We start from the raw sequence: 55774 nt of genomic DNA on the forward strand, positions 1-55774 counted from the left end.
CACTTGAATCATGTGTTTGATGGGGATTTTGGAGTTTCTGGTGAATAATTCAGGTGAAGTATACCTTATTAATTTTTTTAGCAAAGAGGTTGGCTTAGGGTAACTAAAGCACTTTGATTTAAAAAGCTCTATTATCTCGTTAGTACCGTCTTTGGTAGTTCCAACATTCTTCAATATTGAACTAGGAGTTTTTGAATCGCCTTTAGAAATACGTTCTTTAAGAAACAATTTTCTTTTAGGAGAAGAATCATCATTCATCCCAAACTTTATTCTCCCGTCATCCATCAATCTTTTAATACCATCTCTATTAAAAGCCCAGATTCTATTATGAGGAGGAAAATATTCTTTACCAGTATTGGGGTTAGTAATTCCAAAAACAGTATCGCCTCCGGCTTTATTAGCATCCAACGGAGTTAATTTCCAAGGACCTCTTGGGTCATTGTCTGGGTTCTTATATTCTTTTGAACTCAATGGATCTCCATACCATTGCAATTGTTGAATATTCTTTGCGTAAACCAAAATGTAATTATGATTTAGAGATATCGGCGAATCATTAGATATAGATGCCCTTGACTTCCATACAAATGCATCAACATAATTCGCTTCACCAAAAATCTCATCACAAATATTTTTAAGATTGGAGAATTCATTGTCATCTATGGAAATAAAAATTGTGCCCTTAGAAGATAAAATTCGTTTTGCAATAACCAACCTTGGATACATAAACGTTAGCCAGGCCGAATGACTTGAGCTACCTTGTATTGATTTAAGCCTTTCTACTTGTTCGTCCTCTAAGCCAAACATATTCTTTATCTGATCATCTGAATGTTCAAACGAATCCGGGTATTCAAAATCATTACTTCCAGTATTGTATGGTGGGTCGATAAATATAGTATTTATTTTATTCAAATACCCTACCTCTAGATGACGCAATACCTCCAAGTTATCACCAGTAAAGAATAGGTTCTTACTCTCTTTTCCTTCACCTTGATTTTGTTTTTCATCAGGAACAATAACAGTAGTAGGCATTTCACCAGCTTGTCGACGTGCATAATCTTTACCAATAAAGTCCAGTTGATACCCTTCACTCAACTCGTTGATGTTCTTGTCTTTCAATTGAGCCTTGAACTTATCTAAATCAAAGGACCCGTCTTCTGTAAAGAATTCCGGCAGTTTGTCCTTAAGTTCATTTAAGAAAGCCGTATTAGGTCGCACAATTTCATTGTATTTTTCGTTATCTGTTTGCATTAATTATTCTCCTGTCAACCATACTCCTATGAACTAGTCCCCATTCGAAGTAACAATTTGTTATAACTAATCATACCAGCCTTGAGAAAAATTAATACCTCCAAGGCTTATTTAGTTGGCTCTAAATTAAGAAATAAGGTTCTATGATATTTGGTGTTGATGGATTAAATCTATCAACATTATTTTAAAAGGACATCCCCAAATCGAGAATGTCCTTCCTGCTTTTATCGAATTCACTGGATTAATCAATACTTAAGCGCGTTCGTAGTCCTTGATCCAGGCTAACGCTAACGCCTTTTCGCCCAGATGCGCCCCGATGACCGGTCCAAAGTAGGAACGTTCCACGGGAATATCCGGGTACTGCTGGGTAATCTTAGCCGCCCAGGCCGCCCCACCGTCGGGATCGTTGGCATCGATCACCAACGCCTTTAGGGGGTAGTCGACCTTGGCCTGCGCCTCGACGAAGAGGTCTTCCACGCGGGCTAAGGCCTTCTTGCGCGACCGCACCTTTTCGAAGGCCACGATTTCGTGGGTCTGGTCGTCAAAGGTCAGTAACGGCTTGATCCGTAAGACACTGCCGATAAAGGCCGAGGCATTGGACAAACGTCCGCCCCGCACCAGGTTTTGCAAATCATCGACCACGAAATATTCCCCAATGGTCGACCGTAAGTCGTCCAGGCGCGCCAAAATCTCTTCGGGCGTCGCCCCCTTAGCCGCCATGCGGGACGCCTCAATGGCCAAATAGCCCATGAGTTTGACCGTAATCTGTGAATCGTAAGGAATCACCCTGATGTTATCGATCGTGGGTGCTAAGTTCTTTAATTGGTTAACGAAGCCGGAAATCGTGCTGGCTAGGTGAATACTAATCACCGTATCGTAGCCTTCATCCGCCAATTGGTTGTAGAGATTAATCATCTCACCCAACGGTGGTTGAGAAGTACTGGGGAATGACTTGGAGTTACGCAGCCAGTCATAGAATTCCTCAGTGGTGATATCGACGCCTTCATCGTAGGAACGGCCGTCAATGATCACCGGAATCGGAACGACGTGAATATTGTATCGTTTCGCCTCTTCTGCGGACAAATAGCTGGTACTATCGGTGACCACAGCAATCTTCATGTTCTTACACCTACTTTTACTTTCGTTTATCCCCTAGAATACCATAAAACCCATACAAGGACTAGGAATTGTCCGCCGCGAGCTTGGGCAGCGCCAGAAAAATACCTAGGCCGGCCAAGAACAACAGGGACAACGAAGCCGCCCCAATCCGGGATTGACCGGTGAATTGGGTGACCACCCCGACTAAGATGGGCCCCAAGACCGCGGAGAACTTACCCAAGATGTTGTAGAAGCCAAAAAACTCACTGGACTGTTCCTTAGGGACCAAGCGGCCAAAGTACGACCGCGAGAGCGCCTGAATGCCCCCCTGACTGGTTCCAACCAGAATCGCCAACAACCAGAAGTCGTTGACCGTATGCAGGTGTAAGGCGTCCACACAGATAATTAAATAAACAATAATGGCAATCAAAATTCCCGTGCGGGCGCTGGTCTTTTGGGCCAACCAGCCGTAGAAGATGGAACACGGAAAGGCGACCAGCTGAACGGCCAGTAACACCATGATCAGCGTGGTGCTGGTGATCCCGATATCCAGGCCGATCGACGTGGCCATGGTAAAGATGGTGTCGACCCCGTCAATGTAGCAAAAGTACGCCACCAAAAACCACGCCAACTGGCGGTGTTGTCGCAAGTGCCGCACGGTCTGCCAGACCCGCGCCCAACTCTGTTTCAAGGGCGCCGGGGTGGCGGACAAGGCGTGACGCTGGCGCACGTTTCTCAGTAGCGGAATGAAGAAGATCACCCACCACACGGCCGCCAGCGCAAAGCCCCAGCGGGCCACCGCCGTACTCGACAACTGACCAAACCCGTGGGTAAACTCGAGGATCATAAATAAAATAAAGGCTAACACCCCACCGAGATACCCAAAGCCGTAACCCACACTCGAAATCTGGTCCATCTGCCGGTCGTCACTGACGTCGGTCAAGAAGCTGTCGTAAAACAGGTTCCCTCCTGAATACCCCAGCACCGACAACACGTAGATCACTAACAACCACTGCCACAGCGTTGGCGGCAGCAGGGCTAATCCCAGCGTCATCACCATCCCCAGCGTGGTGAAGCCCGTTAAGAGGCGTTTCTTAAATCCGGGATAGTCGGCTAACGCCCCCAGGAACGGGGCCAGTACGGCAACCAGCAACGTCCCCAAACTGTTGGCGTACCCCCAGAAGGCCGTGGCGTTGGCCGCGGTGACTCCGTTGGCCTGGGCCACCCCCTTGAAGTAGATCGGTAACACGGCGGTGGTCACGATGATGCCATACCCGGAATTGGCCCAATCGTAGAAGACCCAACTCCACTGTTCTTTAGTCAGCTTCATGGTGGCCCCCCTTGAACGCCGCGGTCAAGGCGTGACCCGGCAACGGCTCGGGGAAGTGGACCCCCAGTAGCCGTGCGAACGTCGGCGCCTCGTCCACTAACGCCGCGTCGTCGATGGTTTGGCCCGCCTTGATGGCCGGACCGGATAAGACCAGCGTGGTCCGATAATCCGGTTTGTCCGGGTCGTAACCGTGGACCCCGTGATAGCGGTCCGGCGTCCCCAGGCTGGCAGGGTCGACGGCCTCCACCACGGCCGGGCGGTTGGTCTCGTCGGTAAAGTAGTAGCCGGCCTTAGCTTCGACCAACCACTGGCAGTGCGGGTCGGCCCCGCGTTGTGCCGCTTCGGCGCCGCTGTAGATTGCTTGGACTCCCGGCGTTGTGGCCAGAAGTTCCTTTAAATGTTGGCCGTCCGCGAAGTTGCGGGTGTAGACGTAGGTGCACCCGTCACAGGACTTGGCCCAGACGTGCCAGTCGTTTTTGACCGTGCCCTCCTTGGTCGGCGTCAACCAGCCCCGTTGCGCGAAGGCCTGGTTCAAATGGATCATGTGATCGACGTTGATCTGGTAATGGTCCCCCAAGACCGCGAAGTTGGTCTCGCTAAAGGTCCCGGCCGCGATTGTGGCGTCGATCAACTTACCGACGCGCGCGTCTAAGCGTTTCAACGCCGCCATGGCTTCGGTCGAACGCACCCCGTACCGGTGGCGCATGCTATCCATGTCGACCAAGTGGATCAACGTGAGGGCTGGCTGCTTGTGATACAGCGTGTCGACCGCACAGGCGGTGATGAAATCGTCGAGCTCGGGTTGCTGGATACCGCGGCGCAAGTGACCGTATTTCTGGTTCATTCGCAACAGGAAGGCCGGACTGCTGGCCTTCAGTGACACCAGGACTTGGTTGGTCCAAATCCGGTTGGGAAAGATCTCGGCCAGGTTATAACTGATACGACTGCCCGCGGTGACCGGCCACAAAAAGGCCGCCGTCTTGCGGTGCTGTTGGCGCACCAGGTCGTATAAGGTCGGCACCTTGACGTCGCGTTGGTACCAGTACCAATCCGGCGAGCGCCGTTGCGGTTGTAATTTAGTGTTATTGATGATGCCGTGTTCTCGCGGGTACTGGCCCGTAATAATGGTGGTATGGGACGGGTAGGTCAGCGTGGGGTAGATGCCCCGCACCCGCTTGACCCGCGTACCGGTGACCACTAACCGCCGTAAGTTCGGCAATTCGTCGAGGTGCTCATCGAGATCCCGACTGCCCATCGCGTCTAACGAAATGACGACTAATCGTTGCTGAATATGACTTCACTCCTTACTTCACAGACATGGTCCGTTGCCGGTCCATGCTTTTGGCTAACCGGTTCAATAAGATCTGTAACAGGTTCCGCTCGTCGGCCGACCAGTGCTCGAAAACCTGATCCGCCAACGCTTCAAAGGCGGTGTTGATGGCCGCCGCGGTCTCGGTCCCCGTGGCGGTAATGGTGTACACCAATTGGCGTTTGTCCCGCCCGATGGCTTCCTTGGTGACCATCTCCTTGGTCACCAAGCCCTTGAGTTGCCGACTGAGCGTCGACGTGTCTAAGCGGGTCTGTTGGGCGAGGATCTCTTGGGTGTTGGCCCCTTCACCGATCTGGTCCAAAAGTTGCCACTCCGACACCGTTAAATGGTATTGCTTGGCCATCCGCTGCAACAGGGTCTGCTGCGCCTTGGTGACCGTCATTAAGGCTGCTAGACTGGATTTCAACTGCCCTCACTCCTTTGGTTGCATTATACAACGGACTGATTGGCCGTCACAAGCACTAATTCGGCCAGTCCTGAGGAAAGTTTTTGGCGAGGAAACTTCTTTGCGCTTTAGGGCCACAATCGCTATACTTTAAGATGTATTGCTTTTTTGAACGTCTATGGACCGCGGCATTGCGCAGCGTCGCTCGGGGGGATCACGCCGGGGAAAGTTTCTCGCCGCTCAACCTCGCCAACCGACTGCCGTGAGCCGCCCCCTTTAACCCAAAATCAACTCTCTAGAAAGGTGTGATTCGATGTCCTTTGATGGGTCCTTCACCCACGCCATGGTCCACGAGCTCCAACAAACCGTGACCACTGGCCGGGTCAGCAAAATTAACCAACCCTACGCCAACGAGGTGGTCCTGACCATTCGGGCCAACGGGCATAATTACCCGATCCTTTTGTCGGCCAACCCGACTTACGCGCGGATCCAAGTCACCGAAATTCCGTACGTTAATCCCCCGGTTCCCACGAACTTTACCATGATCCTGCGTAAATACCTGCAGGGCGCGATCTTAAAGGGCGTCACCCAGGCCGCTAACGACCGGGTGGTCCACCTGAACTTCACATCCCGTAACGAATTAGGGGATCAACAGGAACTGCATTTAATCATTGAAATCATGGCCCGTCACAGTAACGTAATCTTAGTCGACCAGGCCAGCGGCAAGATCCTCGACGCCATCAAACACGTCGGCTCCGACCAGAACCGTTACCGGCTACTGCTTCCCGGCGCCCAGTACATCACCCCGCCCAAGCAAGACCTCGACGATCCGTTCGCCGGACCACGGGCCGACTTAGCGGCGACCATCCGTGAATTTCCCAACCGCGACGTGTTAGCCGGTACCCTGCAGCATCAGTACCAGGGCCTCGGCAAGGACACCGCCGCCGCACTGGCCAGCGCCCTACACCAACCCGGCGACGCCAACGCGCACTTCACGGCGTTCTTCGCGCACTTCGATGCCCCGCAACCCACGCTGACCATCTCGCCGAAGGGCAAGACCAGTTTCACGGCCTTCCCGTACCCGACCGAGGGTCAGCAGCAGACCGCCACGACCCTCAGCCAATTGCTCGACACCTACTACCAGGACAAGGCCGAACGGGACCGGGTCCAGCAACAAGGCAGCGTCCTGATCCGGGTGGTCCGCAACGAGTTGAAGAAGAACCGCAACAAGTTGAAGAAGTTACAACGCACCCTAGCCGAAACGGAAAACGCCGACGAATACCGGGTCAAGGGTGAAATCCTGACCACCTACCTGTACCAGGTGAAGCGCGGTGACACATCTGTGACACTGCCGAACTTCTACGACCAAGAAAAGCCACTGAAAATCGCCCTGTCGAACCAGCTATCGCCCAATCAAAACGCCCAGAAGTATTTTAAACGGTACCAAAAGGCCAAAAACGCGGTCAGTTACGTGACCACGCAGATTGAGCAGACCCAGGCCAACGTCGACTACTTCGACAACATCATGGCCCAGATCGAACTGGCCGCCCCCAAAGACCTGATCGATATTCGCTTGGAACTCCAACAAGGGGGTTACCTGCGCGATCACGACCACCAAAAGAAGGCCAAGAAGCGGCGGAAGCAGCAGATCAGTAAGCCCGACCAATTCACGGCCAGCGACGGCACCAAGATTTCCGTGGGGAAAAACAACCTGCAAAACGACAAGTTGACCCTGCACACGGCCAAGCGCACCGATATCTGGTTGCACGTCAAGGACATGCCGGGCTCCCACGTGATCGTTCACGCCGCCGACCCCAGCGAGCAGACCATTCTGGAAGCGGCGAACCTGGCCGCTTACTTCAGTAAGGCCCGCGCGTCCAGCACCGTGCCGGTGGATTACGTGCCGGTCAAGCGCATCCATAAACCCAACGGCGCCAAACCCGGTTTCGTGATTTTCACCGGGCAAAAGACGGTCTTCGTGACCCCCGAAAGCGCCCTGGTCGACCAATTAACGGCGAACAATACGAAGTAAACCGACAGCAACGTTAAAAGGCATCAACCCGCTCAAGTGCGAGTTGATGCCTTTTTGTATTTAGCAATTAAATCGTGCGGTTGATAATTCGGTCGAGTTCGGCCGTATCACTCAGGTTGTTGAGCTTTAAGGCCTCGCTGGAGCCAAAGGCGATCGTCGCGCCCACTTCCTGGTCCGTGGTGCCGGGCCGGTTCAAGACGTGCAACTGCTGGAACGGAAAGGCCGCGTTCATCAAAGCGACCCGTTTACTATTCAGGTCGATCTTGATGGTCGCCAGTTCGGCAGCGTCCAACGTTTCGATGTGTTGCCGCGTTAGCATCCGCACCCAGTTGATCCCGGTGACCTTACTGAGAAAGGCCATCTCGGTCAGCCGCGTGGGCCGCGTCCCGACGCAGACTAACTGCTTGGACGTGGCGCTCTTGGGCGCGAACAGGACCTGGACCATCCCGCGGACCTGGCGTTCGCTGACGGCCTTTTTCGCCGCCTCGACCAGGTTCAGTCGCTGGGCCTTGGGGAGTTCCGCCGGCATCCGGAAGGCCGTGATCTGGGCTAAGTTCTGGGTCATCCCCGGGGCGATCAGGTCCATCACCCCGATGGCGACCTTCTCCTGCTCGTGGACGAACAGGCTGACCCCAATGGTGGCCATCTTAGGCAGCTGATCGGCGGTCTCCTGGTCCGGCGGCAGGACGTGCAGGTTCAAGTCGAGTTTCTTAAGCTCGCGCGTCAGGTAGTGCCGGTTCCCCGGTACGATGACGATGTCGGGGTGTTCCACGTGGATGACGTTGAGCACGTCGCCGAGTTGAATCGGGTCGACGTACTGTTTGTCGGAAAACTCGGGCGCCACCCCGACCGCATTGGGGTTGGTGTTCATCAAAATGGTGTGGTAGCCCGCGCGCTTCAGCTGTTTGAGCATCTCGGTGGTGAAGTACTCGGCCGCCGAGTTGGGCCCCAGCTGGTTACCGCCCCGGCCCAAGACCAGCGCGGTCCGGTCGCCGAGCGGTTGACTTTCGTTTTCGTATTCAAACGTACTGTAGTACCCGCTGGCGTCCTCGGGGAATTCCCCCGCCGTGGGTTCGATCATCTTGTAGGTCGGTTGAATCTTGGCCTGCGTCGACAGCCGCCGAATCTCAGCGGTATCGGTCTGCCAGATGCGGGCAATCATCCCGTCCCCGAAACCGTAATACCGCGCTCGTTTCAGCGTCGCCACGTCCAAGGGATTCTCCTGAATCTGCTTTTCGATGGTCAACAGGTGTTGGAGTTTAACGAAATAAAACGGATCGATTTTGGTCAGTTCGCTGAGCTCGGCCGGGGAATACCCGCGCCGCAGCGCTTCGATCAGAACCAAGATGCGGTTGGCCAACGGGTGGATCAGCTGGCTGATCATTTCGCCGTCGGTTAGATTGCTGACGGACGGCAAAACGTCTCGCGGTGAGAACTGCGAACTGCGGACCGACTTGAGCATGGCCTCTTCGACCGAGCGCCCGATGCCCACGGTCGAGCCGACCGCCTTCATCGCCGTGTCCAGGTGCTGGTCCGCATCGGGGACCTCCTGGAACGGCCAGAGCGGGATGCGCACGCTGATGTGGTCGTTCATGGGTTCCATGATGGCCGTTTGCTTGACGTACCGGCTGGGGAGCTTGACGTCGACCAGCCGTTGGCCCAACAAGAGTTCCCCGGTCACGATGGCCACGGGATAGCCCACGGTCCGGGCCGCTAACGCCACGCCGCGCGTGAAGTACGGCGCGACCTTGGTCACGTAGAAGTGCTGGTTAGCCGGATTCAACGCGAAATGCACGTGTAAGATGCCCACCACGTTGAGTTCCGTGGCGATCCGAAAAGTCGCATCCCGCAAGTCCTGGTACTCCCGGTCGTTTAAGGTCTGCGGCGGACTCAAGACGATGGAGTCGCCGGAATGGATCCCAATGGGGTCGACGTTTTCCAGCCCGCTGATCAGCAGTTCCGTGTCGACGCGGTCGCGAATGGCGACCATTTCGATTTCCTTATAGCCGACCACGCTGCGTTCCAGGGTACACTGGTCGAAGCGCGACTGCTGGAAACCCTGACTCAGCGCCGTCAACATGTCGTCGACGTTTTCGCAGATGGTCCGGTTGGTATCCACGCGCGGGGCGACCGGTTTGACGATCAGCGGAAAGCCGATTGCCTCGACTAGGCCCAACGCCTCGTCTTCGGTCTGGACGACCTGCGCTTCGATGACCGGTTCGTGAATTTCTTTTAAGGTGGCGTTTAACGCCGCCGGATTATTGATTTGTTCTAAGGTACTGGTGGGCATGCCCAAGACGGCGACTTCGTAGCGGCCCAAATCCCCGTTTTCCTGGAGCTCCTGGGCGATCCGTAGCCCCCGTAGGCCCCCCAACGTGGGTAAAATCGCGTCGGGATGGTCCTTTTCCAAGATGTGGCGCACGTTAGCCGTGGTGACGGCCTGGACGTACATGTTGGTGGGTTGGATCTCCTCTAAGGCGACCGAGAAGGGATTGTTATCGATGACTAGTGTACGGACCCCGTGCTTCTTAAACTCGGTCAAAATCTGCACGGTGGCACTATCTAGCTCGGTCTCGTGACCAATCTCGGTCGGCCCACTGCCAATAATTAAGACTTTTTGTAACTGATCCCAGTTTTGCAACTCTATCCCTCCCGTGAGGTCATCGCTTCCATAAATTCATCGAAGAGGTCGCGACTTTCGTGGGGACCCGGGGCCCCGTCCGCAAAAAACTGTACGGAGAAGGCCGGAAAATCCCGGTGACGCAAGCCCTGCACGGTCCCGTCGATCAGATCCACGTAGGTGGTGATCAACCGGTCGCGGTCGATGGACTTCGCTAGCACCGCGTACCCCTGTCCCTGGGTCGCGTAGATGACGTCGTTGGTGATGATGCGGCGAATCGGGTGGCTACTGCCGTGGTATTCCACCGGTAGCGCCGTTAATTCCGCGCCGTTGGCCAGGGCGAACAACTCGTGGCCCAGGCCGATCGCAAATAGCGGAATCTCGGCTTGGACCTCGCGAATCATGTCTAAGACCCCGGTCCCCAGGTCTAACGGCGACCCCGGTCCCGTGGACAGCAGTACACCATCCGGGTCCAGGTTCAAGACGTCCTGGGCGCTGGCCGTCCACGGTAAGACCGTGACGTTGCAGCGCCGTTCGGACAATTGACGCAAGATTCCGTGTTTCAACCCAAAATCGATGACCACCACGTTCTTCCCGGTATCCGGGTTGGGATACGGCTTGGGCGTGGCGACCTGGTCGACTTGGCGGTTGGTCAGCACCGTGGCGTTCAACTGGTCGAACGCGTGCGCGTCGGCCACGTCGACGATACTGCCCTTCATCGGCCCCGCCTGGCGGAGCTTGCGAATCAGGTGGCGCGTATCGATGCCGCTGATGCCGGGGATGTTGTGCTGCTGGAGAAATTCGTCGAGCGACAGCCGGGATAACCGGTTCGTCGAGATATTGGTCAAGTCGCGCACGACCATCCCCTTAGCCGTGGGCAGGATGGATTCGTAACTATCGTGGTTGATGCCCACGTTGCCGATGGCCGGCTGCGCAAAGATGATGATCTGGTTGTGGTAAATCTGGTCGGTGATGGTTTCTTGATAGCCCAAAAGGTTCAGGTTAAAAATGACTTCACCGCTCGTGGTTGCCCCGGCGCCGAACCCTTCACCCGCGTAAGCCGAACCGTCTTCTAAAATTAAATAACGTTTTGCCATGCAAAATCGGCCCCTTTGTCTAGCTAGGTGCTTACGCCTTTAAAATTTCTACCGCGTCGCGATTGTCAATTTCGCTGACGGAGACCTTGATCCGTTCGCGTTGGGAACTCGGAATATTTTTGCCCACAAAGTCGGCGCGAATCGGCAATTCCCGGTGGCCCCGGTCGACCAGCACGGCGAGGTTGATACTCTTGGGCCGTCCTAAGGCCATCACGGCGCTCATGGCCGCACGGATCGTCCGCCCGGTATACAACACGTCGTCTACTAAGATGACCTTCTTGCCGGCCACGGGAAAATCGATGTTGGTCGCCGTGACCTCGGGTTCACTTTGTGCATCGTGGTCGATGTCGTCGCGGTACGGCGTGACGTCGAGATCACCGACCGGGACCGTCACGTTTTCCAATTGTTGTAACCGACTCGCAATCCGCCGCGCCAAATAGACGCCTCTGGTCTTGATTCCTAGAATGACCAGGTCGTCTACCCCTTTGTTTCGCTCGATAATCTCGTATGTAATCCGGGTTAAGGCCCGTTGCATGGCCATTGCGTCGACAACTACCTTTGGCATTATATTGTCCTCCTCGAAAAGTTTCGGGCACCAGGTAAGGAAACGGACGGGCTTCTTCGGCAAAATTGGTGAAGAAACCCGCCCGCCTAACTACCGGCAAACCCTTTTGATATTAAGTTTAGCATAAAAAAACTAAATGGCTTTGTCAACCGGCAATCCCGCTTGGCGCCGTAAGCGTTGAACGGTGTCGTGGAAAATCGGCGGCACCGGGCAGGTAAAGTCCAGTTGTTCGCCCGTACTAGGCTGCTTAAATCCCAGTTCGCGCGCGTGTAAGAATTGGCCGTGGCCCTTCAGGGTCTTCTTGGGCCCGTACAGCGGATCGCCGGCGACCGGATGGCCGATGTAGGCCAAATGAACGCGAATCTGGTGGGTCCGGCCGGTCTCTAGCCGACAGGCGATCAGGGTGTAGTCGCCGTAGCGTTCCAGCACCCGAAAATGGGTCACGGCGGGCCGCCCATCGGCCACGACGGCCTGCTTCTTGCGGTCCTTGGGCGACCGGCCGAGCGGCGCGCGAATCACCCCTTCGTCTTCCTTAAAGTTCCCGTGGACGATGGCTAGATACTCGCGCAGGTTGGTCTTGGCGTGCAGTTGGTCGGAGAGGCTGTGGTGAGCGTGGTCGTTTTTGGCCACCATCAACAGGCCCGACGTGTCCTTGTCGATGCGGTGCACGATGCCGGGCCGCAGTTCCCCGTTGATTTGCGACAAGGGACTGTGGTACAGCAGGGCGTTGACCAGCGTGTGGTTGGGGTGCCCCGGCGCGGGGTGGACCACCATCCCCTGGGGCTTATTGACCACGATCACGTCGTCGTCTTCGTAGACGATGTCTAAGGGGATGTTCTCGGGCGTCAAATCGATCGGCTGCGGGTCCGGTAAGGCGATGTGGACCACCGCCCCCACAGCTGCCACGTCCTTAGGCCGCACCGTTTGGCCGTCGACCGTGATCTGCCCGGCTTCGATGGCTGATTTAGCCTGCGACCGGGAAATCTCGGGTTCCTTGACCGCCACCAGCTTATCGAGCCGTAATTTTTGATCCACCGTAAACTCTTTAATGTCCATGTTTATTGGTTAGCCTCCCGTCGATCGGCCAGAAAGACGCCGATCATAATCAAGATGACCCCCACCGTCAGGCAGGAATCCGCAAAGTTAAAGATTGGAAAATTCACAAAGTCGAGTTGAAACATGTCGACCACGTAGCCCTGGGTCAGACGGTCGATGAAGTTACCGACCGTGCCGGCCATCATGCAGGCCAAGCCCAGTTCGTCGATCCAGTGGTCTTTTTGGTGCCGGTAGCGCCAGAAGAACCAGCCCATGACGCCTAGGGCCACGATGGCGATCACGGTAAAGAACCACATTTGGCCCTGTAAGATGCTCCAAGCCGCCCCGTCGTTACGCAAATGGGTCAGCGAGAAGACCCCGTCGATGACCGGGTGCTGGCCCCCCAACGCAATGTTGGCCACCACCGCGTGCTTGATCAGTTGGTCGATCACGATCAACACGATGATCAGAATGGAATCAAAAATTAGCATGGGACCGAATCCCCCCTTTTTGAGTTTAGTCATTGGCTAAAAGTATACCAGAAAAACCGCCCCACCGCGGCCTTAACCTGGTAATTTTGTGGCTTAACTGGTCAATCGGTCCCCCGACGTGGCCGCCAGACCCGCCCGGCAGACCGGGGCCCGTTACCAAAGACGACTTTCACGACTGGCCGCACGACCGTATCCCCGGTGAAAACCGCTCACGCCGGGACCTGACGCGGTGTGCCCCGGTAAGCCCTGACCGACGATGTTCCCGGCAACGTCCCCGTAAAAGTGAAAATTCTTGCAAGATGGCTTTATAATGTAAGCGCTTACTGTTATAATTAACTTATCGTTAAGAAAAGAGGAGTTATTAATGACTAAAGTATTAGTAATTTATGCTCACCCTGAAACGAAGACCTATTCAACGACTGATAAGTTCTACCAACAATTTATCACGGCGTACCGGACCGCCCACCCCGAAGACGAGATCGTCGAACACAACGTCTCGGAATACATGCCGTTCCCGTTGGATAAAATTGCCGTGGCCATCTATAACAAGGCCCTGGTCAACCAACCGTTGAACCCCGACGAAGAACGCTTCAAAGCTTCCCGGCAGGCCTGGATCGACGAATTCGTGTCCGCCGACAAATACGTCTTCGCCAACCCGATGTATAACCTATTCGTGCCGACCGAAATGAAGAGCTACCTCGACATGGTCATGCAGATTCCCGACACCTTCCACTACACCAAGGAAGGCACCATGGCCGGCGCGTTAGCGGGCAAGAAGGCCATTCACCTGCAAACGTCTGGTGGCGACTACCACGGCACAGCGGGCGGCCCCGACATGAGTCAACTCGACTTAGGGCACCAGTACTTACAGGCCGTCTTACACGTGATGGGCATCACCGACTTCACCGGCGTCTACGCCGAGGGGATGGACCACGACCCAGCCAACGCCCCCGACATCATGGCCAAGGCCTTTGCCCGCGCCGAGGATGCGGGTCGCAACTTCTAAGCTTAACCAATGAAAAACACGTTTTTCGACCGTCACCAACGGTTGCGAAAAACGTGTTTTTTTTCATCTCTTTTAGTGAGTGGAACGTTGGCCGCGTTCCAAGAACCAGTAAAACGGCATGGCGATCACCAGACACCCCAGCCCCATGACCAGCTGGAAGACCGAGGCCTTCGACAACAGCCAGAGACTGACCAGCACCGCCAGAATCGGTAAGACCGGCCCGAACGGCACCCGGAAGTGGCTGCCCTGTTGGACCTTACGCCGCCGAAAGATCAACACGGCCAAGATGGTCGGGATGTACTGGGCGAACCGCGACACCACCGAAATGGCCGCTAACGTCTGGAACGTCCCGGAAATGGCTAACGGGTAGGCGATCACAAACGAGATCAGCATGGCCACGGCGGGCACGTTTTGCCGGTTGCGGTAGCCGACGACCTTGGGCATCACGCCGTTATCGGCCATCGACGCCCCGATACGTGGCAGGTAGAAGGACTGCGCCGTGGCGATCCCTAAGATCGACACGATGGTCCCCACGGCCACCAACGTTTTGCCGGCCGGCCCAATCATCCGTTCCAGGCCGTCTTGAATCGGCGCGCTACTGGTGGCCAGCTGCGGCCCCAGAACCCCGATAGAGACCACCTGAATCAGGATGTAGAGTAACGCCACGACCGCTAAGACCACGATAATGGCCAACGGAATCGTGCGTTGCGGGTTCCGAAATTCCTGCGCCGCAATCGCCAGGGCTTCAAAGCCGGTGAAGGCGTAGAAAATCAGAATGGCCGCGGAGCCAAACGAACCGCCAAAGCTGCCGGTGGTCACCACGAACGGCGTAAAGTGCGCGCCGTTAATGAAGAAGACCCCGACGCCCACGAAGATCAGTAACGGGATCAACTTGGCAATCGTGACCACGTTATTGACCAGCTTGGTCAGCGTGATCCCCGAAATGTTGATCAGCGTCAAGGTCCCCAGGAGCACCAAGATCATCAGGTCCTTCCACAGTGGTTGGGTGAGGACCGGAAAGATGGCCCCCAGCGCCGTGGTAAAGGCGTTAGACATGGTCGCCCAGGCGATGATACTGATGGCCCAGACGCTAAAACCGACCTCGTAGCCCACGAAATTGCCGAAGGCTTCCTTGGCGTAGAGGTACGGCCCCCCGTTTTCCTGAAAATAGGTCGCGTCTTCGGCGTAGCACAACGCGATGGAGATGATCAGTAACATATCGAAAATAAAGACTAAAATGCTGGCCGGTCCAATCAGTTTTTCCGCTTGACCCGGCAATAAAAAGATTCCTGACCCAATAATTGAATTGATGCCCAGTAAGATCACACTGAGCATCCCAAACTTAGCTTTCACCATACCATCTCCCAAATTAATCAACTCCCATCACCGGCCAAACCGGTGACGAAATCAATTATTGTCCAGGAAAGGCCTGGCGTCAACTTGGACGATTGGATTGCGCCCCATCACGCCCGTTAATTCGTGCTAACCGGGTCGCCGTTGCCGCATCCCCTGGCGTTTGAATCATGACGATTTGCTGGGTGGTCGGCACGATCAAGGGTGTTTCTACAAGATATAGGTTCCCCCATTGACTGTTTAATAACAGGCGTTGAGGTGTCAAATCCGCAACGGTCAGCCGTTGCCAGGGTTTCTGAAAGGCCGGGTCAGTTTGGACGGCTTGAAAGACTTGGTACAGGTCGACCGCCGCCGCATCTTGACTGTAGACCTGCCGAAAACGAGCCACCTGAGTCGCAACCACTTGGTCCCAATCTTGAAAAAGTTGCCGCCAGGCGCGCTGATGAAACAAACGCCAAATCAGATTATTTTCGAGGGCCGTTACTGCCGGCGTAAATTGATACAACCGGGCATAACTTGGATTGGTCTGTTCAATTTGAAAATGCGCGCCCAACACGTAAGCCGGTCGGGGGAGCTGCGCCATTAATAAATCCGTTAAGTCCTTAGCCGTGGTCGCCAGCGCCGGTGGTAACTGCCCCGCTAAATGAAAGACATAGTGCGTCTCGGCGTTCGAAAGTCGCAGGGCCTGACAGAGGGCTAGTAGGACCTCGCGGGATACCTGACTTTTAGCCCGCCCCTGCTCGATTCTAGTGTACCAGTCGCTACTAACGTGAGCTAACGCGGCCACCTCATCGCGCGTCAATCCCGGCGTTCTTCGCCGGGAGGTGGGCGTAATGTCAAACTCATTCAGCGTTGCCGTGGTGCGTTTATACCGTAAAAAGTGGCCTAAAACCTGTTCATTCATGCGCAAACTCCTTTCAGCCTAGGACAACTGATCCTAGGATCACCTCGCTCTACCTAATCGTGCCTCCAGCGACGATACTATAACCGTACTTAAATTTTAGGAGGTCATTACGATGACAATTAAAATCGGAATCAACGGTTTTGGCCGCATTGGTCGGTTGGCTTTCCGGCGGCTTTGGGAATTACGCGACACCCACGATGTTCAGGTCGTGGCGATTAACGACCTGAGCGAGCCGGCCATGCTAGCTTATCTTCTACAATACGACTCGACACACGGCCGTTTCCCCGGAACCGTCACGGCCACAGCTACGGCGATTTGGGTCGATGGCCAGGAAATCCCCGTCTACGCACAGGCCGATGCGCGCCACCTTCCCTGGGTCGCCCAGGACGGCGTGACCATCGTTCTGGAATGTACCGGGTTTTATACCTCGGCACGCAAGGCCCAAGCCCATCTCGATGCTGGTGCCCAACGGGTCTTGATCTCGGCTCCCGCCGGTGACGATGTGAAAACTATCGTGGCGGGCGTCAACGATCAAGCGTTAACGGCGAACGATCATCTGGTCTCGGCGGGGTCGTGTACCACCAACTGTCTCGCCCCCATGGCCGCGGCACTCGACGCCGAATTTAAGCTGATTGCGGGAACCATGACCACCGTTCATGCCTTCACCGCATCACAAACGATTCTGGACGGTCCTCACAGCCGGAATCGCCGGGCAAATCGTACCGCTTCCACCAATATTATCCCCCATTCTTCGGGTGCCGCTAAGGCCATTGGGTTAGTGCTCCCACAGCTAGCTGGTAAACTCACCGGCCACGCACAACGGGTACCGGTGGTTGACGGGTCGTTGACCGAGCTGGTGAGCGCCGTCCAGACGCCCCACCTCACCGCGGAACAAGTCAACCAACACCTCTACCCGTATACCCAGACCAATCCGGGATTTTCCTGGACTTCTGACGAAATTGTATCGAGCGATATTTTGGGCAACCCGGCCGGTTCCATCTTCGACGCCACGCAAACCACCGTCGTAACAGCCAGGACGACTCAGTTGATCAAAACCGTGGCTTGGTACGATAACGAATACGGGTTTACTTGCCAGTTGATTCGAACGTTACTGCACTTAGCCCAACTTTAACCATATTTACTATAAAAGGGTGCTCAACCGGCACCCTTTTTTCAACTTATCATTTCCCCTAAGGACTAATCAATTTACCAGAGAACCAGATTTTATGAACGATCCCGTCGCAGGTAGCCCCAGAGTTGCTTCAACGTCTGGTAAAGAATGCCCAGCGTCACCAGGGCGGATCCCCCGCCCAGGCCTAGGGCCACGTAAACGTTGCGGGTCCGCTGCGCCCAGCCAAAGCTTTCGACGTTTAACGCCCACAGGCCCAACGACGCGAGAATCAGCACGGCCCCGTCCAGTCCGATGAGCCCGATGGTCAGCACCAACGCCGTTAACGAATTCGGGTCCAGGTCGCGTTGGGCAATCAGCTGGCGAGCGAACTTCTCGCAGGCCATAATCGTGACCATGGTAAACGCCCCACCGAACACCGCCACTAAAATGGCGCCTATGATTTTCAGTCCCATCGGCTTTCGACTCCTTTACGCTAGTTTCATTACCCCTAGTTTACCCGGAAACGTGGCGTTTGTCTGGTCTTCCGAGGAAAAATCGCTAGTTCGCCCGAAATTCGATGGGCCTCGCCGAATTGACCTCGTACAAGTACGTGATCGACGGCGACGGTCAGGTCCGCGCCTGATGCGTGGCAACCCGAACTAAAAATGGCACCGTCACCCTGTTTACGGTTGACGGTGCCATTTTCGTTTAACGCCTTAATCCTGCGGTCGGCCTCAGGGTTTCCCAATAATCGTGACCAGGGTCTTACCGCCCACCGTGTACCGGCTCCAAAAAAGCGTGTTCGGGTCATCCGGGTCGCCGTCCGTTCGGAATGGGCGGTGCTGATTAACGACGGTCAACCGATACTTCAGCTTGCCGCTCTGATGGACCCGCTGCATCCCCCAACCGGGGACCTTTTGAGCAAAGTAGAGCTGACGCGTGTTGCCCCGATTGGTGGCCTTTTGAATCTTAACTTGAAACTGTGGCCGTTGGTCCCCATTAACGGCGTTCGGGTTTTTAAAACGGGTGAACTCGGCGAAACCATTACTGGTAATCTTCAACTGAGAATAAACCTTGTTATCTTGATTGGGGTTGGTCGTAAATTTCATCTGCCGCAAGGTCCCCAGACTCAGTGCCGGCAAGTAAGCCGGTCTGGCAATGCGTTGGTAATCCTGTGGCCGCCTTGACCCAATCGCGTCACTGGTGGACAAAAGCTCGACGTGTTTCGGCCGCCCTTTATTTAGAAACTTATAATCAAGCTGACCTAAATAAAAGCTAATAGTGGGCTTTTCGACGGCCGACCCTTTGAACTTATTCCCAATGACGACGGTGCCTTTGGGGAGTTGCCGCGTCTTCTTGGTATTGTTGGCGTAAAGAAACACCACCGGGGTTGGGCGTTTGACCTTATAATATTTATAATCGTTAAGGTCATAGTCTTGAACCACCTGGCCGCCAATCTGGTAACTTTTGGCCTGGGCCTGACTGGGCAACATGCCACCCAGGGTCACTAACAGGGACGCCAGGGCGATGACTTTGAGCATTACTTTGGGGGTTATATCTTCTATTCTCCTCATCTCTAATGTTTTGACAACATTAGTTTAGCCGTTAATCGCTAACCAACTCACGAAAAAGCAAAATTAGTTTGGCTGGGGGTCATAATTGAGTCGGATTTCAGCGTTGTTACCGCTCAGTCCCCCTCAAAACCATCTGTCAACTCGACAACCTAAAAAAGTGGCATCCCCAACAGGATGCCACTTTTTCAATCACTCTAAATTTTAGAACAGTCCCGTAATCGTCCCATCGGCCGCGATGTCCATGTCGAGCGCCGCCGGATGCTTCGGCAAGCCCGGCATAGTCAACACGTTCCCGGTCAAGGCGACCACGAAGCCGGCCCCCAGACGTGGCGAGAATTCGCGCACGTGAATGGTGAAGTCCGTCGGGGCCCCCAACTGGTGGGCGTCGTCGGTCAGCGAGTACTGGGTCTTGGCCATGCAGACCGGTAAGTGGTCCCAGCCGCGCTTGGCAAAGGTCTTCAATTGCCGTTGCGCCTTACTCGACAGTTCCACCTTGGCGCCCCCGTAAATCTTCTGGGTGATGGTCTTGACCTGCGTTAACAGGTCCGTGCCCGGTTCAACCAATGGCGTAAAGTGACTTTCCTGGTTGGCCGCTTTGACCACGGCTTCGGCCAGGTCGGTGGTCCCGGCCCCGCCATCGGCCCATTCGGTCGTGGTGGCCACGGCCACGTTTTGGGCCTTGACGATGTCGGTCAACGTTTGGATCTCCGCGTCGGTATCGCTAGTGAAACGGTTGATGGCTACGACCACCGGCACACCGTACTGCTGCATGCTGTGGATGTGCCGTAAGAGGTTGGCACTCCCCTGCTTTAAGGCCGCTAAGTTCTCGGTCTCTAAATCGGCGCGCTTAACGCCGCCATTGTACTTCAACGCCCGGACCGTGGCGACGATGACCACGGCATCCGGCGTTTTGCCTAAGACGGGGGTCTTGATGTCCATGAACTTTTCGCCCCCGAGGTCGGCTCCGAAGCCGGCTTCCGTAACGGCGTAGTCGCCCAACTTCAGCGCCGTTTGGGTCGCTAGAACCGAGTTACAGCCGTGCGCGATGTTGGCGAACGGGCCCCCGTGAATGATGGCCGGGTTGTGTTCCAGCGTTTGGACCAGGTTCGGCTTGATGGCGTCCTTGAGGAGTAAGGTGATCGCCCCGCCAACCTTCAAGTCACCGACCGTAACGGGTTCCTTGTCGGTGTTATACCCGATCAGGATGCGGTTGACCCGGCGCTTCAAGTCGGTCAGGTCTTCACTCAGACACAGCACCGCCATCAGTTCGCTGGCCACGGTGATGTCGAAGCCGTCTTGACGCGGCACACCGGACGTCCGGCCACCCAAGCCGATCACGGTTTGGCGCAAGGCCCGGTCGTTGATGTCGAGCACGCGTTTCCACACGATCTGCCGCGGGTCTAAATGTAATTCGTTCCCTTGTTGGATGTGGTTATCAATCAGAGCCGCTAGGGTATCGTGGGCCTCGGTTAGCGCGTGCATGTCGCCCGTAAAGTGCAGGTTGATGTCTTCCATCGGCACCACCTGGGCGTGGCCACCCCCGGTCGCGCCCCCCTTTAAGCCCATCACGGGGCCTAAGGACGGTTCCCGTAAGGCTAAGACGGTCTTGTGGCCGATCAGGTTCAAGGCATCCCCCAACCCGATGGCGACCGTGGACTTGCCTTCACCGGCCGGCGTGGGGTTGATCGAGGTGACCAAGACCAGCTTGCCTAATTGGTGTTGCCCGGTCAACGGCAGATTGATTTTGGCCTTGGTGTGGCCGTAAGGTTCAATCTGGTCGGGCGTTAAGCCGACCTTGGCGGCAATCTTTTCGATGGGGTCTAGGGGTGTAGCTTGGGAAATAGCAATATCTGTGTTTAAGGTCATTAAACGGATTCCTCCTCAGAATTTGAATGATCGATGGCGGTCTGAATCAGGCTCGCCAATTCGATAGCCGAATTACGCGGTAATAAGAACTGGTAAATGCGACCCTGGGCGACCAGGCCTAAACGGTACCGGGCCAGGTGCACACTACTGATTTGATGCAACGGGATGACCAGGTGGCGGTGGTTTAAGACCGTGCTAACGGTCAAGACGTTATGGGCCATGGTGATGTTTCGAAAGTGGATTTCTAGCCAGCACAGCCCGGCAAAGGCCGCAAAAAAGGCCAACGTGATCCAGTTGAAATGGGTGACCTCGAGCCAAAAAATGGCCCCGATCAGCAGTACGATAAACGTCCAACTCCAGTTGATGACACTGCTAATCGGGTTCGGTTGGTACAAAAAGCGCCGTTCCTGGGTTATCATTACTTACAACACCTCACAAAAAGGAGTGATTCCTTTGTATTCATTATATACGGATGCCGCCACCCAACCGCAAAGCGGCCTGAGCGCCGGGGGCATCCTCTTGATTCACAACCATCAACAAGTTCAACACGGCGTGGCGTTGACCGCCACGACCAACCATTTAGCCGAGTTTGAAGTGGCGACCATCGCCTTCACGCGACTGGCCCACGATTTAGGCGCGCAGTGCGCCACAACCACCGTGCTCTTTTACACGGATAGTCAAATCGTGAGCCAGAGTCTGGAGAAACGGTACGCCAAACACTATCAAGCGCAGGTCGACGCCCTGTTGGCCGCGCAACAGCCCTTCCAGTTGGTCTTAACGCAGTGGGTCCCCGAGAAACAAAACATGGGCGCCCACACGTTAGCCAATCAGGCCCTTCACGCCAGAGAAGACGTCAAGTAGGTGGTCAGGGGCTTTTCGTACTCGCTCCAATCGGGCGTACCGCCGTACAACGCGGAACCGGCCAGGAAACGACCGATTTGCGGTCCGGTGGTCAAGCCCGACGAGCCCAGCCCGGAGGCCACTAAGAAACGCTCGTGTTCCGGTAACGGGCCGAAGAACGGCGCAAAGTCGCTGGTGTAGGCCCGCGTGCCGACTCGCACGCCGGTAATGCTTTGATCCGTCAAGCCGCTCATCAGGCGTTGGGCACTGGCCAAGAGGTCGGCCGTGACCACGGCGTCTAGGCTGAGGTCAAAGTGCTTGTCGTCTTCGTGGGTGGCTCCCACGATCAATTTTCCGTGACCGAACGGCACAAAGTCCCGTTCGCCTTCGGGCATCAACACGGGCAGGTTTTCCTGTACGGGGTAATCCTTGACCGCTAATTCGATCAGTTGCCCCTTTTGGGCCCGCACGTCGGTCCGCACGTGAAGCGGCACCAGTAATTCGGGTAGCCAGGCACCGGCCGCGACGATGACTCTGTCGAAGCGTTGCGCGCCTAACGACGTCACCACGTTTTCGTCCTGATCCAATTTAACGCGTTCGCGCCGCACGGTCAGGTTACGTTGACTGGCCTGAGCTAACAGCGCCTCGACTAAGGCGCCCCCGTCGACGCGGGCCCCACCGCTGAGGAAGACCCCGGCTTGCGGGTTGGTCAGTAACGGTAACTTGGCCTGTACTTCTTGGGCCGTTAACTGTTGGACCGTTCCCATCGTGGGGGCGGTCTTTTGGCGTTCCTGCGCTAAGGCGTCTAGGGCCTCTAGGTCTGGTAACGCGGCGCGCGTCACGATGGTCCCGGTCTGTTGATAGACCTCGGTCCCCAGTTGCGCGTCGTGGACCAGTTGCGGATACAGATCCGCCCCGGCCTTGGCCAGGCGATACCACCGTTGGTTCCGGCGTTTCGAGAGCCACGGGGAGATGATCCCGGCCGCCGCTTTGCTGGCTTGGCCGTTCCCGTCGTCATACAGCGTCACTTTCACGTGTTGTGCGCCCGGTAACGTACTGAGATAGTACGCTGCGGTCGCCCCGACGATGCCGCCACCAATGATTGCAATTCGTTTTTGCATGTAAATTCCGACCTCCTTATACCACCAATCTTGCACTCGGTTTCATTCTAGCATAACTTCTTTGGGGGCGACGATGATTCTGCCCGGTGTTTCGGAAAAAAGCGGTCAAAACCGCATGACTGGTCAGTCAGACGGCTTCGTAAGTTTGTTTAAAACCCGCGCGATTTCGGGGGTAGCGGGCCGCTCGCTACCCGTTTGCGGATTAAAACCTTCCTATCATAGTTTCATTCAATAAACGTGTTAGACTAAAAGTAAAACCAAATCACGTTAAAAGGAAGTGTCTAGCCATGACCGAAGCCGATTCCGCCAAGTATTCGATTACCGTGACGGCCGATGACGACGGCAACGTCAAATTGGCGTCCACCCTCGATGAGGGCCGCACCGTAAGCGCATTGATGTTGTCGGCGCTGAGCACCATCAAGAAGAGCCAACCGCAATTGACCCAAAAGCAGTTTCTCGCCATCTGTAACGGTATCTGGGACTACGATCAAAAGTATTGAGTCCACGCAAAAGGGACGCCACCTTCACGTTTTCGTGAGGGTGACGTCCCTTTTTGACTGACTTTAAGTTACTTGAAAACCTTGAACCGGTCGGCATCGGCCATGAAGTCCTTGTCGCCCGCCGGTGCTTCGATGGACCCAAAGTCCATTTCGGCCCGTAATTCCCAGCTGGCCGGCACGTCAAAGGCGGCCCGCACCTGATCATCGATCAGTGGGTTGTAGTGTTGGATGTTCGCGCCCAAACCATTTTCCGCTAAGGACGTCCAGACCGCGAATTGCGCGTTTCCCTGTGCCTGTTCCGACCAGTCGCGGAAGTTGTCGGCGTACAGTGGGAAATTATCCTCAAATTGCTTGACCACGGCGGTATCCGTAAAGAACAACACCGTCCCAAACGCGGCCTTGAAGCCGTTGACCTTGTCCGCCGTCTTGGCGAAGGCGTCATCGTCCTTGACCACCTTGCGCAGTTCGTCGTGCACGATGTCCCAGAGTTGGTCGTGGGCCTGGTTGAACAGGATCACGGCTCGCGTGGTCTGGTTGTTAAACGGCGTTGGCGCCAACTTGATGTTGGTTTTGATCAACTCCGTTAAATCGTCCGGCGTGGCGGTCACGTTACGGCCTAAGGCGTAGATACTTCGACGTTGTTTGGCTAAATCGATTAATTGCGTTTTCATGTAGGTTAAGTCCTCACTTTTTAGATTTAAGGTTTAGTTTAACCAGCAGAACATCTCTGGTGTGAACCTAGCATATCAACTTACTTTTTGAAAGTAAAGGATTTTAACTTGAGGGTCGTAAAAGTTGGGTGACCTGTCGTTGGACCCACTCGCCGGGATAGGTCGCGGGCGGTTGGCACAACACGCCCAGTAAGAAGGTCCACACCGCCGTCACTTGATCGGACACCACGGTCACCTGCGCCTGGGCGCCCCACAGCGTCAAGACTGTGTTGAGACTCTGTGGCAGCGGCCAGGGCGCCGTCAACACGAAGGCCACCGCACGGGGATGGTCCTGCTGATAGGTCAACAGGTTGGCGATCAAGCGCTGGAGCATGGTGGTCGCGTCCGGCGAGTCCAGCACCCCCGCTCGCAGCGCCGCCCCCACCTCGTCTAAGATCTCCGCCCGTAACGTCGCCAGTAGACTGGCCTTGTCGGGAAAATGCCGATAAATCGCCGCGGGTGTCACCGCCAAGAAACGGGCCAACTGGCGGAGCGATAATTGGTCCGCGCCAGCAGTCTCGAGTTCTTGCCGGGCGCGCTGTTGAATCGCCGCGGCTAAATTTTCACGATGGTAGGGCAGGTTCGTCATGACAAGGCCTCCTTAGGGTCATTCTAGGCACACACTACTATTGGCTCCTATGTTATCATCGTTTACATTAAATGTAAACAGTGATAACATCTAGCCTTTTTCACTAACCTTTACGTTTTTTTTACACGTTAAACCACTGAATGGGCTTACAATGAAGGTAATCATCCTATTAGAAAAGAGTCGTCCTTATGTCTGAAACCGTTTCTCGTCGCCGTTTAACCTGGCAATTCGTGGGCTTCTGGCTCACTTGGTTAGTGGTCCAGGTCGTCATCAATTCCCCCATCGAGCACCACCTGTCCGGGTGGCCCCAAGAGCTGACCCTCGATGCCATCAAATTAGTCGTCTGGCTGGGTGGTGGCTGGTGGTTCATCCACCAAGCCCAGCCCCAAACGCTCGCTATCGCCCCGCGTGACCAGTGGCGGCCCAACTGGCACTTCACGGCCGGTTACCTCGTCTGGGGCATCGTCGTGATCTACCTGCTCGGCCAATTCTGGTTGACCCATCACGGTCTGCGCATCAGTCACAGCTTTCTGCCCGAGTACTGGGGCCGTTACTTCGTGGTCGTGGGGATCACCGAGGAGTTCGTTTTCCGGGGGTACTTCTTAAACGCCCTGCTGAAGCACACCAGCTTCGTTTGGGCCAACACCATTCAGGCCATCGCCTTCACCGCGATGCACATCCCCCGTTACCTCACCACCATTCCGCCGATGAGTCCCACGGTCTGGCTCAGTAATCTGGTCTCCGTGGCCCTACTGGGTGCCCTCTTCGGCTGGTTATACGCCAAGAGTCGGTCACTCTGGCCCGGCATCATCGTCCACATGACCTGGGATATTCTGGTCACGTTATTCGCGTAAGCTGGCACCCATTATCGAAGTCAATCAAAAAAGAATTGTCCCGCTAAACGATTTCAATCATTTAGCGGGACAATTCTTTTTACAGCTAAGTCTTATCGGTTAACCAAATACAAATCTGAGAAGGATGGTTAGATAAATCCCACAGATTTGTGAGTCCTTCTTCCTGTTATTTTTCTGGATTTTTGGTGCTAATCATTATATACTCAACGTAAGATGTAGGAAGTAAGACGTAAAACAAAACAGGAGGTTGGCACTATGTTAAACAAACCAATCAGTTATCGTATTAAGCTGTCTAGCAAAGGTCAGATGGTCCTCCCTGCCCAGCTGCGACATGATCTAGACTTAAAATCAGGTGACGAACTACAGCTAACCGTTGCTGCCGATGGTTCCATGACTTTAGAAGCAAAGCCTAATGCGCTTGATTGGAGTGACTTAATCAAAGGGTTGCCCACCGAGAACGTTGACATTGACGAAAATGGTAATTTTGATAAAAGTCAATCTCCGGAGTTCTATAAGTGGATGAAGGGCGATGATCCCGATTAACCCCGAGTCCTTTGGTAACTTAGAACTAAACGATTTGATCATGATTCACCTGCCCTACACCATGACCTCAAAAGGCCAAGTTAAGCATTTTAATCGACCGGCATTGGTACTACTACTCAAGAATAACCGAGCAATCGTTTTTCGCTGTACGAGTAGGTTTTCCACTAAAACGCCCGCCATTCAAGCGCGTTACTACAAAATCAATGATTGGCTGGCTGCCGGACTGAAAAAACAGTCATACATTGATGTCGGTCGTGCCTACTCCATTAATATTTCAGCAATTTTGCGACAACATCCTATTGGGAAACTCACTCTAAATGATCAATTAGGTCTACAGGAGTTCTTAGCAACTTGGCGTAACCAACAAAAGTGACGAAAAAACGACCTTAGAAATCAAAAAGGATTTCTAAGGCCGTTTTAATTGGCAGATTCAAAAAATAAGTTCAGTCTTCAATAACTACTCTGCGGCCGTAGCGTAAACACAAGCATTGTCTTGGCACGCATCGGTGTCAAGGGCGGTTTAAAAATGTTGGTTTTGGGCGGTCAACCGACGCCTTTTAGTCGATATTTAATCTTCCTAAAAGTTGGCCCTAGAAACCGTTAAACGATTTCTAGGGCCAACTTTTAATGATCAATATTTAGGAATCAATGTCTCCCAATGCCTGAATAGGTTATTTAAGCACCGTCAGAGTATCCCCGTATCTCAGTAGCGGGTCGTCCCCGCATCCACGTGCAGTTCGCCGTCCCACTGCTCACTGACCACGGCCGCCGTCTCGTGGTGAAAGACCCGCAGTAACGTCAACAAACTTTCGGCACTGTTTTCGACCGTCAGCTCATTTTCGGGCAACCAGTACACCCGGCCCTCCGCGCTAGCGTGCAACTCCCCGGTGAATTGGTCGCTTTGGTACAGCAAGCCCAACTTGCGCCGACCCCCGGCCACGTCGAACCATTCGCAGGTCCCGCAGAATTCGGCGGTGGTCAAGACCAAACCGGTTTCTTCGCGGACCTCGCGGATGGCGGCGCTCAGGCCACTTTCGCCGACCTCGACGTGTCCCCCGGGAAAACTATGCCCGGCCTTCCAGGGCACGTTGACCTTATCTTCGACCAGCACTTGTTTGGTTTGGGGATCACGCACCAAGACCATGGTGACTAATTCGACGGGTTGCGTTCGGGACATCTGAACCACTCCTCTAAGCTTTTTCTTCCATTATATCAGTTTCCGGGTAAACAAAAAGGAGGCTCACGGGCCTCCCTTATTTCTCGATTAAACCGTTCTAGGCTTGACGTTGATTATTTTTAGACTTCATGAGCAAGGCCTCGCCGCCGTAGCACAGCACACCCAGTGCAGCGAACGCGGCTGGAAAACCAACGGCCCAGAGAAGTGACTTCATCAGTACCAAACTCAATAACAGGACTGACAGTACCACCATCACGATTAAAACCAAAGTATCTTTTTTCATGTTAATTCCCCCAATTCCCCGAAATATTTGTGGCCCCAACCACATTTACAGGTTAGCAAATTCTCCGGAGAGTTGCAAACTTTCGTCCCAATCTTAACCAAACCTAAACTAACATTTTACGAATGGTCGTTGAGACTTGACCCCGATGGTTGGCTTGGCCGCTGGAGCCGTTGTAATTGTCCCTTGAACTCCGGCGCGTACTTTTCTTGATCGGAGGTAAAGGCGCTCAACTTGGCGTTTAGGCTGATGGTGTAATCGGCGTGTTCCCCGTGTTCGCCTTCATCCAGGCCTTGCCGTTCCTCGACGGCGTTGACCCGCATCGGAATGAACTGCTTCAAAACCCAGATCAACAGGCTACCCACGATTGCGACAAAGGCAATCGTGAAGACCGTGGCCAGAATCTGAATCCCCAACAGGTGCCAGCCACCACCATAAGCTAAACCGTTGGTGGTCACGGCCGAGTTGACGGACTTCGTGGCGAAGACCCCGGTCAAGATACTGCCGACGATGCCGCTGACCCCGTGACACCCGAAGGCATCCAGCGCATCGTCCACGCCCAACCGTGGCTTAAGCAACGTGATAAAGCTGTAGCTGGCTAACGTGGCAATCGCGCCGATGGCCACGGAGCCTAGAATCGTGACGTAGCCGGCCGCCGGGGTGATCCCGACTAACCCGCATAACGTCCCGGTGCAGACCCCGACCAGCGTCGGCTTACCGGTGGTCCAGATATCCAAGATCATCCAAACCACCATCGCGGTCCCGGTCGCCACCGTGGTAGTGATAGCCGCCTGCATGGCCACGTTGTTCACGGCCAGCGCACTGCCGGCGTTAAAGCCGTACCAACCGATCCACAGAATGGTCGTGCCCAGCAAGACCCACGGCAAGTTGTAGTGGTTCTTGCTGTCGACCTTGAGGCGCGGTCCCAACCAGATGGATAAGATCAGCGCCGTGACCCCGGCGTTGATGTGGACGACGGTCCCGCCGGCAAAGTCTAGCACACCCAAGTTGGCTAACCAGCCGTTGGGACTCCAAACCAAGTGGACCATCGGGTAGTAGATAAAGATGGACCAGACGATCAGAAACGCCAGTAAGAACTTAAAGTGCGTCCGGCCAACAATCGCCCCGACGAACAACGCCGGCGTGATGATCGCAAACATCATTTGAAACAAGGAATAATCGCCGATCGGAATCTTCGTGGCGGTCAACCCGCCCAGATTGACGCCGGCCATGAAGACGTGTTTCAGGTTACCCACGACGCCCAAGATGTTCCCGGAAAACGCCATCGTGTACCCTAAGGCGATCCACAAGACAATCGCGACCCCCGTCATGATAAAGACGGACAACATGGTGTTGACCACGTTCTTTTCGGTGACCAGGCCACCGTAGAAGAAGGCCAACCCGGGAGTCATAAATAAGACCAAGATACTCGCAATTAACACAAATGCCGTATTTGCCAGATTCATTCGCAACGCCCTCTCTGCTCTTTATGTAATAAGTTCTAACACCAGAATTGACATTTGTCATGACTTTTTGTGTTTTTATCCCGGATTCGATAGATGATTTAACAAAGAAAGGGGCCACAACTGCTAAAATATCAGTAGTTGTGGCCCCTTCATCATTTTATGTAATTTTTTCTCACATACCAGTCATTGGCCTAGGCCGATTCCCAGCAAGCTTGTTGGTACTTTTCCTCGTAGATGGCCACGACGTTGCGCACCGCGCACAGCTTTTCGGCCTGCGCCAAGGTCAGACTCGCGACCGCGACGTCGTGCTCGCGTAACTGCTTGAGTAACGACGCCGGGATCCCCGTCAACCGGCTCAACTCCGTATTCAACAACGAACTCTCCAAAATAAAGCGAATATCCCCATAAACGCCAGTCATGCCATTTCCCCCATGAATTTCGATTTGTGGTACAGACCAATTGTACCCAAAATCATCGGGAATTGCACGCATGATTAATTATTAATATCGTTATCGTGCGGGGTAACGGAATCTTGTGGCGTTTTCGTCCAACTCACCAGTTCCGGGTAAGGCAATAAGGCACTGAAAATCAATTGACTGTAACTGTAAAAGGATAGCATGTGTAGATCTCCCCTATAATAAATATTTTTATCATTAGTTAGGAACTCTCATTTTCGGGTCCCCTAACTATTTTACCAAAGAATCCCCCGGCTGACTACGCCAAAAAGGCCTAACCGCTAAGCAGTTAGACCTTTGCGTTATTTATTTTGTAAAATGGCGTCGCACCGCGGCCGGAATCATCTTGCGGATGCCGCCCCGTGGGTCCTTGACGTCGCCCACGTAACGCGGAATCAGGTGGATGTGGGCGTGCATCACCGTTTGGCCGCCGGCGGGGTTAACGTTGATCCCCACGTTGTAGCCGGCCGGCTGATACCGCTGGTCCAAAAAGGCCTTGGCCTGAAACAAAAGGTCATCCATGGCTTGGCGGGTCTTGACCGGCACGTCGAAGTAGGTCGCGTAGTGGTCCTTCGGCACGATCAACAGGTGTCCCTTCCGGACCGGATGCAGGTCCCAAAACGCCTTGGCCAAGTCATTTTCCAGCACCAGGTCTGTTTTCTGACAAAAGACACAGTCTGGTTGGCGCATGGTTAATGCGCCGCCTTGTGCCGAGGTTGCCGTTGGGCCCAGAACTGGAAGTAGTCCGTCCGTAGCGCCCCGTTATAGAGTTTACGCTTCTTGGTGGCCTTTTGGCCGTAGAAGTGTTCGAATTCCAGGTCGGCGGTCAAGATGTACTTCGACCAATCGGTCAGGGGCTTAAAGACCTGCCCCATCTGCTTGTACAGCGCCCGGACCCCGGCCTGGTCGCTCAACCGTTCCCCGTAAGGCGGGTTGGCCACGATGACCCCGTGGTGCAGGTCGGTCGTGAAGTCCTGGACCGCTAACTGCTTGAATTCGATGTCTTGGGACAGCCCGGCTTCGGCGGCGTTACGTTTGGCGATCTCGATCATACTACCGTCGATATCGCTCCCAAAGATCTGTAGCGGCGTGTCGTAGTCGGCCTTTTCGTCGGCTTCGGCGCGGACCTGGCGGCTGAGTTCGTTAGGAATCCAGTCCCACTTTTCGCAGAGAAAGTCGCGGTTATAGCCGGGCGCTAAGTTCCGACCGATCATTGCGGCTTCGATGGGGATGGTCCCGGACCCACACACGGGGTCGACGAACGGCATGTCGGCGTGCCAACTGGTCAACGCAATCAATGCGGCGGCCATGTTTTCCTTGATGGGCGCGCCCCCCTTGCCGACCCGGTAGCCGCGCTTAAACAGGCTGGGGCCGGTGGTATCCAACGTCAAGATGACGTGGTCCTTGTTGATCATGACTTCCAGCGGGTAGGTCGCCCCGGTTTCGGGCAACCGCGTCCGCCGGTGATAAATGGCGGCTAGCTTCGTGGCCACGGCCTTCTTGACGATGGCCTGCGCGTCGGGCACACTGTGCAGTTGCGACTTTTGCGACCGACCTTCCACCGGAAAGGCGGCGTCCATGGGCAAGAATTGGTCCCACGGCACGGCCTTGGTGGCTTCAAAGAGTTCGTCAAAGGTCACCGCGTCAAATTCGGCCACGATGATCCGAATCCGGTCGGCCGTCCGCAGCCAGAGATTCGTTTTTAAGATATCGGCGATGGTGCCGTCGAAGCGCACCCGCCCGTTTTCGACCTGCGTCTGGTACCCCAGGTCCCGTAATTCGCGACCCGCTAAGGCTTCCACGCCCGCTGCGGTGGCCGCGTATAAATGAAATTTTTCCATATTGTCCTCCTGTTGTGCATTCCTCAAAGCGTCTGGTTCGAAACGCCAGACATTTTTATCAGTTCATAAAATGGTGCCGAAACGTGTGCCAAAGGGCAGCTGGTCCCGCTTAGCCCCGTCAGGCAGACAATCCCAACCCCGGATGATCCACCTGACGTCGTTAATGCTCACCAGCTAACCGCCCTTTGTCCCACTCTGATTAGACCCTAACTTTTGGCCATTTCGAGGAGACCTAGGATAATCCTATCATTGAATGGCGGGGCTGACCACCATTCCCCGAAAATTTTGGTTAAAAAAAACGGCAGCCGCCAAGCCACCGTTCCTCAAAACTATTTTGCCGCCGGTCGTGTGGCGGCACTGGTCAGCTGGTCCCAGTAATCGGCCAAACGTTCGGCTTGGGCTAAGGTGATATCCCCGGCCGCTAGGTTATGCCAGAGTAAATTATTGATCAGCTTGACCGGCACCCCGGTCGCCTGGGCCAACTGGTACGGATTATTGCCCATGTGTTGTAAGACTAATTGAACCTTCTGACTCGTTTTCATCACTCACTGCCACCCCTTATGCTGGAAACACTTAGCGTTAAGGTAGCATAGATCACCCGTTAAGGCATAGTCGGAGGCCTTATAAATTTAGGCATAAAAAAAGTGGGAGCAAGCTCCCACCACCTGACTAAGTGCAAATCCCTGTAAGCCATGTTTTGTACTGACCGCTAACTCAGGCAGCTAGCGTCCAGCGGTAATCATCTATCTCAGACATCTCTGTCTGCCCCACGCATCGTTCAGTTCCTTACGTGAAGCTCCCCTACCAAAGTTTGGGTTTCCCGCTCGAGGGGTTTACCGCGTTCCACCGCCTAAGTTTCCCTAGACGTATCGTCACTGTGGCACTTTTCAGGGGTACTCAGGCATAGCCGAAGCCTTAGCCGTTTTCCCCCGCCGTAACGTGCAAAGCACGCCCGCCGGCTTATTTTTTCACCGACCACGAACACTACAGGCATCACAGCCTGTGCGAGAATGGACTTTCCTCAGCCGACATGAGCCGACCGCAATTACCCAGGATTTACACCGTCATTATAATTCTACAAACGATGTGACTCGTTTGGATCATTATCTAATTGAGAACCGAAAACGTGCCGTTCCAAATTGGAAAGCCGCTTGAGAATGTCCATGTTGGTGACATTCGAAGCTGCTGGACTGGCCGTTGTGGTTTGGGGTTGGCTGGCACCCACTTGCACTTGCTTAGTGAGTTCGTCAACCTTGGCCAACAACCGTTCGTTTTCTTCTTGAAGCCGTTGATTTTCCTTGACAAAGGTGTCGTAGTCCTTGATGACGTTGTCTAAAAAGCTATCCACGTCGTCAGGATCGTAGCCACGCATCTTTTGCCGAAATTGCTTTTGTAAAATTTCTTTAGGAGTAAAATTAACGTTTTCCATCGATCACTACACCTCGTTGTCTTATCGAACCGGCACTATTAATAATACCAGTCTTCAGTCATTTTGGGAACTATTATTTAAATTTTCTTGATATTCGTTGGCACTTTCCTGTAACCAATCCATATCAATCAACGTTAAGGGATAGGTATGCCGCTCGCGGTACCGGTCGATCGCCCGGTAATCGTACTGCGGCTTACCGCTAACCTCTAAATCATAAACCAAGACCGCCTCGTCCGTGTGGGTCAGCATAAATTCTTGATAGTTTCTTAATTGTTGGGGCCCGTGATAGGGTTGGCTACTAACGGCCTGATGAAAATCGACCCGACTAGCCAATTGACTGTACGTGGCCTGATTGGTCTCGTTCCACTGCCCGCCGAATTCCGCAAACGGCGTCATCATGGCGATTTTCAGCTCCGGGTAGGTCGCCTTTAGGTCCAGTCCCACCTCGGCGGCCCACTGTTCGACCCCCAGTTGACCGCCCGTAATCAGCCAATCGACGCCATTTTCGATTTTCTCGGTCAACAATTTTTTCAACGTGGCTTTAATCACCAGCAGCTTCGGATCTTCGGTCCCAAAAACACCGAGTTCATAGCTCCGATAGCCCGTCAGCCATAAGCGACTCACACCATCACCCACTTTGTGCTAATTTGTTTTCTCTACCTATTAGTGTAGCGAAAAACGCGCGCGGGGGCAATTGATAAGGCACGATTTTCGGCGAAACGAGACTCACGTGCGGTTTAGAGTTTTTATTTTCAGGCGAGCTTGGTATAATGTCAATAACTGGGCCAGCAACACGAAGGAGTGTGAGGCGTCATGACCATCCGGTATCCCAATGGGCATGCCTACCGAGCGCCGGCGACCAGCGAATCCGCCCACTTTTCCAATACGTATACCAACTACGGTAAACGGGGCATGTCGCTGGAAGAAGCGCTCAACGAAAGTAATGTTTACTATGAAACGCACGGCTTAGCGGTCGTGCACAAGAAGCCGACACCCATTCGGATTGTCAAAGTCGATTACCCGAAACGTAGTGCCGCGGTGATTAAAGAGGCCTACTTTAGCACCGCATCGACGACCGATTACAATGGAGTTTATCAGGGCCGGTATCTCGACTTTGATGCCAAGGAAACCCGCAATAAGACCGCGTTTCCCCTGAAAAACTTCCATCAGCACCAAATCGACCACTTTCGCGCTTGCACCGCGCAAGGCGGCATCTGTTTTGCCATTATTAAGTTCGTGGTCCACCAGGAGATCTACCTTTATCGTGCGGAAGACCTCTTTACCTTCTGGGACGATCAAGCAACCGGCGGGCGTAAGTCCATCCCCTACACCGAAATTGCGGCGCACGGGATCCTGATTACCCCGCACATCCAGCCTTTAATTCCTTATCTAAAGGCCGTAGATCAGCTCCTCGCTTAACCGAGCCCTGGCTACGTTTATTACACAAAGGAGATTACCATGTCTAGTCACAATGAACCGCGGGAAACCCGCATGAGCCGGCATGCCGATGAACGGCAGCGGGCAGAAGCAGGCCCGCAAAAACCCCGTCGCGGCGGGTGGCGCACCTTTCGTCGAATCTTATACGTCATCGTTGCGGTGATCGTCTTAGGCCTCCTCGCCGGCGCGGGTTTATTCTTCTACTACGCTCAAAGCGCGCCGCAAATTTCGAAGAGTGCCCTCTCCAGTGACGCCTCGACGCGGGTCTACGACGCCGACGGGAAAGTGATTTCCCGGTTAGGTGCCCAGAACCGGACCTACGTTAAAGCCAAGAACATCCCCATCTTGTTAGCCAAAGCGGTGATTTCTACCGAAGACAAGCGCTTCTACAAGAACAACGGGATCGATCCCGTGCGGATCTTGGGGGCCGCCTTCGCCAACGTCACCGGCTCGTCGCTGGGGATGCAAGGGGGCAGTACCCTGACGCAACAACTGGTCAAACTGTCGGTCTTCTCGACCGCCGCTTCCGACCGGACCCTGAAACGGAAGGCCCAGGAAGCCTGGTTGGCCTTGAAGGTCGACCACGACTACTCCAAGCCCCAAATTTTGGAATACTACATCAACAAGGTCTACATGGGGAACGGCGTTTACGGGATGCAAACGGCTGCCCAGTACTATTACGGTAAGAAGTTGACCGAGTTAAACCTGGCCCAGTTGGCCCAACTCGCCGGCATGCCGCAGTCTCCGGTCAGTTACGACCCGATCAAGTACCCGCAATACGCCAAGAAGCGGCGGGACCTGGTCTTACAGTCCATGGCCAAGAGCAAGGTCATCACCAGCGAACAGGCCCAACAGGCGCAAGCCACCAGCATTTCTAGCGGTCTGGTCAAGGACCATTCGTTGACCAGCGCCACCAGCGCCCACACCACCAAGGTGGTCGACGCTTACCTGAAACAGGTCTACCAAGAATTGAAGAACAAGGGCTACAACACCACGACCGGGGGACTGAAGGTCTACACCAACCTGGACATGGGCGCCCAGAAGCGGTTGTATAACATCGTCAACACCAACAACTACGTCAACTTCCCGTCCAGCAAGTTCCAGGTCGGCTCGACGATCGTCAACCCGAATAACGGGAAAGTTGTCGCCATGATTGGGGGCCGTAAGACCGGTAACGTAACCTTCGGGCTGAACCGCGCCGTGCAAACCGACCGGTCCAGTGCCTCGACGGCCAAGCCGTTAATGGATTACGGGCCAGCCATCGAGTACCTCTACTACCCGACCTACGAGCCCGTCAAGGATACCGCGTTTACCTACCCCGGGACCACCAAGAGCCTGTACGACTGGGACCGTAAGTACCAAGGCACCATCACCATGCGCAAGGCCCTGTACGAATCCCGGAACATTCCGGCCGTGCGGACCTTACAAAACGTGGGTATTAAGAAGGCCACGACCTTCTTGAACGGGCTGGGGATGTCGTTTGACAAGACGTTGACCCTGCAAAACGGGATCGGGTTGTACATCTCCTCCGAACAGGAAGCCGCGGCCTACGCCGCCTTCGCCAACGGTGGGACCTACTACAAGCCGTACCTGGTTTCTAAGGTGGTCACCCAAGACGGCAAGGCGCACAACTACACGTCGACCGGGAAGAAGGCTATGTCTAGTGCGACCGCCTTCATGTTGACCGACATGATGAAGGACGTCATCACCAACGAAAACGGGTCGGGCCGTTCCGCCGCCATTTCCGGGCTGTACCAAGCCGGTAAGACCGGGACGGACTCCTATCCGGACGATTACGCCGACAAGGTACCGGATGGCGCCACGATGGACTCCTGGTTCACCGGGTACACCAAGAACTACGCGGTTTCCGTTTGGACTGGGTACGATAAACAGTTCCAGACCGGTCACTACGTCAGCGAGAGTCAGACCTCGATTGCCCAGGAAATTTACAAGTACGAAATGAGTTACCTGGCACAACAGAGCCCTAACTCCAACTGGACGGCGCCAAGTACCGTCACCGAGACCAAGCAAAACGGCAACACCGAGTACTACGTGACCGGTCACGCCGGCACGGTCTCCGATACCACGTCGACCAGTCAGTACGGCTCGACCAACACCACCAGTTCGTCGGCCTACAGTAGTAACGGTCAGGTCACCACGAATTCGAGTTCGCGGACCACGACCAGCACGACCGAGTCTAGCACGTCGAAGGAATCTTCCAGTACGGAACAAAAACCGACTGGCGGTGACGACGACAATACCGATAGTAGTACCACGTCGTCGACCACGACCACGTCCTCGGCTAGCTCGACCAGTACCGCTAACAGTACCAGTGAGACCAACAATCACACCAACGCCGCGTCTGACGCGGAAAGCTAAATTAGCCTAAAGCAACGGCCCACCCCGCTGACCTGTCATGGTCGGTGAGGTGGGCCGTTGGTTTTTGTTCCCTTCAGCGTAGCGGTGCGTTAACCCAGGTCTTTGACCATGAACCGGTCCATGGTCGGGTGTTCGGCGACCCGTAACGGCCCCGCTAATAAGCGAAACCCGGCCCGGTGGTAAACGTGCAGGGCCGCAGCCAGTCGGTGGTGCGTTTCGAGATACAGCTGGCGGTACCCAGCCTGCCGGGCAAAGGCTTCCACGTGCTGGAGCAGTTGGTAACTTAAGCTCTGCCCCCGCGCATCGGCCCGCAAGTACAGCTTCTGCAGTTCGGCCACGCCATTGGCTGCGTCGTAGGCCGCTACTCCGGCCCCGCCGACGACTTCTCGCTGGGCGTTGACCACCACGAAATACTGCCGGTTAGCCTGGGCGGCGTAGAATTGGCTGAGCGTCGCCAACTCCGGATCATCATAGGCCGTCCCGGGTAACGCCAGACCCGCCGCTTGCAGGTCCGTTTGAATGATGTGGTACAGGGCCGAATCATCGGCCGGTTGAATGGGACGAATTTGCATGGAACCCCCTCACTTTCTTCATGGGGTTAGTTTAGCAACTATCGGGGCGTAAAGAAAGTCCCTTACCCCCGTCTCAATGCGGCTAGCCGCCACTCGTACCACCAAATTGGCGGGCCGCTCGGTAACCTTAACCAGGTGGCTGCGGCAACCTGACGCAGCGACCGGGACGGCCGCAGTTGGGCGCGCAGTAAGTTGTCGTAAAACGTCACGGGCACCGCGACCAGGTTTCCGTTGAGTAACACCCGTAACGCACTGGCTTGCCGCACCATCCCTGACCACGCCACGCCGGCCGCGCTCCGCTCCGTGACTGCGATGTCGCGGCGGTTGACCCGCTTAAGTGGCCAGACGACTTCGCCTAAATGCGCCCAGGTTTGCCAGGTTCCCAGAGTCGGCCCCGGCCCCATCAACGGGACGGTGACCTGGGTGAGCCGGTTCGAAGCCGCGCCCAACATCGAACACAGCCACCAATACCCCAGCTGGTCATCGGCGGTGTCGCTGACCCAGACGGTTAAAGCGTCACCCGTGGCGATCACCTTTTTCAATTGCCGCACCCGCGCTTGATTCCGTTGAAACGCCTGACCGGAATCAGTCCAAAAGGCGTCTTGCGGGTCAGCTAACCGTTTCAGGTTGCCGACTTGAAGTGCCAGCGGCAAGGCCAAAACCGCATGACCGGCGGCTCGCAGCTGTTCCGCAAACGCGGTATTAAACGTGATGTTCATAATGTCGATTGTCTCCTTCAGTCCGTTTCTTTTAGTCTACTAAATTGGCGACCCCAAACCCGGGTTAACGGCCTGACAACGCCAAATCCCCTATAAAGATTTTCATAAAGTGATCCACCTTTTAATCACTAAGCCCGCAAAAGTGTAGACTAGGTTTAGATTCATTGGGAGGATGATTTGCATGCAAAAATTGATTCAGGGGACCCTGGCCTTAGGCTTAGGACTCGGCTTATGGACCGGCTTAACCACGACGGCTGCGGCCAGCCAACAGTATTCCGCACAACGGTCAAATTCGGTCCGGCTAATTTGGCGGCGGTCGATGGGACGCCACGCCATGACGGCCACCCGGGGGGCTCGCTACTCTAAACACTTAGGCCTGCGTTACGGTAACAATGACGTAACCACCCACGTGACCTGGTACACCGACGCCCACGAGAAGCTTTACGAAAAGGCTAAGCACGTGTCGGCCATCTACTATCACGTGGTTAGCGCGGACGGAACGCTACAGGGCTGGATCTGGCACGGGTACCTCAAGGAAGGCGCCGCCAAGTCAAGTACCACGCCGACACCAGCCACGGCCCAGCAGACGACCACGACGGTGGACACCAACGACTTAGACCCCGACGACCGGCAATACCTGTACGACATTCAACACGCACCGGCCTACACAGCAACTATCCGGGCACTCTTTCCCGGGACCGTAAACGACCAGAACCTGGTTCAAGCGGCCGGACAAGCCGCCGACACCACGGATGGTGAAGAATCCCCCACCACGAGTGCGAGTGGGCGCTTGATTCGCCTGCAAAGCGTCAATACCGCCAATCAGCAACACATCGATCCTAGCCAATACGCGCGCCTACTTAGTGCGGCGGGGTATCCCGCTAGCCAGCGCGCCAAGTTTGCGGGCTGGCACATCGGGGTGGCTATTCACACGACCGAAACCGATGAAGGTATCAATCAAGGAGCCGTCTTCATCTACCTGCAACCAACCGCATAATCCTAACGCTCAGCCTTCCAAGCACCGGTACTTGGGAGGTTGAGCGTTTATTTACGGGTTAATTTCATGAAGAAACTCGTCCCCCGGGGATTAGCCGCCCACTTTTGGTGACTAATGATTCCAGCGACGCACGCCAAAATTAAATTCATCATGTTTAAATTAAAGTCCCCTCATGAAATAAATATGCTATGATCATTTAACAAGGGGATGACGTGAGCATGACATCGTTTATCATCGCAATTATTTTAATTTATTTCATTCACGACCAATTTGAATTCAGTAAGATTACCCGTATCAGTTTCTGGATTATTCCACTTTCCACGCTTTATCAATTTTTCAATACGTTCGTTTTCAACCGGACTAACCTCTTGATCGTTGGCGGCTTGATTCTATTTTCCATCGCGATTGGTTACTATCAGGCCAGTCACACCAAGGTTCGTTTGGAAGAAACGTCCAATACTTTTTTCCGGGATGCCACCGGCCAGGAAGTGCCCCTATACAAAAAAGTGATCACCGCTCAGGGCGGGCGGCATTACCTGTACGGCTGGTTGCTCGTCCTGGTGGTGCAAATCCTGATTGAGGCCCTCTATCTTCACGAACCCCTAACCCCGGTCAAAATTTGGGACGTTTTTCTAGAAGAAGTGATAGCCGACCTCTTTAGCTTTAGTCGGTTCATTGACGGGGCGCACACCAGCTGGATCATCTGGGCCTTAGCCTCGTTCACTAGCTTCGGTTACACGTTCTGGATTGCCCGGTTGCACCCGCTGGCTTACCGCAAACTCTTCAACAAGGATAAGTTTGTCCGAATTACCGAAGAAAGTTCACACAAATAAAGCACCATCCCGGCGCCTAGGCGGCGAGACAGTGCTTTTTCAATTCACGCTTAGACAGTCACGGCCGCTTAAGCGTGATTTTTAGATTTAAGCTGATGGTAACTGGTCCAACTCCGTCTAAATTGCCCCGCTTATAAAAACACTTGTATAGACATCAGGTGCTTTTCACCACCTAACCTGCTATAATCAGCTTAAAAATGAGGTGAAACTATGCAAGAACCCAAAAGCGCTAAAATCATCTTCCGAACGGACAACGAATTAAAGCAAGAAGCCCAAAATGCGTTTGCAGATATGGGACTGACCCTGTCTCAAGGACTAAATCTTTACCTCAAAGAAGTCGTTGCCACGGGAAAAATTCCGTTCCAGGTTCAAACGCCAGCGGCCCGGCTGAAGGCTGAAGCTGAGGAAGCCGAAAAATTGGCTGCTCAGGGTAAATTAAAAACTTATACGCCTAGTGAATACTTTGCTCACGCTCGTCAAATCGAAAAAGAGGCCCAGCACCCACATGAGTGATGATTCGGCATGGACCATTCTGCCAACCCCCAAGTATAATCGACAATTTAAACGTCTCGCCAAAAAACATTATCCCATGGAAAAACTCTATACAGCAATTGCCCATATTCTCGCTAATGATTACCAGATTTTGCTGACCAAGTATCACCTACACAATTTAACCGGTGATAAACAGGGAATTTTAGAAATTCATCTGGAACCCAATTGGCTGCTAGAATATCAGGTTAAAGCCCAAGTCCTTACCTTAATTTTGATTGAAACCGGGTCCCATCAAGACCTTCTAGCTAAATAATCACGCTTAAACCGACAACTCGTGTCCGTTCAAGCGTGATTTTTCATTACTCTTAATCTGATGGTAACTGGTCCAATTCCGCGGCCGTATACGCGTACGGCACGTGGGCCATTGATGGGACCTGGTCCCACTTGACCGGATAGCCGGCGCCATGGGCACAGAACACCGAATCCGGCGTGTTCGGCAAATCCGCCACCGGGTCGTAGGCCTGAGCCGCCACCACTTCGGCGGCGTTGTGGCACGGCCGGTAGCCGTCAATCAGGCATTCCAGCTGGCCCTGGCCGTGGGTGTAAGCCCGGACCTCTTGGGAATACCCCTGCATTTCGCTGACCGGGGCCACCCCGGTCAAGGCGACTAGGCCCGCGGCGTTCGGGGTGCTATCCGGCGTATCGAACTCGCCGTGCAAGCGTTGGATGTCACTCATGGCGCGGCCCAGTTGGTCCTGGCTCACCTCGAGGCGGAACCGGTACCAGGGCTCTAACAGTTGACACTGCTGTTGCGTTTTCAGCATCATCAAGCCCTGCCGGACCGAACGCCAGGTGGCCTCGCGGAAGTCCCCGCCCACCGAATGAACGATGCTGGCGCGGCCCGTGACCAGGGTTATTCGCACATCGGTCAGCGGTGCGCCCACCAAGACCCCCAGTTGAGTCTTGGCCTGTAAATTAGTCAAGACCTGATGTTGCCAGTTTTTCCCTAGGACCTCTAAGCTACAATCGGCCGCCACCGTTAGCCCGCTGCCGCGCGGCGTGGGCTGCATCAGCACGTGGACCTCGGCGTAGTGCCGCAAGGGTTCGAAGTGCCCGACCCCTTCGACGGCGTGGGTGATGGTCTCGCGATACAGGATACTGCCGGCATCGAAGCCCACGGTCAGGTGGAAACGGTCCGCTAAGATCTGTTGCAGAATTTCCAGTTGGACGTCGCCCATGATCTGGACGCGTAATTCCTGTAGCTGACTGGACCACGACACGTGTAGTTGCGGGTCTTCGTCTTCTAGCTCGCGTAACGCGGCCAAACAGGCGTGGAGATCTTCGGCTTGCGGGTCCAACGCGTAGGTCAGCACCGGTTGCATGGCCGGCGTTTCGGCGTTGGCCTGGTTGCCGAGGCCCTGCCCCGGCTGGGTAGCGGTCAGTCCCGGAATCGCGCAGACTTCGCCGGCGTGGATCACCGGTTGGGCGGTAAACTTTTCACCGTTATATTGACGGAGTTGGTTGGCCTTTTGGTCGCCCAAGACCACGTCTTTTGGCTTGAGCTCGCCGCCGGTCACCCGCACCCAGGTCAGGCGTTCGTGCTTGTCCGTATGCGAAATCTTAAAGACCTGCGCGCCAAACTCGGCGGGATAGGCCGTGGCGGCGGTCCAGTGGTCCAGCCCCGCTAGCAGGGCATCGACCCCGTCAACCTTTAGCGCCGACCCGAAATAACACGGGAAGACTTTGCGGCGTTGAATCAGTTGCCGAACCGTGTCGTCACTGAGTTGCCCGGTCTCCAAAAAGTCGGCCAGCACATCATCGTCTTGTGAAGCCACGTCCTCGATGGTCGCCTCGCTCAACCCGTCCGTGGCGGTGAAGTCGAGACAGCCCGCCGCAAAGTTGGCCTGGAGCTGAGCCAAAACTTGATCCCGGTCGGTGCCGGTCACGTCCATTTTATTGACGAAGATGAAGACCGGTACGTGGTAGCGCGTCAGTAGCCGCCACAAAGTGCGCGTGTAGCCCTGAATGCCGTCGGTCCCCGACACCACCAGGATGGCGTAATCCAAGACGCTGAGGACTTGTTCGGTTTGGGCCGCGAAGTCCACGTGTCCCGGGGTGTCCAGCATGGTCAGCTTCAGCTCGTGATACTGGAGATTGGCTTCGTGGGAAAAAATGGTGATGCCGCGCTGTTTTTCCAGCTCGTCGGGGTCCAAAAAAGCATCCCCGTTGTCGACGCGACCCAGTTGGCGTAACTCACCGGAGCGGTACAGGAGCGCTTCGGATAACGTGGTCTTGCCGGCATCGACGTGGGCCACGATGCCCGTTACGATGTGTGTCATAGTATGACTTCCTTTAAGTTTAATTAGTCGGTTTGTAAAAAAGAGCTCTCGTTTTAGTTTAGCAGATTCCCCGCGATTGCGACACTTTTAACCGATTACGTCCCGACTCAGTTCTAAAACCACGGTTGCCAAGCCGTTTTAATTCGGGTATACTCACCTCATCAAATCAATTCCGATAGCGAACCGCGCGTTCGTCATGTTACTAGTAGACACTGCTGCTAGGCTGGAAGAGCCTAAAGGGGTGTCTTTTTTATGACCAAAAATGCTAAAACTGTTTTAATTCTACTGACCGCCATGAACCTCCGCCTAGCCGTCACCGCCGTTACGCCCCTGTTCGGGACCATCCAACGGGCGCTACACGTGACCAGCGCCACCACCGCCCTGCTGGTCACCCTGCCGTTACTCTGCTTTGCCGGCGGGGCACTTCTCACGCCGCGGTTATACCAGCGGTTTGGTGCGCAACCCCTACTGGTCACGGCGACCGGGCTACTAGTCCTCGCCAACCTCCTACGCCCAACCAACGTCGTTTGGCTGTTGAGCGGCACCCTCCTGATTGGACTCGCCATCGCCGGGTTGAACGTCCTGGTGCCCATCATGGTGGCGCAGACCAGTTCGTCACCCGCCGCCACGACTCAGCTGACCAGTGCCTACGCCGTCACCATGAACGTGGTCGCCGCTTGCGGCACCGCCCTGGTGATGCCGCTGGCCCAACGCTGGGGCTGGGCGGCCGTCTTACGCAGCTTTGCGTTGCCCGCCGCCATTACCTTAGTCGCGGCTCTCTGGGTCAGATTCCCGCGGCCGTCTCGTCAGTCCCCCACCACAAGTAAGCACGGAAACGCGTTGTCCCTCTTAAAACGCGACCGCACCGCCCGGTTATTAACGGTGTTCATGGGCCTACAGTCGTTGATTTTTTACAGTCTGATTGCCTGGCTCCCCGATATTTTTCACGCCCTGGGCGCCACCACTACGCAGGCCGGCAACTTACTGGCCGTCTTCCAACTGGTGGGCATCCCCGCCGCGCTGGTCTTAAACTGGGTGACCAACCCGCGCCATTTGCTCTGGGGCTTGGGGGGTGGGTATCTGGTGGGACTTCTCAGTCTGTTTTGGCCAGGCGCCGGTTGGTGGATCGCCGCCGGTGTGCTGGGGGTTACCGCCGCATTGATTTTCAGTCTGGCCTTAAACCTCATCGCCACCAGTAGTGCGGTGGTGACCACGGTCGCCCGCCGCTCGGCCCTGGCTCAATCCGTGGGTTACCTGCTGGCCGCCGCGGGCCCTGTGATTTTGGGAAACCTGTACGACGTGACCCAGACTTGGTTACCCGTTTTAGGCGTGCTGGGTCTCCTCAGCGGGTTAACCCTCATGGTGGGCTTACGCCTAAGTCGCTAATCTTAATATGTTTCATCTCCGAATATCTGGTGCCAAAACCTGCGCCAAAAGGCAGCTGGTTCCGCTTAACCCCGTAAGGCGGATAATCCAGGTTCAGGATTATCCGCCTTACGAACCGTCGTTCATGCTCGCCAGCTAACCGCCTTCTGTCGCACTCTTTATTAAATATCGTTCGGGTCCTCCTCGTGCCGGTCAATGGCCGGGCCAATCACCAGCGATTCGGCCAGCAGGACTTCGTTGTACAGTTGGAAAACGAAATCTTGATACTTGACTTCACTTTGCGAAATCATGTCCAGGTATTGCCGCTCCTGAGCGAAGGCGGTGATGAACGCCCGCATCTCCAGTTCCTTTTCGGCGCCGGTAAAGTCGGGATGCCGGACCACCTCCAGCCAGGCCTTGGTGAAGTCGCGCACCCGGGTCTTTTGTTTCTGTGATTGCAGGTCAAAGATCACGGACGCCTTGACGTTGGGTGGCAGGTACATCTTCTGGACCGTCTCGATGGCCTGGTGCACCATGGTCGTGCGTACCTGGTCCAACTCGTGCGCCGCGTCCCGGTTGGTCACGTCCTTGGGAAGGAGGAACCGAAAGACCACGGTCGGCACCAGTAGGCTCAAAATAATCAACGTGCTTTCGGCCATCAATACCAGGTTGAAATCACCGTGCCGTACCGGCATGTCGGCCAGCGTATAGGCCAACGCCAACGTGACGGCCCCGTGGACCCCGCCCAGCGCAAAGATCCAGCCGGACCGGTTACTGAAGTGGAGCCGCAAGCGACCAAAGGCGTACCGGACCGCCACGTTGATCACGTACAGCAGGACACCGATGACCAACCAGTTGAGAGAAGCCGTAGTCATCCGGTCATCAGCGATAATTTTTAGGAACATGAAGCCCAGGACCACGAAGACGATGCTGTTAAAGATCTCGGTGATCATGTCTTCCAAGTCGAGTCCCAGGTGAATCTGCCGCGAATTCAGCAGGCGACTGCGCTGGGCCTCCGCGTTACTGACCAGCCCGGCACAGACCACGGCGATGATCCCCGAGACCCGGATGACCTCCGACGCGTAGTACAACACGAACGGCGTGATCACGTACAACAGGATCTGCGCATTTAACGGGTTGTACGAGGTCCGCATCAGCAGCTGTCGAAACAGGGTCAACGCCCAGGCGACCACGAACCCGAACAACGCCCCACCGACCGCCGAAATCAAAAAGTCGACGATGGTTTCTTGGTAGTTGATGTAGCCGTTGACGTACCACAGCGCGGCCATGTTCAGCAGGATGATCCCAGAGGCGTCGTTGAACAGCGACTCCATCTTGAGGAAGACCCCCTCCTTTTGCGGGCTCCGCAGGCCGTTCGTCACCGACTCCATGGCCGTAGCATCGGTGGGCGTGCTGATGGCCGCCAAGATGAAGGCCAGCGGCAGGCTGACCCCGGCGGCCGCCCAGACGCCAAAGCCCGCTAAGATCAGGCACAGGATGACCAGGACCACGGTGGTTTGCAGGATATGGTGAAACTCGCGACCCACCGCGTTTAACCGCGTGGCCTGTCCCTCGAAGAACAGCAACGGCGCCACGACCATCCCGATGAAGATGTCCGAGTTAAACGCCGCCACGTGGTGTCCCAACGCCGGAATCAGGTAAATGATGGCCCCGCCCACCAGGCTGATGTAGCTGACCGAGATGCGCGGAAAGGCTTGGGACAGAAAGATACTGATCACGGCGACCAAGACCAGAATAAAGGTTGAAATCATTTGGCTCATTGACAGGCGTCCCCCTTGATAGCATGGTTACTTAATTAACTAAAATATACCACACCCCCGCTCATCCCGGGGATGCAAGGTCTTGGGACGGCGAGCAAAAAAACATATTAAATGATTTATACACCAGTCTTCTATAATAGCCCGTTCCAGCGGCCCCGGTAGTTCAGACCCTTATCGAATTTTTGGCGTTGACACCCGGCCGCAACCGGCCTACCCTAAGGGACAAGTTTTACAGTTGAACGCGAGATCAGGAAGAGTACGTTAACCGCCCCCGCCAAGAGAGCCTCCGGTAGCTGCAAAGGAGGTCCCCGGCCGTTAACCGAAGATGAACCTGAGAGCTAACGATCGGTGCCAGCTGGTCGTCCGACGCCGTGACCCGTTACCGTCACCGACTTTTGGCAACAGAAGTTACGGAGCGGCTGGGCGTGAGTTCAGTCCAAAGCGGGGTGGCACCACGGGAAATCGTCCTCATGTTTACGCAACATGGCGACGATTTTTTAGTTTGCAGAGGAGATGGCGTTCATGATTCAACACAAGTTATACCTTAGTTTCGCGGTACTGGGCCTCCTGACCCTCGCCGGGTGTGGGCAACAGGCCAGCGGTCACAACGGCCACGGCAAGTACGCGGCCAACCAGACGTTAAACTGGACGGAGATCCAAGAACTCTCCACGTCCGACCTGTCCAAGGTCACCGATACCGTGAGTTTCACCATGTTACAAAACACCCAGGAGGGCCTGTACCGCTTAGACGCTAAGGGCCGGCCCCAACCGGCGATTGCCACGCACACCCGCCTGTCTAACGGCGGCAAGACCTACACCTTCGACCTGCGGCACAACGCCCGCTGGTCCAACGGCGACCCGGTCACGGCCCAAGACTTCGTGTATTCGTGGCGGCGGACGTTGACGCCCAAGACGGCCGCGCAGATGCAAAGTTACCTGTTTCCGGTGGTCAACGCCAAGGCCATTAACGCTGGCAAGTTGCCCGCCAGTACACTGGGGATTCACGCGCAGGGCAAGTACCGACTGGTGGTCAACCTGACCAAGCCGGTGGCCTACTGGAAGACTTTACTGGCCTGGCCGCTCTTCTACCCGGAAAACGCCAAGGTGGTCGCCAAGTACGGCAGTCGTTACGGGACGTCGTCGGCGCGCGTGGTTTCCGACGGCCCCTACCAACTGACCAAGTGGAACGGGACCGGCAAGACCTGGACGCTGGCGAAGAACCCGCACTACTGGAACCACGCCAACGTCCATCTAACCGCCATCAACTACCAGGTCAACGAAAGCACCACCACCAGCTACAACCTGTTCACCGCCAAGAAGGCCGACGAGACGCTGTTAAGTGGCCAGCAGGTCAAAAACAACCTGAATAATCCTAATTTCGTTAAACGCCTACCCACCGGCACCCAACGCCTCGACTTGAACCAAAAGAAGGTCGCGGCCCTGCGGAACGTCAAAATTCGCCAGGCGTTATCGGCGGCCATCAACCGTCAACAACTGGTCAAAAACGTTTTGCAGGACGGTTCGGTGGCCTCGAGCGGGTTGGTGCCCGTGGGGATGGGCAAGAATCCTAAGACCGGTGAGGACTTTAGTCGCGAGGCCGTGGTCCAGTCGGCGACCGCCTACGACCTTGCCCGAGCCAAGGCGTTATTGAAACAGGGCTATCAGGCCACCCACACCCACCAGTTACACCTCACGCTGTCGGTGGGCGACGTGGACGCCACCAAGCAGACGGCCGAATTTCTCCAGAGTTCGCTGGAAAAGTTGCCGGGCGTCAAAATCGCGGTCAAGGCGGTGCCCTACGTTCAACTGATCAACCAGCAAAGCGCTGGGAATTATCAGCTCACGTTGAGCGGCGCGCAGTCCGTCATGGCCGACCCCAACGAATTTCTGGACAACTACCTGACACACACCAGTGACAACATCACCGGCTTTACCAACGCCCAGTTCGACCGGTTGATGGACCAGGCCGATAATCAGGACGGCAACCAACCGGCCGTTCGCTGGCAAAAGCTGGTGGCCGCCGAAAAGGTCCTGATGACCCAGCAAGCCACGATTCCGTTATTCCAGCAGGCCAAGTCGCAACTCCTCCGCACGACCGTTAAGGGCATCATCTACAACCCCGCCGGCGTGCCGTTTGACTTCACCCACGCCTACATGGGCCAAGCCTAATGTTGCCAACCCACATTAAAGGCGCCATCCCGCATTCTCTCGGGGTGGCGCCTTTTCGTGATGCTGTGTTTAACGTAAGAAGTCCTCGCGGATTGGCGTAAAGGCGTCCAGTAACCGGCTATCGTCGGCTAACGGGATGCAGCCGTGTGCGTGGTCGCTGGGGAAGTAAATACTGTCGCCGGCGTGCACCTCCTGAACCTCGGTGTGGTCGGGATACTTGACCGCAAACTTAAACGCCCCGCGCAACACGTACGTGGTTTGCACATGAACGTGGTGGTGAAACGGAATCGGCGTGTCGGCGGGCACCGCGTGTTCGAAAATCACCAGCGCGTCCATGAGCCCCTCCCCGTGGGCACCGACCTGCCGTAGCGTGTTGTCGTCGACCCGTTCTAACTTTAAATTTTCTGCTTTAAAAAACATTCTGAGCATCCCCCTCTAATTTGGCGTCGACCGACGGATTAATGAAATCGGTTTCAGTCGTTACCTCTAAGGATGCCCCTTTTACCGCGACATTTCAATGCCGGGCGAACGTTAATCCTGATGCAACCGCGCTAAAATGGCCTGCAACCGCCGATTATAGCCTAGCTGGGTGGTCAACTGCGTCAACGCCGTGGCGTCGTGGGTGTTGACCATCCCCTCGCGGAGTTGCTGGGTGTACATCGTCAAATACGGCAACTGGCGGTTCCGCGCTAGGGCCAACTCCGCGTCAACGTCGTAGGCCACGTGGCGGAAGTCGACGGTGGGCAGCGCTACGCCGTGCGTGGTCACGATGGCGTATTGGGCCCGCAAGTCCGCGGTGAAGCTGGGCCAATCGGGATAGGGCATCCCCACGGTGCCGGGGTTGATGATCAATTGCCCGGCACTACTCCAGCGCATCAACTGTTGGTGGGTATGGCCATAAACAACCACGTCCGCCGTGGGCCCCACCAACTGGTCGAAGGCCGGCTGGTCGCCCACCGGTCGGAGGGTCTTGCCCCAATTTTGGGTGGGTAAGTTATGACTGAGTTGAAAGGTCAAGCCGTCCACCGTGCGAGTCTGAACCAGGGGCAGCTGGTGTAACCGGGCAATGTCGGCCGCCGTCAGTTGGGCCCGCACGTAGTCGCCCAGGATGGCCAGGTAGATTTTCCGGGGCCGGGCCAATTGAATCGGCCCGTCGATGGCTTCCAAGAGGTTATCTTCCCAGTTACCCCGGACGTACGCGGTCACCGGTAGCGAATCCAGGACCGCTAGCAGGTCGTGGGCGCCGGGCCCGGGCAGAAAGAGGTCACCAATCAGCCAAAAGACCGTACAGCCGGCTTGCTGCGCGTCGGCCACCACGGCCTTGAGCGCCGTGACGTCACCATGCACGTCTGAAATTAACGCAATTTTTGTCATGTGAACACCTCACCTTCTAGTTTGCCACAACTCGCGGGTTAGTGAACCGCTCGACCCCCACTTTTCTCGGTGAATCGTCAAACGTCGGCCGGAACCAATCGTCCGTCCCATAAGGCCAGCACGCGGTCACACAGGGCCAACGAACTTTGCCGGTGGGTCACTAAGATGACGGTGCCGTGGTAGTAACGCCGCACCGCGGTTAAAATCAAGGCTTCATTGAGCACGTCCAGGTTACTAGTGGGTTCGTCTAGAATCAATAACTCGCTGGGATGGACCAGTGCCCGCGCCAATTCTAGGCGTTGCACCTCCCCGGCCGACAGCACCGGTCGGCTGGACGAGACCTGCGTGTCTAATTGATCCGGTAAGTGGCGGATGGTGACGGCCAAATCTAGCCAGTCCAAGACCTGCCAGAGCCGCTCATCCGTGAACTGTTCGTCGCGTAAGGTTAGATTTTCGCGTAAAGTGCCGGTAAAGAGCTGCGCGGTTTGGGGCACGTAGTTGATGACTTGGCGCACCGCCGCTAACGCCAACGTCTCGCCGGCTTGACCGTTAAACGTGACAGTCCCCCGGTCGGCCGCGTACCAGCGCATGATGAGTTTCACGATGGTCGACTTACCGGCACCACTGGGGCCCACAAGACCGAGGCGTTCCCCCGCCGTGACCGTCAAGTCGGTGTGCCGTAAGATGGGCTCCGTGGGCCGCTGCGGGTAGGCAAAGTCCACTTGCTGCAGTTGCGCTTGTTGCAGCGGCCCCAAGTTAGCCGTCCCCGTAGCGGCCACCCGCGGCGTTTCGTCCAAGAAATCAAAGACGTTTTGCGCGGCGAGAAGGCCCCCACTCAACGATCCCGGCAGGTTGCCTAACGCCAATAGTCGACTGAACGTGAAGGGAAACAGCACCGCCCAGACCAACGACAAGTGTTGCGTGACCACGACGCCGATCACGGCCATTAAGCTTAGCACCACGATCAGTTGCATGATCACGGCCGTTTGAGTCTGCCGCAAGGCCTTTTGCCGGTTCACCCGCCAGTAGGCTTGCGAGGCTTGGTCGAGCTGGTGCAGGCGGGCGGCCGTGGCTTGATACTGCTGCAGCTCCGTTTGTCCCGTGATGGCTTCAGCCAGTTGGCGTTGTTCCTGTAAATCACGGGCGTTGAGTTCGGTCGTCAACGTCTTCAACCGGTGATGGGTGGCCAGCGGGAGGCCCAGGCCAATGCTGACGTAGGCAATCAGCGCAATCAGGCCCAGCCAGGGCGAAGCGCTCCCTAAGACGATTACGAGGCTCACCGCCGTCAGGCTGCCGATAATCACCGGCGCCAGGGTGTGAGCGTAAAAGATTTCAATCAGTCCGATGTCTTGGGCCAGGAGTTTGAGCACGTCGCTACTGCGCTGGTCGTCTAACTTGGCGGGCGCTAAACGCAGGAGTTGTTGGTAGGTTAAGTTTCGCAGGTGCGATAGGATTTTAAAGGCCGCCAGGTGGCCTAGGTACTGTTCGCCGAAGCGACAAATTCCCCCGACCAGCGCCAGGACCAGTAACCAGGCCCACCAGAACGGGATGGGGTGAAATAGCACCGTAAAGCCGCCCCATAACAGGCCCAGTTGGAAGCCGGTGGCGGCGAGTCCGGCCAAAATACTGGCGGCCAACACCCAGTTCAGGCGGCCAGCGGTCACTAACAAACGTCTAAATAGCTTCATACGGTCGCCACCTCCTTGAGTAAGCGTTGTTGTTCTTGGACCAATTGCGCAAACGCCGGGACTTGGGTTTGCAGACTGGTAAAGGTTCCGCTTATCAGTTGGTGATCCGTCAAGAAAAGCAGTCGGTCCAGCCGGTTGAGGTCGTCTAAGCGGTGGGTGATCAGTAGCACCAGTTTCGTTTGGGCCAATTGCTGAATCACAGACAAAATCTGATTGGCATTAGTCGGATCAATGTTAGACGTCACCTCGTCGAAGAGGTAGCCGTCCTTATTTGCCAGAACGGCGCGCGCAACGGCGACTTGTTGCCGTTGGCCGGGTGACAATTGAGCCCCGTTTTCCCCCACCTGAGTGGCGTACCCCGCAGGCAAGTCCACCACGAAGTGACAGAGGCCCAAGTCGGTCAAACGTTGCTGCCAATCGATGGCCTGATTGCCCAATAGTAGGTTGTCTTGGATGCTCCCGGCAAAAATTTTCGCCGTGGGGCCCAGATAGGCGAAGTGTTTTAACCAATCGGTCGGCGCCACCGCCGCCAGGTCCGTGGTGCCGTTAACCAGTATTTGCCCGGCTAATAGTGGTTGGCGTTGCATCAAGGTTTGCGCCAAAGTGCTTTTGCCACTCCCACTGGGGCCGGTCAGCCCCACCAGTTGTCCCGCCGTTAACGTCAGGTCTGTGGTCAGTAAGGACTGGTCGGTGTGACCCACCGTGCCGGTGAGTTGCAAGCGGGTGACCGGTGCGTCGAGCGTAACGACCGCCGTTCCTGTCTGGGGCACCGCGGCCGCGTCGATCACGGCAAACAGGTGCCGCAATTTCGGTAACGTCGACATGAAAACATGCATGAAATACCCGAACTGGCGAAAATCAATTAGCCAAACCGCGGTCAAGGTCCCAATCCCCAACGCCGTGCTCAAAGCTAGTGTGTGGGCCTGCACCGCGTTGACCTGGGCCAGTAAGAAATAACCGATTGCTCCATACAGACAAAAGTCCATGATGGTTAGCGACTGCAGCTGGTAGCGTAAGACGCCCATGGTCTTTTGCCGGTAGTCCTCCGAATCGGTCGCAAAATCCTGCGCATAGCGGTGTTGGCGCTGGTACATGATGAGTGTACTCATCCCCAGAAAGTCGTCGAGAAACCGTTGGCCCATTCGGTTAAAACTTTGGATGTAGGCTAAGTTTTGCCGGTTTCCGAGGCCTTGCAACAGACCCATTCCCATCCCCAGCAGTAAGATACCGCCAACGGGGATCACCACGGTCCAAGCATGTGCCCACAACACAACGCCCAGCAGGACCAGACCGGTCAGTATCAGCTGTAAAATGGTGGGAATGACGGTGTCAAAAAAGATGGTCACCGCCCGCAACGTGCTAAGGTCTTGTTGAAGGCCCTGCATCACGTTAGTCGTGGCTTGCGTTGGTCGGAAGGTAGCGTTTAGAAATTGACGTTGGAGATCCTGACTGGCCGCGGCCGCCCATCCATTGCGGCTCAGCCAGCGACTCGCGACTAGGTAAAGCACTGTGACCACCAGCTGAAGCCCGATCAAGCCGAGCAAAACGGCATTCACGGTACCCCGTAGCGCCCACTGCGCGCCGGCCCAGACCAACGTGACCACTAACAGGCGACTCAGCCACTGGCCTACCAGTTGAACTTCCATTTTCCAGCGTTGGGCGGCACCGAGCTGCCATAACCGTTTAATCATTAATCTGTAGTCCCCTTTTCCAAATAATTTTTAGTCTAATAAATCTAGTTTGCCCTTTTTATCGGGCGAAGGCAATCCGGTAAGTTCCTGATTTATCGGGGGATAATTGAAAATAATTAACTTTTTTAAGTAAGAAACTGCTAACGTCATAATGTGTCAGGGCCTTCAGCTATAATTTAAGCCGTAATGACCAAAGCTGTCATCAATAAATTAGAATCGAGGCCCATCACAATGACAGAAACTTTACGTTCCGCCACTCCCCAAGATGTTCACAACACCTATACACAAGCTCAAGCGTTTAGCCATCAAACGACATGGAATCAGCCAAAATATTCATGGCAAATTGAAAACGTTCAACAACTCCAACAAATGTCCATGGTTGACTTAACCAGTCATCTCAAACAATTGCTGGCTGCTCAGTTTGCTTTAGATAATTTAAAACAGGCCCATCAACAACGGACAGCCAATTTTATCCAAAACTATCGGCAAACAAAGGATCGGGTCAATGCTGACTTCAAAACCTACACTTGGCAAGTTCAGCATCCGACACTAAGAGCCTACTTCCAGCAAAACCAAACCGACCATTTACCAGTAGAGGAAAAAATTAATAATGCAGATACCCGCTTCGCCAAATACGGACTGCTTGGAATCATTATTCTGACAATTGTACTCAGCCTAAATACTGGTACGTACTTATTCCTTAATTCAACCTGGACTGGCCTTGCAATTGTGGCTTTATTACTAATCTGTTTTATCGCTTTTGTCCTCCTTTATTTCTTCGCCAAACTACATCTACCATTCTCCCAACCAATTCCGTTTTACCGCAATCATCGTATACGGGCACTAAAACGCCGTATCGCCAAAACGGATGACCGTTTTTGTCGGGAAAATGACCGCTATAATCAATCTAAGCTTAAGACAGAATTTAAATATGACGAAAGCTTACAAGCAAACCGTAGCGTTTACGTTGAACAAATGGCGGCGGAACAAACCGATACCGCCCGTTATTTACAAGGTTACGCCCAGACAATCAAGGCTCAAATCGGCTATTTTCCACCACACGATACTCATGATATGCGTCATCTTTTATACGTTTACACAGCGTTTTTGGATGGGCGTGCGACCACTTGGCAAGAAGCCACGACTTATATCGATCAGCAAGAACAACTCCACCACATGCAGCAAACACTGGTCGCGGAAATTCGCTCAGCCAAACAAGCCATTACAGATTCTATCAGTCAGGCCAGTCAAACCATTACCAAGGAAATCTTTCGGAATACAGTTGCTATTAATGGATTAGGTCAGAATATTCGCGAACAAACCCAAACTATAAACGAATGGAATTCAATTCAAACTTCCATCATGGATTACCAAACCGAACTTCTCAAAAATAACAACAGAAAAATCGGTGCCGATATTTAGGTTCATAGATTAGGCCCCAAGTCCGTTTGCTCGTGACTTGGGGCCTAATTGGCTATACTGGAGATGGATAAGTTAATTCTAAGGGAATTAATCACACAAAATCGAAGGGAAGTATGACCATGGAGGAACAACTAAAAGCACCAGCATTTTGGATTGACCCCTCTTTTGTCGAACACGCCACAGGAGAAGTGGTCCACCTGGCACCTCAATACTTGGAAACCAAAAATTACGAGACTTATTTTACGGCACTCCGGGACCGACACTACACGCTGATTCCACAAGCCGATGGCGGCCTGAAAGCCTTAGCGCCGTTACGTGATAGCCGTTCGCAGGTCTCGACAATTACGCTAACACCCGTTGATGAGAATCAACCGCGAACGCCGATGCAGCAATTAGCCTATGAACAACGGGATGCCGTCGTTCGCGGGCAATTGATTGGCTCGGCCGATTAACTTTAACTTATTAATGAACCACTGGTCTGCAGACTGGTGGTTTTAATTTTTAGGTGACAAAATCCTCCAGAATTTCGTTAGTAAAGGTATAACCTTAAAATTTTCGGAGGATTTTTTTATGCTGATCAAGACGCAATACTTGTCCCTTCGTCTAACTCTCATTCGAAAGCACCAACTCAATCCAACTCTAGCGGTCATTTATAGTGCCCTCATCGACCGAATGCTTTCCAGTCGCCGGCAGGACCGCCGCTTTTTTGACGCATCTCGGCAGTCCTACTTCGTCAACTACGCCCATTCTGAAATGGCGGCAAACTACTTCATTAGTTCCCGAACGGTTCAACGGGCCTACGATCAATTAGAAGAAATGGGACTTCTGCTTAAAAAGCATCGGCGAAACGCCAGTGATTGCCTTTTCTTGCCCGAAATGGAGGGCTGGCTTTACGCCCACCAGGCCAAATTGGCACGGCCGGATTGGTCATTTTGGCCAACTAATCATTTGACCTTAAACCAATCTTTTAAAAGCACAATTAAAACAGCCAATACGAGCCAGGTTCCTCGCACTTCTGCACAATCAAATTCAGCCCAAGCTAACCAAGCGACATTGACCCCAGCCCAGATAACTCGGTCCACCGACCAACCATCCGAAAAATTACTCACCCGCTTGGAATTCACGAACTTAACTCAGTCGCTAACCACCGTGGGCGGTATCCCCGCAGCGACCGCTCAGTTGATGGCGGCTTTAGCCGATCACGACCATACCCGACTCTATGAGATGGCGCGCGTGATTTATCAAGCCAAGGCGGCGGTCTGTCGCATGGCCGAAGCTCAGCTAGGTAGTCGCGGCCAATCAGCTACGCGCTTAGAGCATAATTGGGTGTTACTCGAAAACCTGCATACAGCGGTCGCTCGCATCATTCCCGCGGCCTATCGTAAGAATCGCCAAGCCTGGCAGGGATACGCCTATGTGGCCTTTCGACGGTTCTTTGAAGAAGTGGCTAATGAGTGGCTGCGGGGACAAAGGGATGGGATGGAAACGGGGTGAAATTAACCCCCACATGTGTGGGGAATACGGCCAATGCCGAAGAAAAAAAGCTACCGATTAAGAATCACCCCCGCATGCGCGGGGAATACACCGTTACCATCACGTAGCTCGGTAGCGTTTTTCTACGTCTTGTCAATGGAAATGTTGTTAAATCAACGATTCATGATAAGAA

General features: G+C 54.8%; 56 protein-coding genes and 1 other RNA gene. 19 read left to right on the forward strand and 38 right to left on the reverse strand.

Features of this window, described 5'->3' with window-relative positions:
* From FD38_RS00005 to FD38_RS00025, 5 genes are all read right to left on the reverse strand, one after another.
* Positions 1-1248: site-specific DNA-methyltransferase (locus FD38_RS00005; protein ID WP_162254311.1), on the reverse strand; the 1248-nt coding region annotated here is incomplete at its 3' end.
* Between the two features lie 252 nt (positions 1249-1500).
* Positions 1501-2367: a DegV family protein gene (locus FD38_RS00010; RefSeq protein ID WP_057730015.1), complete on the reverse strand. Its 867-nt coding sequence runs from the start codon at positions 2365-2367 to the stop codon at positions 1501-1503.
* Between the two features lie 61 nt (positions 2368-2428).
* On the reverse strand, positions 2429-3676 hold the full coding sequence (locus FD38_RS00015; protein WP_057730017.1) for an MFS transporter: 1248 nt from the start codon (positions 3674-3676) through the stop codon (positions 2429-2431).
* Positions 3663-4967 (reverse strand): alkaline phosphatase family protein, encoded by a 1305-nt coding sequence (locus tag FD38_RS00020; protein WP_225430805.1) that lies wholly within the window; start codon positions 4965-4967, stop codon positions 3663-3665. The genes FD38_RS00015 and FD38_RS00020 overlap by 14 nt, the downstream gene beginning before the upstream one ends.
* Positions 4968-4980: 13 nt before the next feature.
* Complete coding sequence (locus FD38_RS00025; RefSeq protein WP_057730021.1) at positions 4981-5412, reverse strand: MarR family winged helix-turn-helix transcriptional regulator; 432 nt, start codon at positions 5410-5412, stop codon at positions 4981-4983.
* Between the two features lie 292 nt (positions 5413-5704).
* Between FD38_RS00025 and FD38_RS00030 the strand changes: the two genes are divergently transcribed.
* The gene (locus FD38_RS00030; protein ID WP_057730022.1) at positions 5705-7423 is read left to right on the forward strand and encodes an NFACT RNA binding domain-containing protein; all 1719 of its coding nucleotides are present in this window, start codon (positions 5705-5707) and stop codon (positions 7421-7423) included.
* A gap of 67 nt (positions 7424-7490) precedes the next feature.
* Here FD38_RS00030 and FD38_RS00035 read toward each other — a convergent pair whose 3' ends face one another.
* The 5 genes from FD38_RS00035 to lspA all read right to left on the reverse strand — a co-directional run bounded on the left by FD38_RS00035 (position 7491) and on the right by lspA (position 13231).
* The gene (locus FD38_RS00035) at positions 7491-10064 is read right to left on the reverse strand and encodes a carbamoyl phosphate synthase preATP-grasp domain-containing protein (protein WP_057730024.1); all 2574 of its coding nucleotides are present in this window, start codon (positions 10062-10064) and stop codon (positions 7491-7493) included.
* Between the two features lie 2 nt (positions 10065-10066).
* Positions 10067-11140: a carbamoyl phosphate synthase small subunit gene (locus tag FD38_RS00040; RefSeq protein WP_057730027.1), complete on the reverse strand. Its 1074-nt coding sequence runs from the start codon at positions 11138-11140 to the stop codon at positions 10067-10069.
* Between the two features lie 31 nt (positions 11141-11171).
* Positions 11172-11705 (reverse strand): bifunctional pyr operon transcriptional regulator/uracil phosphoribosyltransferase PyrR, encoded by a 534-nt coding sequence (pyrR, locus tag FD38_RS00045; protein WP_057730029.1) that lies wholly within the window; start codon positions 11703-11705, stop codon positions 11172-11174.
* A gap of 132 nt (positions 11706-11837) precedes the next feature.
* Positions 11838-12761, reverse strand: a complete 924-nt coding sequence (locus tag FD38_RS00050; RefSeq protein ID WP_057730031.1) for an RluA family pseudouridine synthase — start codon at positions 12759-12761, stop codon at positions 11838-11840.
* Positions 12762-12763: 2 nt separating this feature from the next.
* A complete protein-coding gene (gene lspA / locus FD38_RS00055; protein ID WP_057730033.1) occupies positions 12764-13231 on the reverse strand; it encodes a signal peptidase II in 468 nt (155 codons plus the stop codon).
* A 364-nt stretch (positions 13232-13595) separates the two neighbouring features.
* Here lspA and FD38_RS00060 point away from each other — a divergent pair, with 364 nt between their 5' ends.
* Entirely contained in the window at positions 13596-14237 is a 642-nt protein-coding gene (locus FD38_RS00060; protein ID WP_057730034.1) for an FMN-dependent NADH-azoreductase, read from the forward strand.
* 72 nt (positions 14238-14309) lie between these two features.
* Here the strand turns inward: FD38_RS00060 and FD38_RS00065 are convergent, their stop codons facing one another.
* Together FD38_RS00065 and FD38_RS00070 are read right to left on the reverse strand one after the other, a co-directional pair.
* On the reverse strand, positions 14310-15593 hold the full coding sequence (locus FD38_RS00065; protein ID WP_147007854.1) for an APC family permease: 1284 nt from the start codon (positions 15591-15593) through the stop codon (positions 14310-14312).
* Positions 15594-15672: 79 nt separating this feature from the next.
* Positions 15673-16494: a helix-turn-helix transcriptional regulator gene (locus FD38_RS00070; RefSeq protein ID WP_057730038.1), complete on the reverse strand. Its 822-nt coding sequence runs from the start codon at positions 16492-16494 to the stop codon at positions 15673-15675.
* A gap of 112 nt (positions 16495-16606) precedes the next feature.
* On the opposite strand from FD38_RS00070, the gene gap reads away from it, so the two are divergent.
* Positions 16607-17626 carry a type I glyceraldehyde-3-phosphate dehydrogenase gene (gap, locus tag FD38_RS00075; protein ID WP_057730040.1) on the forward strand — a complete coding sequence of 340 codons (1020 nt, stop codon included), beginning with the start codon at positions 16607-16609 and terminating at the stop codon, positions 17624-17626.
* A 92-nt stretch (positions 17627-17718) separates the two neighbouring features.
* Here gap and FD38_RS00080 read toward each other — a convergent pair whose 3' ends face one another.
* The 4 genes from FD38_RS00080 to FD38_RS00095 all read right to left on the reverse strand — a co-directional run bounded on the left by FD38_RS00080 (position 17719) and on the right by FD38_RS00095 (position 21464).
* Positions 17719-18078: a hypothetical protein gene (locus tag FD38_RS00080; protein WP_057730042.1), complete on the reverse strand. Its 360-nt coding sequence runs from the start codon at positions 18076-18078 to the stop codon at positions 17719-17721.
* Between the two features lie 261 nt (positions 18079-18339).
* Positions 18340-19146 (reverse strand): hypothetical protein, encoded by an 807-nt coding sequence (locus FD38_RS00085; RefSeq protein ID WP_057730043.1) that lies wholly within the window; start codon positions 19144-19146, stop codon positions 18340-18342.
* 234 nt (positions 19147-19380) lie between these two features.
* Positions 19381-21045 (reverse strand): formate--tetrahydrofolate ligase, encoded by a 1665-nt coding sequence (locus tag FD38_RS00090; RefSeq protein WP_057730045.1) that lies wholly within the window; start codon positions 21043-21045, stop codon positions 19381-19383.
* The gene (locus tag FD38_RS00095) at positions 21045-21464 is read right to left on the reverse strand and encodes an EbsA family protein (protein WP_057730047.1); all 420 of its coding nucleotides are present in this window, start codon (positions 21462-21464) and stop codon (positions 21045-21047) included. The genes FD38_RS00090 and FD38_RS00095 overlap by 1 nt, the downstream gene beginning before the upstream one ends.
* A 25-nt stretch (positions 21465-21489) precedes the next feature.
* Between FD38_RS00095 and FD38_RS00100 the strand changes: the two genes are divergently transcribed.
* On the forward strand, positions 21490-21906 hold the full coding sequence (locus FD38_RS00100; RefSeq protein ID WP_225430804.1) for a ribonuclease HI family protein: 417 nt from the start codon (positions 21490-21492) through the stop codon (positions 21904-21906).
* Here FD38_RS00100 and FD38_RS00105 read toward each other — a convergent pair.
* A complete protein-coding gene (locus FD38_RS00105) occupies positions 21882-23006 on the reverse strand; it encodes an NAD(P)/FAD-dependent oxidoreductase (protein WP_057730050.1) in 1125 nt (374 codons plus the stop codon). The genes FD38_RS00100 and FD38_RS00105 overlap by 25 nt on opposite strands.
* A 287-nt stretch (positions 23007-23293) precedes the next feature.
* Between FD38_RS00105 and FD38_RS00110 the strand changes: the two genes are divergently transcribed.
* Positions 23294-23506, forward strand: coding sequence for a hypothetical protein (locus FD38_RS00110; RefSeq protein WP_057730052.1), 213 nt, complete (start codon positions 23294-23296; stop codon positions 23504-23506).
* Positions 23507-23574: 68 nt separating this feature from the next.
* Here FD38_RS00110 and FD38_RS00115 read toward each other — a convergent pair whose 3' ends face one another.
* Together FD38_RS00115 and FD38_RS00120 are read right to left on the reverse strand one after the other, a co-directional pair.
* Positions 23575-24177, reverse strand: coding sequence for a nitroreductase family protein (locus tag FD38_RS00115; protein ID WP_057730054.1), 603 nt, complete (start codon positions 24175-24177; stop codon positions 23575-23577).
* Positions 24178-24280: 103 nt separating this feature from the next.
* A complete protein-coding gene (locus FD38_RS00120) occupies positions 24281-24805 on the reverse strand; it encodes a TetR/AcrR family transcriptional regulator (protein ID WP_057730055.1) in 525 nt (174 codons plus the stop codon).
* Between the two features lie 188 nt (positions 24806-24993).
* Here FD38_RS00120 and FD38_RS00125 point away from each other — a divergent pair, with 188 nt between their 5' ends.
* The 3 genes from FD38_RS00125 (at position 24994) to FD38_RS00135 (ending at position 26575) form a co-directional block, all read left to right on the forward strand.
* Complete coding sequence (locus FD38_RS00125) at positions 24994-25659, forward strand: CPBP family intramembrane glutamic endopeptidase (protein ID WP_057730057.1); 666 nt, start codon at positions 24994-24996, stop codon at positions 25657-25659.
* 255 nt (positions 25660-25914) lie between these two features.
* The gene (locus FD38_RS00130) at positions 25915-26202 is read left to right on the forward strand and encodes an AbrB/MazE/SpoVT family DNA-binding domain-containing protein (RefSeq protein WP_057730059.1); all 288 of its coding nucleotides are present in this window, start codon (positions 25915-25917) and stop codon (positions 26200-26202) included.
* Positions 26189-26575, forward strand: coding sequence for a hypothetical protein (locus FD38_RS00135; protein ID WP_057730061.1), 387 nt, complete (start codon positions 26189-26191; stop codon positions 26573-26575). The genes FD38_RS00130 and FD38_RS00135 overlap by 14 nt, the downstream gene beginning before the upstream one ends.
* Before the next feature lie 330 nt (positions 26576-26905).
* On the opposite strand, the gene FD38_RS00140 is transcribed toward FD38_RS00135, so the two are convergent.
* From FD38_RS00140 to FD38_RS00180, 11 genes are all read right to left on the reverse strand, one after another.
* Positions 26906-27379 carry an 8-oxo-dGTP diphosphatase gene (locus tag FD38_RS00140; protein WP_057730063.1) on the reverse strand — a complete coding sequence of 158 codons (474 nt, stop codon included), beginning with the start codon at positions 27377-27379 and terminating at the stop codon, positions 26906-26908.
* A 97-nt stretch (positions 27380-27476) separates the two neighbouring features.
* Complete coding sequence (locus tag FD38_RS00145) at positions 27477-27662, reverse strand: hypothetical protein (RefSeq protein WP_057730064.1); 186 nt, start codon at positions 27660-27662, stop codon at positions 27477-27479.
* A gap of 116 nt (positions 27663-27778) precedes the next feature.
* Positions 27779-29125: an ammonium transporter gene (locus tag FD38_RS00150; RefSeq protein ID WP_057730066.1), complete on the reverse strand. Its 1347-nt coding sequence runs from the start codon at positions 29123-29125 to the stop codon at positions 27779-27781.
* A 191-nt stretch (positions 29126-29316) separates the two neighbouring features.
* Positions 29317-29544 (reverse strand): hypothetical protein, encoded by a 228-nt coding sequence (locus tag FD38_RS00155; RefSeq protein WP_057730068.1) that lies wholly within the window; start codon positions 29542-29544, stop codon positions 29317-29319.
* Between the two features lie 74 nt (positions 29545-29618).
* Positions 29619-29744 (reverse strand): hypothetical protein, encoded by a 126-nt coding sequence (locus tag FD38_RS13055; protein ID WP_263862348.1) that lies wholly within the window; start codon positions 29742-29744, stop codon positions 29619-29621.
* A gap of 142 nt (positions 29745-29886) precedes the next feature.
* Positions 29887-30270: an HIT family protein gene (locus FD38_RS00160; RefSeq protein WP_057730069.1), complete on the reverse strand. Its 384-nt coding sequence runs from the start codon at positions 30268-30270 to the stop codon at positions 29887-29889.
* Between the two features lie 2 nt (positions 30271-30272).
* A complete protein-coding gene (locus FD38_RS00165; protein ID WP_057730071.1) occupies positions 30273-31421 on the reverse strand; it encodes a THUMP domain-containing class I SAM-dependent RNA methyltransferase in 1149 nt (382 codons plus the stop codon).
* A gap of 329 nt (positions 31422-31750) precedes the next feature.
* Complete coding sequence (locus FD38_RS00170; RefSeq protein ID WP_057730072.1) at positions 31751-31963, reverse strand: hypothetical protein; 213 nt, start codon at positions 31961-31963, stop codon at positions 31751-31753.
* 139 nt (positions 31964-32102) lie between these two features.
* Positions 32103-32478: RNase P RNA component class B (rnpB, locus tag FD38_RS12495), an RNA gene on the reverse strand.
* Positions 32479-32496: 18 nt separating this feature from the next.
* A complete protein-coding gene (gpsB, locus tag FD38_RS00175) occupies positions 32497-32850 on the reverse strand; it encodes a cell division regulator GpsB (RefSeq protein WP_057730074.1) in 354 nt (117 codons plus the stop codon).
* A gap of 54 nt (positions 32851-32904) precedes the next feature.
* Entirely contained in the window at positions 32905-33474 is a 570-nt protein-coding gene (locus FD38_RS00180; RefSeq protein WP_057730076.1) for an SLOG family protein, read from the reverse strand.
* A gap of 189 nt (positions 33475-33663) precedes the next feature.
* Here FD38_RS00180 and recU point away from each other — a divergent pair, with 189 nt between their 5' ends.
* Positions 33664-34269, forward strand: coding sequence for a Holliday junction resolvase RecU (recU, locus tag FD38_RS00185; RefSeq protein ID WP_057730078.1), 606 nt, complete (start codon positions 33664-33666; stop codon positions 34267-34269).
* Between the two features lie 39 nt (positions 34270-34308).
* Positions 34309-36666 (forward strand): transglycosylase domain-containing protein, encoded by a 2358-nt coding sequence (locus FD38_RS00190; RefSeq protein WP_057730079.1) that lies wholly within the window; start codon positions 34309-34311, stop codon positions 36664-36666.
* A gap of 89 nt (positions 36667-36755) precedes the next feature.
* Here FD38_RS00190 and FD38_RS00195 read toward each other — a convergent pair whose 3' ends face one another.
* Positions 36756-37238, reverse strand: a complete 483-nt coding sequence (locus FD38_RS00195) for a GNAT family N-acetyltransferase (protein ID WP_057730081.1) — start codon at positions 37236-37238, stop codon at positions 36756-36758.
* A gap of 62 nt (positions 37239-37300) precedes the next feature.
* Positions 37301-37957 (reverse strand): DUF1835 domain-containing protein, encoded by a 657-nt coding sequence (locus tag FD38_RS00200; protein WP_057730082.1) that lies wholly within the window; start codon positions 37955-37957, stop codon positions 37301-37303.
* A gap of 181 nt (positions 37958-38138) precedes the next feature.
* Here FD38_RS00200 and FD38_RS00205 point away from each other — a divergent pair, with 181 nt between their 5' ends.
* From FD38_RS00205 to FD38_RS00220, 4 genes are all read left to right on the forward strand, one after another.
* On the forward strand, positions 38139-38954 hold the full coding sequence (locus FD38_RS00205) for a hypothetical protein (protein WP_057730084.1): 816 nt from the start codon (positions 38139-38141) through the stop codon (positions 38952-38954).
* Between the two features lie 218 nt (positions 38955-39172).
* Positions 39173-39787, forward strand: a complete 615-nt coding sequence (locus FD38_RS00210; protein WP_057730086.1) for a hypothetical protein — start codon at positions 39173-39175, stop codon at positions 39785-39787.
* 210 nt (positions 39788-39997) lie between these two features.
* Entirely contained in the window at positions 39998-40300 is a 303-nt protein-coding gene (locus FD38_RS00215; protein ID WP_057730088.1) for a type II toxin-antitoxin system RelB/DinJ family antitoxin, read from the forward strand.
* Entirely contained in the window at positions 40293-40592 is a 300-nt protein-coding gene (locus FD38_RS00220) for a type II toxin-antitoxin system YafQ family toxin (RefSeq protein WP_057730090.1), read from the forward strand. The genes FD38_RS00215 and FD38_RS00220 overlap by 8 nt, the downstream gene beginning before the upstream one ends.
* 52 nt (positions 40593-40644) lie before the next feature.
* Here the strand turns inward: FD38_RS00220 and FD38_RS00225 are convergent, their stop codons facing one another.
* Positions 40645-42618 carry an elongation factor G gene (locus tag FD38_RS00225; protein WP_057730091.1) on the reverse strand — a complete coding sequence of 658 codons (1974 nt, stop codon included), beginning with the start codon at positions 42616-42618 and terminating at the stop codon, positions 40645-40647.
* A gap of 252 nt (positions 42619-42870) precedes the next feature.
* Here FD38_RS00225 and FD38_RS00230 point away from each other — a divergent pair, with 252 nt between their 5' ends.
* Complete coding sequence (locus FD38_RS00230) at positions 42871-44004, forward strand: MFS transporter (RefSeq protein ID WP_057730092.1); 1134 nt, start codon at positions 42871-42873, stop codon at positions 44002-44004.
* A 161-nt stretch (positions 44005-44165) separates the two neighbouring features.
* Here FD38_RS00230 and FD38_RS00235 read toward each other — a convergent pair whose 3' ends face one another.
* Entirely contained in the window at positions 44166-45764 is a 1599-nt protein-coding gene (locus tag FD38_RS00235; RefSeq protein ID WP_057730094.1) for a cation:proton antiporter, read from the reverse strand.
* 522 nt (positions 45765-46286) lie between these two features.
* Between FD38_RS00235 and FD38_RS00240 the strand changes: the two genes are divergently transcribed.
* The gene (locus FD38_RS00240) at positions 46287-47933 is read left to right on the forward strand and encodes a peptide ABC transporter substrate-binding protein (RefSeq protein ID WP_057730096.1); all 1647 of its coding nucleotides are present in this window, start codon (positions 46287-46289) and stop codon (positions 47931-47933) included.
* 69 nt (positions 47934-48002) lie between these two features.
* Here FD38_RS00240 and FD38_RS00245 read toward each other — a convergent pair whose 3' ends face one another.
* From FD38_RS00245 to FD38_RS00260, 4 genes are all read right to left on the reverse strand, one after another.
* On the reverse strand, positions 48003-48353 hold the full coding sequence (locus tag FD38_RS00245; protein WP_057730097.1) for a cupin domain-containing protein: 351 nt from the start codon (positions 48351-48353) through the stop codon (positions 48003-48005).
* Between the two features lie 111 nt (positions 48354-48464).
* Positions 48465-49307 (reverse strand): metallophosphoesterase family protein, encoded by an 843-nt coding sequence (locus FD38_RS00250; protein ID WP_057730099.1) that lies wholly within the window; start codon positions 49305-49307, stop codon positions 48465-48467.
* A gap of 77 nt (positions 49308-49384) precedes the next feature.
* Positions 49385-50995: an amino acid ABC transporter ATP-binding/permease protein gene (locus FD38_RS00255; RefSeq protein ID WP_057730101.1), complete on the reverse strand. Its 1611-nt coding sequence runs from the start codon at positions 50993-50995 to the stop codon at positions 49385-49387.
* Positions 50992-52686 carry an ATP-binding cassette domain-containing protein gene (locus FD38_RS00260; protein ID WP_057730104.1) on the reverse strand — a complete coding sequence of 565 codons (1695 nt, stop codon included), beginning with the start codon at positions 52684-52686 and terminating at the stop codon, positions 50992-50994. Before FD38_RS00260 ends, FD38_RS00255 begins: the two co-directional genes overlap by 4 nt.
* 231 nt (positions 52687-52917) lie before the next feature.
* Here FD38_RS00260 and FD38_RS00265 point away from each other — a divergent pair, with 231 nt between their 5' ends.
* The 3 genes from FD38_RS00265 (at position 52918) to FD38_RS00275 (ending at position 55602) form a co-directional block, all read left to right on the forward strand.
* Positions 52918-54108, forward strand: a complete 1191-nt coding sequence (locus FD38_RS00265; RefSeq protein WP_057730106.1) for a hypothetical protein — start codon at positions 52918-52920, stop codon at positions 54106-54108.
* 119 nt (positions 54109-54227) lie between these two features.
* Positions 54228-54560 carry a hypothetical protein gene (locus FD38_RS00270; protein WP_057730108.1) on the forward strand — a complete coding sequence of 111 codons (333 nt, stop codon included), beginning with the start codon at positions 54228-54230 and terminating at the stop codon, positions 54558-54560.
* Positions 54561-54678: 118 nt separating this feature from the next.
* Positions 54679-55602 (forward strand): hypothetical protein, encoded by a 924-nt coding sequence (locus tag FD38_RS00275; RefSeq protein WP_057730109.1) that lies wholly within the window; start codon positions 54679-54681, stop codon positions 55600-55602.
* Positions 55603-55774 lie beyond the last annotated feature (172 nt).

Source organism: Levilactobacillus zymae DSM 19395, assembly GCF_001434115.1.
In the GTDB taxonomy this organism is placed as follows: domain Bacteria; phylum Bacillota; class Bacilli; order Lactobacillales; family Lactobacillaceae; genus Levilactobacillus; species Levilactobacillus zymae.

Bases quoted from the DNA above. Each gene is read 5' to 3' on its own strand.
- FD38_RS00125 (WP_057730057.1), top strand. From the start codon at position 24,994: ATGTCTGAAACCGTTTCTCGTCGCCGTTTAACCTGGCAATTCGTGGGC.
- FD38_RS00050 (WP_057730031.1), bottom strand. From the start codon at position 12,761: ATGGACATTAAAGAGTTTACGGTGGATCAAAAATTACGGCTCGATAAG.
- gpsB (WP_057730074.1), bottom strand. From the start codon at position 32,850: ATGGAAAACGTTAATTTTACTCCTAAAGAAATTTTACAAAAGCAATTT.
- FD38_RS00220 (WP_057730090.1), top strand. From the start codon at position 40,293: ATGAGTGATGATTCGGCATGGACCATTCTGCCAACCCCCAAGTATAAT.
- FD38_RS00275 (WP_057730109.1), top strand. From the start codon at position 54,679: ATGCTGATCAAGACGCAATACTTGTCCCTTCGTCTAACTCTCATTCGA.
- FD38_RS00260 (WP_057730104.1), bottom strand. From the start codon at position 52,686: ATGATTAAACGGTTATGGCAGCTCGGTGCCGCCCAACGCTGGAAAATG.
- FD38_RS00165 (WP_057730071.1), bottom strand. From the start codon at position 31,421: ATGGAAAAATTTCATTTATACGCGGCCACCGCAGCGGGCGTGGAAGCC.
- FD38_RS00245 (WP_057730097.1), bottom strand. From the start codon at position 48,353: ATGTTTTTTAAAGCAGAAAATTTAAAGTTAGAACGGGTCGACGACAAC.
- FD38_RS00255 (WP_057730101.1), bottom strand. From the start codon at position 50,995: ATGAAGCTATTTAGACGTTTGTTAGTGACCGCTGGCCGCCTGAACTGG.
- FD38_RS00170 (WP_057730072.1), bottom strand. From the start codon at position 31,963: ATGAAAACGAGTCAGAAGGTTCAATTAGTCTTACAACACATGGGCAAT.
- FD38_RS00015 (WP_057730017.1), bottom strand. From the start codon at position 3,676: ATGAAGCTGACTAAAGAACAGTGGAGTTGGGTCTTCTACGATTGGGCC.
- FD38_RS13055 (WP_263862348.1), bottom strand. From the start codon at position 29,744: ATGCTATCCTTTTACAGTTACAGTCAATTGATTTTCAGTGCCTTATTG.
- gap (WP_057730040.1), top strand. From the start codon at position 16,607: ATGACAATTAAAATCGGAATCAACGGTTTTGGCCGCATTGGTCGGTTG.
- FD38_RS00060 (WP_057730034.1), top strand. From the start codon at position 13,596: ATGACTAAAGTATTAGTAATTTATGCTCACCCTGAAACGAAGACCTAT.
- FD38_RS00070 (WP_057730038.1), bottom strand. From the start codon at position 16,494: ATGAATGAACAGGTTTTAGGCCACTTTTTACGGTATAAACGCACCACG.
- FD38_RS00145 (WP_057730064.1), bottom strand. From the start codon at position 27,662: ATGAAAAAAGATACTTTGGTTTTAATCGTGATGGTGGTACTGTCAGTC.
- FD38_RS00090 (WP_057730045.1), bottom strand. From the start codon at position 21,045: ATGACCTTAAACACAGATATTGCTATTTCCCAAGCTACACCCCTAGAC.
- FD38_RS00130 (WP_057730059.1), top strand. From the start codon at position 25,915: ATGTTAAACAAACCAATCAGTTATCGTATTAAGCTGTCTAGCAAAGGT.
- FD38_RS00215 (WP_057730088.1), top strand. From the start codon at position 39,998: ATGCAAGAACCCAAAAGCGCTAAAATCATCTTCCGAACGGACAACGAA.
- FD38_RS00200 (WP_057730082.1), bottom strand. From the start codon at position 37,957: ATGAACATCACGTTTAATACCGCGTTTGCGGAACAGCTGCGAGCCGCC.
- FD38_RS00225 (WP_057730091.1), bottom strand. From the start codon at position 42,618: ATGACACACATCGTAACGGGCATCGTGGCCCACGTCGATGCCGGCAAG.
- FD38_RS00195 (WP_057730081.1), bottom strand. From the start codon at position 37,238: ATGCAAATTCGTCCCATTCAACCGGCCGATGATTCGGCCCTGTACCAC.
- FD38_RS00205 (WP_057730084.1), top strand. From the start codon at position 38,139: ATGCAAAAATTGATTCAGGGGACCCTGGCCTTAGGCTTAGGACTCGGC.
- FD38_RS00095 (WP_057730047.1), bottom strand. From the start codon at position 21,464: ATGATAACCCAGGAACGGCGCTTTTTGTACCAACCGAACCCGATTAGC.
- FD38_RS00250 (WP_057730099.1), bottom strand. From the start codon at position 49,307: ATGACAAAAATTGCGTTAATTTCAGACGTGCATGGTGACGTCACGGCG.
- FD38_RS00235 (WP_057730094.1), bottom strand. From the start codon at position 45,764: ATGAGCCAAATGATTTCAACCTTTATTCTGGTCTTGGTCGCCGTGATC.
- FD38_RS00160 (WP_057730069.1), bottom strand. From the start codon at position 30,270: ATGCGCCAACCAGACTGTGTCTTTTGTCAGAAAACAGACCTGGTGCTG.
- FD38_RS00270 (WP_057730108.1), top strand. From the start codon at position 54,228: ATGGAGGAACAACTAAAAGCACCAGCATTTTGGATTGACCCCTCTTTT.
- FD38_RS00265 (WP_057730106.1), top strand. From the start codon at position 52,918: ATGACAGAAACTTTACGTTCCGCCACTCCCCAAGATGTTCACAACACC.
- recU (WP_057730078.1), top strand. From the start codon at position 33,664: ATGACCATCCGGTATCCCAATGGGCATGCCTACCGAGCGCCGGCGACC.
- FD38_RS00240 (WP_057730096.1), top strand. From the start codon at position 46,287: ATGATTCAACACAAGTTATACCTTAGTTTCGCGGTACTGGGCCTCCTG.
- FD38_RS00010 (WP_057730015.1), bottom strand. From the start codon at position 2,367: ATGAAGATTGCTGTGGTCACCGATAGTACCAGCTATTTGTCCGCAGAA.
- FD38_RS00140 (WP_057730063.1), bottom strand. From the start codon at position 27,379: ATGTCCCGAACGCAACCCGTCGAATTAGTCACCATGGTCTTGGTGCGT.
- FD38_RS00150 (WP_057730066.1), bottom strand. From the start codon at position 29,125: ATGAATCTGGCAAATACGGCATTTGTGTTAATTGCGAGTATCTTGGTC.
- FD38_RS00085 (WP_057730043.1), bottom strand. From the start codon at position 19,146: ATGCTCAAAGTCATCGCCCTGGCGTCCCTGTTAGTGACCCTGGGTGGC.
- FD38_RS00135 (WP_057730061.1), top strand. From the start codon at position 26,189: ATGATCCCGATTAACCCCGAGTCCTTTGGTAACTTAGAACTAAACGAT.
- FD38_RS00110 (WP_057730052.1), top strand. From the start codon at position 23,294: ATGACCGAAGCCGATTCCGCCAAGTATTCGATTACCGTGACGGCCGAT.
- FD38_RS00120 (WP_057730055.1), bottom strand. From the start codon at position 24,805: ATGACGAACCTGCCCTACCATCGTGAAAATTTAGCCGCGGCGATTCAA.
- FD38_RS00210 (WP_057730086.1), top strand. From the start codon at position 39,173: ATGACATCGTTTATCATCGCAATTATTTTAATTTATTTCATTCACGAC.
- pyrR (WP_057730029.1), bottom strand. From the start codon at position 11,705: ATGCCAAAGGTAGTTGTCGACGCAATGGCCATGCAACGGGCCTTAACC.
- FD38_RS00030 (WP_057730022.1), top strand. From the start codon at position 5,705: ATGTCCTTTGATGGGTCCTTCACCCACGCCATGGTCCACGAGCTCCAA.
- FD38_RS00230 (WP_057730092.1), top strand. From the start codon at position 42,871: ATGACCAAAAATGCTAAAACTGTTTTAATTCTACTGACCGCCATGAAC.
- FD38_RS00065 (WP_147007854.1), bottom strand. From the start codon at position 15,593: ATGGTGAAAGCTAAGTTTGGGATGCTCAGTGTGATCTTACTGGGCATC.
- FD38_RS00105 (WP_057730050.1), bottom strand. From the start codon at position 23,006: ATGCAAAAACGAATTGCAATCATTGGTGGCGGCATCGTCGGGGCGACC.
- FD38_RS00080 (WP_057730042.1), bottom strand. From the start codon at position 18,078: ATGGGACTGAAAATCATAGGCGCCATTTTAGTGGCGGTGTTCGGTGGG.
- FD38_RS00190 (WP_057730079.1), top strand. From the start codon at position 34,309: ATGTCTAGTCACAATGAACCGCGGGAAACCCGCATGAGCCGGCATGCC.
- FD38_RS00155 (WP_057730068.1), bottom strand. From the start codon at position 29,544: ATGACTGGCGTTTATGGGGATATTCGCTTTATTTTGGAGAGTTCGTTG.
- lspA (WP_057730033.1), bottom strand. From the start codon at position 13,231: ATGCTAATTTTTGATTCCATTCTGATCATCGTGTTGATCGTGATCGAC.
- FD38_RS00040 (WP_057730027.1), bottom strand. From the start codon at position 11,140: ATGGCAAAACGTTATTTAATTTTAGAAGACGGTTCGGCTTACGCGGGT.
- FD38_RS00115 (WP_057730054.1), bottom strand. From the start codon at position 24,177: ATGAAAACGCAATTAATCGATTTAGCCAAACAACGTCGAAGTATCTAC.